49 protein-coding genes, 2 tRNA genes, 2 pseudogenes and 2 riboswitches (1 of these 55 running past the window's edge) are annotated in these 57,671 nt (G+C 43.8%); of the genes and pseudogenes, 29 read left to right on the forward strand and 24 right to left on the reverse strand.

Features of this window, described 5'->3' with window-relative positions:
* The first annotated feature begins 236 nt into the window (after nucleotides 1-236).
* A complete protein-coding gene (gene larC / locus PY364_RS03850; RefSeq protein ID WP_275520776.1) occupies nucleotides 237-1,673 on the forward strand; it encodes a nickel pincer cofactor biosynthesis protein LarC in 1,437 nt (478 codons plus the stop codon).
* Nucleotides 1,674-1,870: 197 nt separating this feature from the next.
* On the opposite strand, the gene PY364_RS03855 is transcribed toward larC, so the two are convergent.
* From PY364_RS03855 to ndhL, 4 genes are all read right to left on the reverse strand, one after another.
* Nucleotides 1,871-2,479, reverse strand: a complete 609-nt coding sequence (locus PY364_RS03855) for a DUF6658 family protein (protein ID WP_275520778.1) — start codon at nucleotides 2,477-2,479, stop codon at nucleotides 1,871-1,873.
* A 243-nt stretch (nucleotides 2,480-2,722) separates the two neighbouring features.
* Nucleotides 2,723-3,520, reverse strand: coding sequence for a tryptophan synthase subunit alpha (gene trpA / locus PY364_RS03860; protein WP_275520780.1), 798 nt, complete (start codon nucleotides 3,518-3,520; stop codon nucleotides 2,723-2,725).
* A gap of 115 nt (nucleotides 3,521-3,635) precedes the next feature.
* Entirely contained in the window at nucleotides 3,636-3,941 is a 306-nt protein-coding gene (locus PY364_RS03865; RefSeq protein WP_275520782.1) for a DUF3007 family protein, read from the reverse strand.
* Entirely contained in the window at nucleotides 3,942-4,157 is a 216-nt protein-coding gene (gene ndhL, locus PY364_RS03870) for an NAD(P)H-quinone oxidoreductase subunit L (RefSeq protein ID WP_275520784.1), read from the reverse strand. It lies immediately after the preceding gene.
* A gap of 204 nt (nucleotides 4,158-4,361) precedes the next feature.
* Here ndhL and PY364_RS03875 point away from each other — a divergent pair.
* Nucleotides 4,362-4,446 (forward strand) — tRNA-Leu (locus PY364_RS03875).
* A gap of 40 nt (nucleotides 4,447-4,486) precedes the next feature.
* Here the strand turns inward: PY364_RS03875 and PY364_RS03880 are convergent.
* On the reverse strand, nucleotides 4,487-7,186 hold the full coding sequence (locus tag PY364_RS03880; RefSeq protein WP_275520786.1) for an ATP-binding protein: 2,700 nt from the start codon (nucleotides 7,184-7,186) through the stop codon (nucleotides 4,487-4,489).
* Complete coding sequence (locus tag PY364_RS03885; protein WP_275520788.1) at nucleotides 7,183-8,250, reverse strand: AAA family ATPase; 1,068 nt, start codon at nucleotides 8,248-8,250, stop codon at nucleotides 7,183-7,185. The genes PY364_RS03880 and PY364_RS03885 overlap by 4 nt, the downstream gene beginning before the upstream one ends.
* A 221-nt stretch (nucleotides 8,251-8,471) precedes the next feature.
* On the opposite strand from PY364_RS03885, the gene PY364_RS03890 reads away from it, so the two are divergent.
* Nucleotides 8,472-9,152, forward strand: coding sequence for an exonuclease (locus PY364_RS03890; protein ID WP_275520790.1), 681 nt, complete (start codon nucleotides 8,472-8,474; stop codon nucleotides 9,150-9,152).
* Between the two features lie 124 nt (nucleotides 9,153-9,276).
* Here PY364_RS03890 and PY364_RS03895 read toward each other — a convergent pair.
* The 4 genes and pseudogenes from PY364_RS03895 to PY364_RS03910 form a co-directional block, all read right to left on the reverse strand.
* A pseudogene (locus PY364_RS03895) lies at nucleotides 9,277-9,918 on the reverse strand (alpha/beta hydrolase); the annotation flags it as partial.
* Complete coding sequence (locus PY364_RS03900; protein WP_275520792.1) at nucleotides 9,914-10,192, reverse strand: hypothetical protein; 279 nt, start codon at nucleotides 10,190-10,192, stop codon at nucleotides 9,914-9,916. The pseudogene PY364_RS03895 and the gene PY364_RS03900, both read right to left, overlap by 5 nt.
* Nucleotides 10,189-10,644, reverse strand: a complete 456-nt coding sequence (locus tag PY364_RS03905) for a hypothetical protein (RefSeq protein WP_275520794.1) — start codon at nucleotides 10,642-10,644, stop codon at nucleotides 10,189-10,191. Before PY364_RS03905 ends, PY364_RS03900 begins: the two co-directional genes overlap by 4 nt.
* Entirely contained in the window at nucleotides 10,644-11,006 is a 363-nt protein-coding gene (locus PY364_RS03910) for a hypothetical protein (protein ID WP_275520796.1), read from the reverse strand. The genes PY364_RS03905 and PY364_RS03910 overlap by 1 nt, the downstream gene beginning before the upstream one ends.
* A gap of 335 nt (nucleotides 11,007-11,341) precedes the next feature.
* A riboswitch (cobalamin riboswitch) is annotated at nucleotides 11,342-11,486 on the reverse strand.
* Between PY364_RS03910 and PY364_RS03915 the strand changes: the two genes are divergently transcribed.
* Nucleotides 11,480-11,614, forward strand: coding sequence for a hypothetical protein (locus tag PY364_RS03915; RefSeq protein ID WP_275520799.1), 135 nt, complete (start codon nucleotides 11,480-11,482; stop codon nucleotides 11,612-11,614). (Overlaps the previous riboswitch by 7 nt.)
* Nucleotides 11,615-11,664: 50 nt before the next feature.
* Here the strand turns inward: PY364_RS03915 and PY364_RS03920 are convergent.
* From PY364_RS03920 to PY364_RS03930, 3 genes and pseudogenes are all read right to left on the reverse strand, one after another.
* Nucleotides 11,665-12,576 (reverse strand): annotated as a pseudogene (locus tag PY364_RS03920) (methyltransferase domain-containing protein); the annotation flags it as partial.
* A gap of 83 nt (nucleotides 12,577-12,659) precedes the next feature.
* On the reverse strand, nucleotides 12,660-13,802 hold the full coding sequence (locus PY364_RS03925; protein WP_275520801.1) for a fatty acid desaturase: 1,143 nt from the start codon (nucleotides 13,800-13,802) through the stop codon (nucleotides 12,660-12,662).
* Between the two features lie 410 nt (nucleotides 13,803-14,212).
* Nucleotides 14,213-14,360, reverse strand: a riboswitch (cobalamin riboswitch).
* A gap of 165 nt (nucleotides 14,361-14,525) precedes the next feature.
* Nucleotides 14,526-14,610: transfer RNA gene (locus tag PY364_RS03930), tRNA-Ser, on the reverse strand.
* Between the two features lie 220 nt (nucleotides 14,611-14,830).
* Here PY364_RS03930 and PY364_RS03935 point away from each other — a divergent pair.
* From PY364_RS03935 to PY364_RS03975, 9 genes are all read left to right on the forward strand, one after another.
* A complete protein-coding gene (locus PY364_RS03935; RefSeq protein ID WP_275520803.1) occupies nucleotides 14,831-15,199 on the forward strand; it encodes a 2Fe-2S iron-sulfur cluster-binding protein in 369 nt (122 codons plus the stop codon).
* A 6-nt stretch (nucleotides 15,200-15,205) separates the two neighbouring features.
* On the forward strand, nucleotides 15,206-15,787 hold the full coding sequence (locus PY364_RS03940; protein ID WP_275520806.1) for a thermonuclease family protein: 582 nt from the start codon (nucleotides 15,206-15,208) through the stop codon (nucleotides 15,785-15,787).
* A gap of 130 nt (nucleotides 15,788-15,917) precedes the next feature.
* Entirely contained in the window at nucleotides 15,918-16,760 is an 843-nt protein-coding gene (locus PY364_RS03945; protein WP_275520808.1) for an inositol monophosphatase family protein, read from the forward strand.
* 161 nt (nucleotides 16,761-16,921) lie between these two features.
* A complete protein-coding gene (locus PY364_RS03950) occupies nucleotides 16,922-17,944 on the forward strand; it encodes a tetratricopeptide repeat protein (RefSeq protein ID WP_275520810.1) in 1,023 nt (340 codons plus the stop codon).
* Nucleotides 17,945-18,103: 159 nt separating this feature from the next.
* Nucleotides 18,104-19,342 (forward strand): ATP phosphoribosyltransferase regulatory subunit, encoded by a 1,239-nt coding sequence (locus PY364_RS03955; protein WP_275520812.1) that lies wholly within the window; start codon nucleotides 18,104-18,106, stop codon nucleotides 19,340-19,342.
* 130 nt (nucleotides 19,343-19,472) lie between these two features.
* Nucleotides 19,473-19,700, forward strand: a complete 228-nt coding sequence (locus PY364_RS03960) for a ferredoxin family protein (protein ID WP_275520814.1) — start codon at nucleotides 19,473-19,475, stop codon at nucleotides 19,698-19,700.
* Nucleotides 19,701-20,063: 363 nt separating this feature from the next.
* Complete coding sequence (locus PY364_RS03965) at nucleotides 20,064-20,555, forward strand: M67 family metallopeptidase (RefSeq protein WP_275520816.1); 492 nt, start codon at nucleotides 20,064-20,066, stop codon at nucleotides 20,553-20,555.
* A 79-nt stretch (nucleotides 20,556-20,634) separates the two neighbouring features.
* Nucleotides 20,635-21,807 carry a molybdopterin-synthase adenylyltransferase MoeB gene (gene moeB, locus PY364_RS03970; protein WP_275520818.1) on the forward strand — a complete coding sequence of 391 codons (1,173 nt, stop codon included), beginning with the start codon at nucleotides 20,635-20,637 and terminating at the stop codon, nucleotides 21,805-21,807.
* 124 nt (nucleotides 21,808-21,931) lie between these two features.
* Nucleotides 21,932-23,134: a hypothetical protein gene (locus PY364_RS03975; RefSeq protein WP_275520820.1), complete on the forward strand. Its 1,203-nt coding sequence runs from the start codon at nucleotides 21,932-21,934 to the stop codon at nucleotides 23,132-23,134.
* 288 nt (nucleotides 23,135-23,422) lie between these two features.
* Here PY364_RS03975 and PY364_RS03980 read toward each other — a convergent pair whose 3' ends face one another.
* Both PY364_RS03980 and PY364_RS03985 read right to left on the reverse strand, forming a co-directional pair.
* The gene (locus tag PY364_RS03980; RefSeq protein WP_275520824.1) at nucleotides 23,423-24,322 is read right to left on the reverse strand and encodes a pentapeptide repeat-containing protein; all 900 of its coding nucleotides are present in this window, start codon (nucleotides 24,320-24,322) and stop codon (nucleotides 23,423-23,425) included.
* Between the two features lie 248 nt (nucleotides 24,323-24,570).
* The gene (locus tag PY364_RS03985) at nucleotides 24,571-25,398 is read right to left on the reverse strand and encodes a hypothetical protein (RefSeq protein ID WP_275520825.1); all 828 of its coding nucleotides are present in this window, start codon (nucleotides 25,396-25,398) and stop codon (nucleotides 24,571-24,573) included.
* A 287-nt stretch (nucleotides 25,399-25,685) separates the two neighbouring features.
* On the opposite strand from PY364_RS03985, the gene ctpB reads away from it, so the two are divergent.
* Nucleotides 25,686-26,990: a carboxyl-terminal processing protease CtpB gene (ctpB, locus tag PY364_RS03990; protein WP_275520827.1), complete on the forward strand. Its 1,305-nt coding sequence runs from the start codon at nucleotides 25,686-25,688 to the stop codon at nucleotides 26,988-26,990.
* A 171-nt stretch (nucleotides 26,991-27,161) separates the two neighbouring features.
* On the opposite strand, the gene PY364_RS03995 is transcribed toward ctpB, so the two are convergent.
* Nucleotides 27,162-31,532 (reverse strand): SdrD B-like domain-containing protein, encoded by a 4,371-nt coding sequence (locus PY364_RS03995; RefSeq protein ID WP_275520829.1) that lies wholly within the window; start codon nucleotides 31,530-31,532, stop codon nucleotides 27,162-27,164.
* Nucleotides 31,533-31,846: 314 nt separating this feature from the next.
* Here PY364_RS03995 and PY364_RS04000 point away from each other — a divergent pair, with 314 nt between their 5' ends.
* From PY364_RS04000 to PY364_RS04010, 3 genes are all read left to right on the forward strand, one after another.
* Nucleotides 31,847-32,401: a hypothetical protein gene (locus PY364_RS04000; protein WP_275520832.1), complete on the forward strand. Its 555-nt coding sequence runs from the start codon at nucleotides 31,847-31,849 to the stop codon at nucleotides 32,399-32,401.
* A gap of 287 nt (nucleotides 32,402-32,688) precedes the next feature.
* Nucleotides 32,689-35,097 (forward strand): GAF domain-containing protein, encoded by a 2,409-nt coding sequence (locus PY364_RS04005; protein WP_275520835.1) that lies wholly within the window; start codon nucleotides 32,689-32,691, stop codon nucleotides 35,095-35,097.
* A gap of 306 nt (nucleotides 35,098-35,403) precedes the next feature.
* Nucleotides 35,404-35,829, forward strand: coding sequence for a hypothetical protein (locus PY364_RS04010; protein ID WP_275520837.1), 426 nt, complete (start codon nucleotides 35,404-35,406; stop codon nucleotides 35,827-35,829).
* Here PY364_RS04010 and PY364_RS04015 read toward each other — a convergent pair.
* Nucleotides 35,826-36,242: a DCC1-like thiol-disulfide oxidoreductase family protein gene (locus PY364_RS04015; RefSeq protein ID WP_275520839.1), complete on the reverse strand. Its 417-nt coding sequence runs from the start codon at nucleotides 36,240-36,242 to the stop codon at nucleotides 35,826-35,828. The genes PY364_RS04010 and PY364_RS04015 overlap by 4 nt on opposite strands.
* Nucleotides 36,243-36,418: 176 nt before the next feature.
* Between PY364_RS04015 and ilvC the strand changes: the two genes are divergently transcribed.
* From ilvC to PY364_RS04050, 7 genes are all read left to right on the forward strand, one after another.
* A complete protein-coding gene (gene ilvC, locus PY364_RS04020; protein ID WP_275520841.1) occupies nucleotides 36,419-37,417 on the forward strand; it encodes a ketol-acid reductoisomerase in 999 nt (332 codons plus the stop codon).
* 601 nt (nucleotides 37,418-38,018) lie between these two features.
* On the forward strand, nucleotides 38,019-39,461 hold the full coding sequence (locus tag PY364_RS04025; RefSeq protein ID WP_275520843.1) for a methyl-accepting chemotaxis protein: 1,443 nt from the start codon (nucleotides 38,019-38,021) through the stop codon (nucleotides 39,459-39,461).
* A gap of 95 nt (nucleotides 39,462-39,556) precedes the next feature.
* Nucleotides 39,557-40,399 (forward strand): phosphate ABC transporter substrate-binding protein, encoded by an 843-nt coding sequence (locus PY364_RS04030; protein ID WP_275520845.1) that lies wholly within the window; start codon nucleotides 39,557-39,559, stop codon nucleotides 40,397-40,399.
* 249 nt (nucleotides 40,400-40,648) lie between these two features.
* The gene (locus PY364_RS04035; RefSeq protein ID WP_275520848.1) at nucleotides 40,649-41,161 is read left to right on the forward strand and encodes an adenine phosphoribosyltransferase; all 513 of its coding nucleotides are present in this window, start codon (nucleotides 40,649-40,651) and stop codon (nucleotides 41,159-41,161) included.
* A 433-nt stretch (nucleotides 41,162-41,594) separates the two neighbouring features.
* A complete protein-coding gene (locus tag PY364_RS04040; protein ID WP_275520850.1) occupies nucleotides 41,595-42,635 on the forward strand; it encodes an ABC transporter permease in 1,041 nt (346 codons plus the stop codon).
* A gap of 117 nt (nucleotides 42,636-42,752) precedes the next feature.
* Nucleotides 42,753-44,906 carry a DUF4394 domain-containing protein gene (locus PY364_RS04045; RefSeq protein ID WP_275520852.1) on the forward strand — a complete coding sequence of 718 codons (2,154 nt, stop codon included), beginning with the start codon at nucleotides 42,753-42,755 and terminating at the stop codon, nucleotides 44,904-44,906.
* Between the two features lie 171 nt (nucleotides 44,907-45,077).
* Nucleotides 45,078-45,362: a hypothetical protein gene (locus tag PY364_RS04050; RefSeq protein WP_275520854.1), complete on the forward strand. Its 285-nt coding sequence runs from the start codon at nucleotides 45,078-45,080 to the stop codon at nucleotides 45,360-45,362.
* 166 nt (nucleotides 45,363-45,528) lie between these two features.
* On the opposite strand, the gene mnmE is transcribed toward PY364_RS04050, so the two are convergent.
* Together mnmE and PY364_RS04060 are read right to left on the reverse strand one after the other, a co-directional pair.
* The gene (mnmE, locus tag PY364_RS04055) at nucleotides 45,529-46,923 is read right to left on the reverse strand and encodes a tRNA uridine-5-carboxymethylaminomethyl(34) synthesis GTPase MnmE (protein WP_275520856.1); all 1,395 of its coding nucleotides are present in this window, start codon (nucleotides 46,921-46,923) and stop codon (nucleotides 45,529-45,531) included.
* A 140-nt stretch (nucleotides 46,924-47,063) separates the two neighbouring features.
* Nucleotides 47,064-47,843: an ion transporter gene (locus PY364_RS04060; RefSeq protein WP_275520858.1), complete on the reverse strand. Its 780-nt coding sequence runs from the start codon at nucleotides 47,841-47,843 to the stop codon at nucleotides 47,064-47,066.
* A 55-nt stretch (nucleotides 47,844-47,898) separates the two neighbouring features.
* Here PY364_RS04060 and PY364_RS04065 point away from each other — a divergent pair, with 55 nt between their 5' ends.
* A complete protein-coding gene (locus tag PY364_RS04065; RefSeq protein ID WP_275520860.1) occupies nucleotides 47,899-48,702 on the forward strand; it encodes a radical SAM protein in 804 nt (267 codons plus the stop codon).
* A gap of 207 nt (nucleotides 48,703-48,909) precedes the next feature.
* Nucleotides 48,910-49,485: a TerD family protein gene (locus PY364_RS04070; protein WP_275520863.1), complete on the forward strand. Its 576-nt coding sequence runs from the start codon at nucleotides 48,910-48,912 to the stop codon at nucleotides 49,483-49,485.
* Nucleotides 49,486-49,613: 128 nt separating this feature from the next.
* Here PY364_RS04070 and PY364_RS04075 read toward each other — a convergent pair whose 3' ends face one another.
* Nucleotides 49,614-50,129 carry a DUF4276 family protein gene (locus PY364_RS04075; protein WP_275520865.1) on the reverse strand — a complete coding sequence of 172 codons (516 nt, stop codon included), beginning with the start codon at nucleotides 50,127-50,129 and terminating at the stop codon, nucleotides 49,614-49,616.
* On the reverse strand, nucleotides 50,123-51,316 hold the full coding sequence (locus PY364_RS04080) for an AAA family ATPase (protein WP_275520867.1): 1,194 nt from the start codon (nucleotides 51,314-51,316) through the stop codon (nucleotides 50,123-50,125). The genes PY364_RS04075 and PY364_RS04080 overlap by 7 nt, the downstream gene beginning before the upstream one ends.
* Nucleotides 51,317-51,379: 63 nt before the next feature.
* On the opposite strand from PY364_RS04080, the gene PY364_RS04085 reads away from it, so the two are divergent.
* A complete protein-coding gene (locus PY364_RS04085) occupies nucleotides 51,380-51,724 on the forward strand; it encodes an NAD(P)H-quinone oxidoreductase subunit M (protein WP_275520869.1) in 345 nt (114 codons plus the stop codon).
* 4 nt (nucleotides 51,725-51,728) lie between these two features.
* On the opposite strand, the gene PY364_RS04090 is transcribed toward PY364_RS04085, so the two are convergent.
* On the reverse strand, nucleotides 51,729-52,121 hold the full coding sequence (locus tag PY364_RS04090) for a hypothetical protein (protein WP_275520871.1): 393 nt from the start codon (nucleotides 52,119-52,121) through the stop codon (nucleotides 51,729-51,731).
* A 227-nt stretch (nucleotides 52,122-52,348) separates the two neighbouring features.
* On the opposite strand from PY364_RS04090, the gene PY364_RS04095 reads away from it, so the two are divergent.
* Entirely contained in the window at nucleotides 52,349-54,610 is a 2,262-nt protein-coding gene (locus tag PY364_RS04095) for a protein phosphatase 2C domain-containing protein (protein ID WP_275520873.1), read from the forward strand.
* Nucleotides 54,611-54,707: 97 nt separating this feature from the next.
* Here PY364_RS04095 and PY364_RS04100 read toward each other — a convergent pair whose 3' ends face one another.
* Entirely contained in the window at nucleotides 54,708-55,727 is a 1,020-nt protein-coding gene (locus PY364_RS04100) for a type I glyceraldehyde-3-phosphate dehydrogenase (protein ID WP_275520875.1), read from the reverse strand.
* Between the two features lie 155 nt (nucleotides 55,728-55,882).
* The gene (nadD, locus tag PY364_RS04105; RefSeq protein ID WP_275520877.1) at nucleotides 55,883-56,533 is read right to left on the reverse strand and encodes a nicotinate (nicotinamide) nucleotide adenylyltransferase; all 651 of its coding nucleotides are present in this window, start codon (nucleotides 56,531-56,533) and stop codon (nucleotides 55,883-55,885) included.
* A gap of 370 nt (nucleotides 56,534-56,903) precedes the next feature.
* On the opposite strand from nadD, the gene murC reads away from it, so the two are divergent.
* Nucleotides 56,904-57,671, forward strand: the start of a protein-coding gene (gene murC / locus PY364_RS04110; protein WP_275520880.1) for a UDP-N-acetylmuramate--L-alanine ligase. The gene runs 852 nt beyond the window's last position; 768 of the gene's 1,620 nt are visible here — the first part of the coding sequence; the start codon lies at nucleotides 56,904-56,906; its stop codon lies off the right edge, out of view.

Raw genomic sequence — 57,671 nt, forward strand, 5'->3', positions numbered from 1 at the left:
GCGGTAACATACCGCCTAGAAGGCGGCGTTACGGATATTTATCTAATTGCCTTGGCGGTTACTATCAGAGGTGTAAGTCAGTTCTATGCAGATTTATTCAGCAGAATTAGCATCAATGGTTAATTATTAGTTATTATCCGACCCAAACCACAACAACTAACTAACAACCAACTACTAACCACTAACAACCAACTACTAACCACTAACCATCAACAACCAACAATTAACAACTAACCATGAACAAAATAGCATATTTTGAATGTCCAACTGGCATCGCGGGTGATATGTGCCTGGGTGCTCTTGTCCATGCAGGTGTTCCTATAGAATACCTGATTGCCAAACTCAATTTACTAGGCATCTCCCAGGAATATAACTTAAGAGTAGAAAGAGTTCATCGCAATACCCAACAGGCAACTAAAGTTTATGTCGATCTAAGTTTATCTTCGGAAACTGCCAAAGTTGCAGGAGAAAACCCTAATTCTCACTCAGCATTAGATCCTTCCGAAACAGAAGCCCCAACTTTTTCACACCACCATCACCATCACGATCGCGATCGTAGCGAGGCTCATTCCCACAATCATACCGATAATCATACCGAGTCGGAGTCACCAACCCCCCACACTCAACACCGCCATTTACCCGAAATTGAGCAAATGATAGCAGGTGCTGGGTTGCCAAAACGGGCGGAAATTTGGAGTTTAGCAGTATTTCGGAAACTAGCAGAAGCGGAAGGTGCTGTACATGGTATCGCCCCAGAAGAGGTTCATTTTCACGAAGTGGGGGCAACTGATGCGATCGTCGATATTGTGGGCACTTGTTTGGGGTTAGACTGGTTAGATATTGACGAATTATACTGTTCGGCTTTGCCTACTGGTGGGGGTACAGTGTGGGCCGCACACGGGCGCTTAGCAGTACCTACACCTGCGGTTTTAAAGTTGTGGGAAATGCGACAAGTACCAGTTTACAGTAATGAAATCGATCGGGAGTTATGCACGCCAACGGGAAGCGCGATCGCAGTTACTCTCTGTAAAAGTTTTGGCCCGCCGCCGTCAATGAATCTGCACCAAATTGGTTTAGGTGCGGGTTCCCGCCAATTGCCGATTCCTAATATTTTGCGGTTGTGGATAGGGGAGAAGACAGAAGGAAAAAGGCAGAAGGCAGAAAGAAGAAGGAAGAAGGCAGAGAGAAGAAGGAAGAAGGAAAAAGAAAGAGAGAATTTAGGTAATTCCCAAGAAGTTATTTGTGTGCTGGAAACCCAAATTGACGATCTTAGTCCGCAAGCGATCGCATATATCTTCGATGCTTTATTTGCCGTCGGCGCTGTCGATGTCTTTACTCAACCAATTGTGATGAAAAAATCACGTTTGGGCGTACTACTGACTGCGATTTGCCATCCTGAATCTCAGCAAAATTGCGAAACCGTTATTTTTCGCGAAACTACAACTTTAGGCATTCGTCGCTCAACTCAACTAAGAACAATTTTACAGCGAGAAATTCAAAAAGTGCAGACAGATTGTGGGGAAGTGCGGGTAAAAGTTGCTAAAAATGGCGATCGTATTACTAACGTGCAACCGGAATACGAAGACTGTGCAAAACTAGCAAAACTTCATAATATAAGTTGGCGAGAAGTTCACCGAATGGCAGTCTCTCATTGGCATTTTCATTATAAATAACTATTATAGTTAGGGGCTAGGGGCTAGGGAAAGAAGGGGAAAGAAGGGGAAAGAAGGGGAAAGAAGGGGAAGAAGGGAATAGAATTTAAGTATACAACCGCCAAGGTGGTTAGGACATTCTAGTTTCCTCAAATCCTTAATTCTATTCCCTTCTTCCCTAGTCCTGAGCATCGGAGCATCGTAGTCCCTAGCTATACTTAGTTAATAGCTTGGTCAGCAGCGCGTTTCACATTATCTACACCTTGACTGACCTTAGTTTTGAGCGTGCTAGTACCTTCTTCAACCTTATTTTTTGCTTCAGCGCCCGCTTTTTTAGCGATATCTGTTGCGTCTTCTACGCCACCGCGAGCATTGTCCTTAATATTCTCAAACCCTTGCTTGGTATTATCCGCAAACTCCTTAGCTTTACGTCCCAAAGCATCCTTATTTTCATCCAGCTTTTGACCAAGTTCATTCAGCTTATCTGCGCCTGCATCTCCTACACGCCGCAGATTTTCAGATACATCGTTGCTAGACTTGGTACTGATACGACGTTCAGCAGCATCTTTGAGAATCTGAGCTTTAGCTTCGGCTGCGGAAACGTTCTTCTTATCTCTGGGATCGGTATCTTTATATTCGTTCATTCCGCCTTTGACTTCAGATGTCACAGCCCCAGAAGGCACTTCTTCTCTAACCCGATCTGCACTTCTAGCTAATACATCAGGACTGTTACAGGCGGTGCTGACTAACACCAAAATTCCTGCCATAAAGGCTGTGAAAATTTGTCTCACTCGTATCTTTTTGATTGCAGCTATTAATCTGTTCATAACAATTCTCCATTTTTTTTGTAAAACGCTCAAATGCCTTTTTTACTTGTAGATGCTTAGCACTGCTAAACCGACATTTGAATACTTTTACAGCCTACAGATAAAATGATAAATTCTTCATCTGTCTCAAGTTACATTCTCAATATTTATCATTTTAAGTACAACAATGTCTTTGGTTGTGATTGTGATTGGCGATCGCTACCAAAGACATCTATCTAATGGCGGACAAATTTGGCGCTGAGTCTAATTATTGGTAATTGCTGCTTTGAGACTCTGGCAGAAATGCGCGATCGCATCTAATCCCTCTTGAGGTGTACCATCAGCTAAACGCTTGACAAAGGCACTACCGACAATTGCTGCATCTGCGCCCCATTCTTTGACCTGGCGGGCGTGTTCGGGCGTGGAAATGCCAAAACCAACGCCGATGGGTTTTTCGGTGACGCTACGGAGTTCTTTTAGTATGTCTTGAACTCGTCCTTCTAACCCGGAACGCACGCCGGTAACGCCGGTGACGCTGACTAGGTAAATGAATCCTTGAGATTGCTGTGCGATCGCTTTGATGCGGTCTTTGGGACTGGTGGGGGCAACTAATAAAATTACTTCAATACCCATTTTACTAGCTGGTTGTAACAAACTTTCGGCTTCTTCTAGGGGTAAATCGGGCACAACTAACCCCTGAACTCCGGCATTTTTAATTTGTTGTAAAAATGTATCTATCCCTCGATATAAAATGGGGTTGTAGTAGGTGAAAAGAACAATCGGCGATCGCAGTTTCGGTGAAACTTTTTCGACCATTGCTAATACGGAGTCTAGCTTAGTTCCCCTTTCTAAAGCACGAGTAGCGGCCGCTTGAATTACGGGGCCATCAGCTAAGGGATCTGAGTAGGGAACTCCGAGTTCAATTATATCTGCACCGTTTTCATCTAAGATTTGCAGTGCTTTAGCGGTGGTTTCTAAGTCGGGATCGCCAGCCGTGATAAAAGGAATTAAAGCACATTTGCCTTGACTGCGAAGGTCTTTAAAATATTGGGAAATTGTCATTTGTTAGTGGTTATTTGTTATTGGTTAACTGTTATTGGTTAACTGTTAACCGTTAACAGTTAACCGTTAACCGTTAACAGTTAACCGTTAACCGTTAACAGTTAACCGTTAACCGTTAACTATTACGTTCTTGCTCAATTTCAGCTTGAATTTTTGCTAATTCTTCGGGTGTAAGTTCTTCTAATCGCTTCTGTAAGACTGCGGATTCGTAGTCTTTCAGTTGTTTGCTGTAAGTCATATTTTGAGTTAGTGCTCGGAATAAATAGGTGAGTAGCCAACCAATTAAACCACCAACTAAAAATACTTGACTCCAGATACCTGCGTTGATGCTGTCGAGGCCGGCGAATTGTAGCAGCAGGTAGGCTACTCCCCCTGCTGCGAAAATGCCGAGGCTGATTCCAATTACGTCTATGCGTCGCATTTAAGCTTCAATTTGTCGCCGTTTGGGGCGAAAGTTTAAGAAGGGGGCCAGGAGTAGCATTCCTGGGAAGAAAAAGGATAGCATAAAGTACATGAAGCCGCGCTCTAGGGAACTGGCGACGTACCAGCGAGTGTTGAGGTAGGCGTAGGTGAGGGCGGGCACTACTAGGAGGTAGGCTCCCGCGAGGGCGGCGTACAGCAGTAGGGTAATGTACATGATGTTGATTTTAGGGGATATTGACCCGGTGACTGGGATAGGCGCGATCGCTTTTCCTCATGCTGAAGGATTATTGTACTGCTTGGGGGGATGCTGTGGGAATTTTGAGAAATTTTAGATTAGGCCTTGCGTAATTTTGGGGTGTGGCTGTATGATGGAAGACTGTGGTTGCCAATGGCTTTATGCCATAGCAACTGGATAAAAGGGGGTGTGGCGGAATGGTAGACGCTACGGACTTAAAATCCGTTGACCCGAAACGGTCGTGTGGGTTCAAGTCCCTCCACCCCCATATAATTTACAACCGATAGGGACACGGCATTGCTGTGTCCCTACTTATTTTGTAATACCCAGCGGCGGAATAGCTCGACAATAATATGATATTTATGATTAGTTTCTTGGATCACATCGTGACGTTTAAGGGTTTCTATCGCTTCATTTAATGTTTTTTCATCCATATTTGTACCCTGAATTATGCCCTCTAAATTGATACCTTCTGGATGAGGCGCTAATACTTTTAATATTTCCTGTTGTCCCCTTGCACCTTGGGCAGATTGACCCCAAACTCCTGTAAAATAGTAGCGACCTTTGATGAAGAAATCGGGATCATTAATGACTGCTTCCACATCTTCTCTGGTAAAGACTGGATCGAGGGTTTTTCCCATTTCAAATACTAGGTCATTGTAGCGGCGGACTAGCAGAAATCCGATTAGTTGTACGAGATAGGGTTGGCCGTGTGTTAACTGGTAAATGGTATCCATTGCTTCGGGTTTGTAGTCGAGGAGAAAATCATCATCGGGGTTGGCTAAAATTTGGCGAGTTGCACCTGGGGAGAGGAAACCAACGCGGATGGGGATAATGCTAGAAAAGAAAGGATGAAAATAATCTTCTGTCATTTCTTCTAAGGTGTGCAAACCAGCAAGGGCAAAGGCAATTTTCGGACTCATTTGCACCAGTCCCCGCAGAAATCCCATGAAGTCAGGATCGATTTTTTTAGCTTCGATTAATTCTTCGATTTTCTCGAACTCGTCTAAGGCAATAATTAACCCGCCGTCTAAATTTGCTACTACTTGTTTGAGGTAGCGTTCAAAGGTAATATAGGGAAGTTTGAGGAAATCTTCATCCGCAGGGGATGGCAAGTTGACTGCAAGAGAAATAGCATCGCTAATCTTAATCAGCACTTCTCCTACACCTTGATTGCTCTGTCCAACTAGCAGCAAGTTGATATAGGCTAGGTGAACTTTTGCACCTAGAATGTTGCCAACATTGAGCAAAATTGAGGTTTTACCCATGCGTCGATGGCCGTAGAGGACGACTGATTGGAGGCGATGACTGACTACCCAAAATTCCTTTAACTCTCTCATAATGTCTTCGCGGCCGACAAAGAGTTTACCTTGGACTGGATCGCCGATAACATAAGGATTAATTACAGGTTCGGTGATGGAAATATTGCCGATTTCACCAGTAATTTCTAAAAGACATTTTTTCCAAATTTCAGCAATATTTACAATTATTTCTCTCTCTGCTTGCGGTAGTTTTTGTGTTTTATTTAAAACATTGTTTGTTTCGGCTAATGCCCGATTTAAAGCGAGAGAACGTGCTGCAAAAGCTACACTATTTTGAAGGGACTTAATCTCTGAAATCACATGGTTTAGTGATGTAATTGCTTCCCAAGTAATCGGACGTAGCAGAGGTGTTTCTACAGAAGAAATCACTTCAATAGTAGCAATATCAGCTAGATTTTTGGCTTGGTTAAAAGTTGCTAGTATTTCCGCTAAAATAAATAATTCTTCACCATAAGGAAGGTCACGTACTACAGCAAATGCTTTTCTAGCTTTTTCGGGTTCTTTTTTATATAGATACCAAAAACCAGCCGCAACAGCACGGGCAGGTGTATCTAAGCGAATTTGTGTTGTAAAACGAGCATTAAATCCTTGTTGCCAGCGCTCAGGCACTAACAAACCCATGAATAAAAAACCTCTGAGAGCCTGTAATTTGATTGATTGGCTTAGAGAAGCAGAAGTAAAACGCACTAAATCCCAATCGTAAGGATCTTCAGCTAATTGAGATACACGATAGATAACTTGCTCTCTAGGTGTCTCGGATAGCACCAAATTTAAAGCTTTAATAACGGGGATAAACTGAAGAGTAAACCGTAGTAGTTCGTTGACGTTGTGCAGTCCAGTATTCCAATCTTTCCTTAACCAATTTGCCACTTTATAAGACAGGTATGGAATCGGAATTGGAGTAATGTTAGGAAATCCTCTGGTTTGATTATTAAGTTTGAGCAAAGTGGATGGTAGGGCCAACAGCCAATTTTCAGGGCGTGCAATCAAAAATGATACGACAATAATAGAGAAAATTTCACTCATTCCCAAAACATCTTCTTTTGAGGAGAATAACATCAATTGCACAATACGGAAAACTAAAACCATTAAGTTAAAGACTATAGTGACTGTTACACTGGACATCATGCCTAATGGAATTCCTGATATTACACCTAACCCGATACTGACTCCCAAACCCCAAGAGAAGATTGTTATCAACCCCATTGTTAAATTCAACAGAGAGCTTATTGTTATTACCAGACATACAACTCCAGCCACCCCTACACCTGTTGATATGCCCCTTTTACTACTGATATTCAAACCTATAGCTCCCCCTAAAACTATCCCGAAAAACATACTAATTAAAATGTTCAAAAGATCTAAACCAACAATGATTTGCTGAATAAATAAATTCTGAATGATAGATACAAAAACAATAGATATAACAAAGATAGATACAAAATTTTGGAAAACTAACTGTTGCTCAATGGGATTTTTTTGCAGGCATTCCCACCTTTCTTGCCAAGTCTTTGCCTCGTCAAAACCATTACCACCAAAAGTGTCTATATACGACCGCAAAGCTTGGGGAAAAAAAAACACCCAATACAATAACCGCAGATAATCTAGGGGATTCCATAATGAAAGAGGGCGGCTCAACTTGGGAGCCAAATTTAAGCGGGGAACGGGGTTAGATTTTTGACTCATTGTATTTCCTCCAGATAGCCAGCATAAATTTGATAGCATAACTGCATTAATTTCTGAGGATGGCCGCCACTTTCTGCGATTATCCGTGCAATTTCTTCCTCAGTGAAACTGACAGAATTTGTCACAGGTGTTAACCAGGGAGCCTTAAGGCGACTGTCTATAAAATTGCGACAAATTATCTGATCCCATAAATCAAGATTTTCTTCTAAACAAATTCCTTTAAAGGGAGAAGTCATATTTTTATCTTGACTATCTGGGAACAACACATCAAGAGGCGAACAAGCAGCTACAACTAAACGTAGAGGCGGGTTAATTCCATCAGCTAAGCCCCGTAATTGTCCCCGAACATTATTCGTAAATCCATCCCATGTCATTTTCTCCACTTCATCTAAAATCAAGAGTATTCTATGCGGTTTTAAAGCTCGTTCTAGTAAATAACCCTTATTAGTCTGAACACCTACTAAACTACACAAAGCCTCATAAAAATCATCCTCATCGTGAACATTTTGCAAATTTACGTAAATAGGTTTACGGGTTTGTCCGAATTGAGTTTCCGCTTGTCGGCAAATTTCCATTAGTAGAGAAGATTTGCCGATCCCCCTTTCGCCAATGAGTGCGACACTGCTACCACCTTTTAGCGTCTCGAATATATTGCGAATTTCTTTTGGTCTGGGGAAGAATAGCTGCGGATCATCTACACTTCCAGAGCGAGGCACAAAAGGATTTGTAACTAGAAAATTATTATTAAAATTTAATAATTGTAAAGCATCAGTTGGCAATTCGATACTGGTGACTGGTGATGTCTGCTTTAATATTTGCTCTAGCGTTGATCGTAAATTCTTTTTTTTGATACCTTGTATTCCGAAAATAGCCTCAATTTTTTCAAACAAGCTAGAGCTAGTTTCTTTTATATGTATTTCGCTTTTGTAAATTTCATTGCTAATCTGTGGATAAGTTTTATCGTTCCAGATTCCGAAAAAAATATCTTTCTCTAACTGAGTTAATCCCCCAGAGGTTTTGATGAAAATTGCATTGAGCACATTAAAGGCTTCTTCTGCGTTCATAGTTTATATTTAATCATTCATGGCTAAGATTATATATTAAATAGTTAAAAATGGCAATGTCTATATTGCTGTCTTAATAATAAACCTACTCTTATATACTTTGACATACTTTTGCATACTGCCAGGTTTGTTTAAAATTCATACTTTTCTCCACCTGACAAATCCCAATTATTTAGCAATCATAGTTTTGTACATCTAAACAAGTTTTATCAACAAAAAACATGAAATCCAAACTTTGGTCAAACCACCCCCTCCCCCGCTACAACACCAAATCTATTAACAAAAACGGTATCGGATTTTCAATAGATGACTTTGGCAATAGCGCCCCCACTGTCACATCTATTCTAGAATCTACCAGAAGCCCAGAAGAAATAGCACGACTCGTAAATTGGCGAAAAAGCAAAGGAAGCAAAGCCAATAACATTTTAAACATTGGCAGACAAGGCCACCGCCAAATAGAAAGATTCCTTAATGGCGAAAACATTTCCTGTTCTCCATTACTTGAACCTTACTGGAACAAATTGCTACCAACATTACAAGAATTAAATCACATTAGACTCGTAGAAGGAAACGTTTTCAACTTTTACAAAGGATACGCAGGTAGAGTTGACTGCGTAGGTCGCCTTTATGACTTGCCAGAATGCACGATAGAATTCAAATTTTCCGATGAAGTTAAACCCATCCACGAAAGTACAAAATTACAAGTAGCTGCCTATATCGGAGCATTAAATCGTCAGTATGGCCCACCTTATAGAGTAAAAATTACTCAAGGTCTTGTCATTGTTACCACTCCCAATGAGGTTGATATCAATTTATTAGATGAAGTGGAAGTAATGAAATACTGGAAACAATGGGAGAATAAAGTAGAACGTTTTTGGAATCTGCAAAAATTTGCAGCTTAGAGCGTGTTATCCCTGCAATTTTTTCTTGAACTTACATTTTACTATGTAGATGCGATCGCTCTTATTTTTGCTACAATAAAAAGAGCGATCGCCCTGCTCCAAACTGTTCCCAACTCCTTAAAACCTAAATTAAAGACTTGTGCTGAGTGAAGATAGTTTGCAAATAACTCGCCACCGCCTCTGGATACTCAACCATTGCCAAATGCCCACAATCTGGAATTTGCATCACATTCTCGCCACATCCAGAAAATAGCCAATGAAAACTAGCCAAATGTAAAACATATTTCGGTTCCATAATCGGATCGCGATCGCCTGTAATAAAATAAACAGGCTGCTTCAATCGCGCCACAATCTGCGGTAAAAGGTGCACCTCCGCCTCAGTCGTAGAATCCAATAGTGCCCCCAAAGCCGCCTGTGGATGCGCCGCCGCAAAATCAATTAACCGCTGACGACCCCAAAAACGCGCGATCGCATTTACCACACTCATCCGCGCAAACACTACATCCATCAACGGCAAATAAGGCAGCCACAACGGTCGCCACCTCACCAACTGTCGGCCCACCGACCGAAATCGCTCAAACTCTTCTTGGAGGTAAATCCCGCCGCCAGAATTGACGCAGACTACCCCCTTAATATTTTGCGGTGACATATCGGCACCCCAGAGAGCGATCGCACCCCCCAGAGAATGTCCAATCAGCCAAGCATTAGAAATATCCAACTTTTCCAATAAAATCCCCAAATCCTCAGCATAGGCCCCAGGACTATAATAACCAGATGTGAGCATTCATAAAGTAATGGCGTAGAATCACGGTATCGGGAGCCGCTAACCAGGCATTTAAGAACGCGGCTAAACAAGAACGTGGCACAAAATGTGTTTTAAAAGTCTCTCCTGCAATTCCAATAGTAGGAGAGTTAGTGCTACAAACGATCGCACCGCGATCGCCACCTAAATAACCCACCCAGGCGTTGTAACCGATCGCCAACAAATTTGTAGCAATAAAGTCTTGCTGCCATTTGAGTATATCAGGAACTTGACTCACAGCGCTCTCCTTTGGGTGGTTAAATCAGGCTGAAATTCCGCCCATCGTCTTTGCACTTGCTCATAACAATTGGCAGGGGAAATTGCCAAGTTTTGCAACAAGTTAATATCTATTGCATCGTTACCAATAACCAGAATCACCATCGCCTGAGTGGGTTCATAGGTCGCGATCGCATTCAACAATGCAGTAACAGCCTCTTTTTCCAGTTCCAGGGCTTGCAGATACCTCCCTACCTGCGCTTGAGGAATGAATGTCCGATTGAAGTTCACGATATCAATACTCCAATCGATGAAGGGAGGAACTACATCCACAACATCGCAAACCACCAGCCCTCGTCCCTCGTTTATGTAGCCAATCCAGGCCGTGTATCCAAGGAGCAAAATATTATGGTGAATGAAGCGGTTCTGCCAATAGCCAAAGTATCCTTGCCAAAGGTCATTTTGCATTCGCATTATTCTTCCTCCCGCAGAATTTTTGTTGCTTCCACCATCCGATTATTGCTGCGGCTATTTTCAATTGAAATCACAATTGCAAAATATCGAATCAGTCCAGATAAATGACAGAAGCGATCGGGAATTAAACCGAGACGAAAGCTCCAGTCCAAAACGCGATCGTAAAGAGTGGTGTCACCAATACCAATGCGATCTATACCTGCGGTAAGCTGAGTTTGCCAATTTGCAGCTTCCACATCGTGAAATATTTGCAGGAGTGTATCTGCCTCAGATTTGCCACTCCAAAAAGCTTCCAGTGCTTTCTTTAACTCCCGGTTTTTGCCAATACCGGGATAGCCCAATGTTTCGGTTTTAATGGTCATAGTTGTAGCGTCCTAGTTTTGAATTAATTTTGAAAATGAATCGCAAGAATTGAGTTCACCTGCTGCTAATTAACTGCGGTGAATCAATCAAATTGGGTATAGCAAACATACACAAACACAGCTCGGTAATTGCCAGTCAACAGCACAGATCGGACACCTTCCAAAAAGGCGACCGTAAACGGGCAGTTGCTTAAAAAAATGCCGAGACTTGATGGAATTGGCAAGTTCAAATTAGGACGCTACAATTCCAACGATGAGAAAGCAGGCCTGAAGCGGATCGATTGTAAAAATGCAAAAAAGCTGAATAGACCATCATCCATACCTCGCAGATGAAAAATAACAGGTTGATAATCGGCGGGCATCCTGACTCAGAGATTCAATGTCTCCTCACAGTTGCGGGACAGCGGCAGACTTACACTGCTCTTTCCCCCTTACGTTTGATGGCTGTTCCCCATCAAAACCGATATTAATGTTTGAAGATTAACACATATGAGGCGCGATCGCATACCATCGTCATCCGATCAATTTACAGCAAATTCTTCTACGAGAAATGGGCAAAAGGCACGATGCCGATCGCACCGCTTCTAAAAATCTACAGAAATCTGTAAATCAAACTTATATGTCTTGAGCGCCTTGGCGGTTGCTATACAACCTGCGGTCAAACGGAATTAAGCGATCGCCCAACACATAAATCTGACGTTGTAGCTGAAGCGGTTTCCGTCGATCGCGTTACTACCTTAGCCCGGATCGCACAAAACATCCCAAATCGACAAAGACCCGCGCCAAATGACAACCGCATCAACAGAATCGTCGGTACTTCTCGCACAGACTTAATAAAGCCGGAAACTCCATATTTCATCCACCCTTGCGGACGAACAATTCCCTGCCAAATTGTATCTAGCCAAGAAGGTAGAGTTTGTTCCGTCCAATCTGCGGTTTTCACCTCTCCCTCAACGAATCCCGTCGCCTCTAAAAGTTCAGAAAAGCCTTCAATACTCGAAAAAGCAGGATGCGACCACTGATCGAGTAACTGCTGCATCACAGGTTTCTCCCAAAAATTCAGCGGTTGCTGGCGATCGTCCCGCTGATTCCAATCAGCCAGAACCATTATCCCACCAGGCTTGAGCACGCGCATCAACTCTCTGGCGAAAATAGCTTTATCGGGCATATGCGGGCCTGCTTCGATCGACCAAACCACATCAAAACTCCCATCTGGGAATGACAATCCCATCGCATCATCAACCTGAAACTGGACATTCAGACCTGCTGGCGTGAGTTCCTGCGCACGTTTGACTTGTTGAGGACTGATGGTAATCCCGGTGACAGCAAAGCCGTAATCCTGGGCAAGAATGCGGCTGCTACCGCCAATTCCGCAACCGACATCTAAAACGGTAGTGCCAGGAGATAATCGATCTAAACCGCCCCAACGCACCATTTCATGGATGAAGTCAGATTTAGCCGTTAAAAAATCCTTCTGTTGTGGTGGCGAACCATAATGACCTAAGTGAATATGTTCGCCCCAATAAAACTCTAAAATGCCGTCTTCTGTCCACTCGTCATAGGAATTGGCAAAAAGGTATGTAGTTGGGCTTTAGCCCTCTTTTAGGATATGAAAGAGGGCTAAAGCCCAACTACGTACCTAAAATTTAACTTCTATCTTGTGACAGTTGGCCTTAGTCCTATTTGTTCTGTACCTAGAGCCCTTGATTGGGCTGCTTGACGAAATGATGCGATCGATACCAGGCGATTGGAGTCAGTATCCCACAAAATAAACTTGGAACAGTCAAGCATATCGTCGAGCCGAATAGTTTTTACTTTCGATAGCAAGTGAATATTTTCATTATGACAAGCTTCGAGATTGTAGTTAGGGATTCTTTCAGAAAGATGATGAATGTTGTGGTAGCCAATATCTGCGGTAAACCACTTGAGAATTGTCGGTAACTCCAGGTAAGTGCTGCCCTCGATTGCTCCCCGAATATAGCTCCAGTCTGCTGTTTTGTGGGCGTAACAGCCATCAAAGTTATGTTCTACAAAAAATACCCAGATGACGATTGCAGCAGAAAAAGTCAAGATTATTGAGTACATACTTAAGAAGAATCCCGGCCCCAGGAGATAGCTAAAGATAATCAAGCCGCTAACAACGCAAATGTTGTTAAACAGCAGATCCCAAAATTCTGCCACCGTGTACCAATGCTTGGATTTATGAGCAGAGATAATTTCTGATAAACTCATGCCAGGAGATGTTTTCAATCGAGTAAATAGATCGAGAACAAAATCATAAGTTCCTGCGATCAGGGCAATTCTTGGCTTGATCGCGAGATAGAAAAAACCGCCGGGAAAAGCCATTAATGGATGTCGTAGTAATTCATAAAGCCTTTGATCAAATGAATTGAGTTTTGAAAATTCATCGGTAGAAAGAAAGTCGGCAATACCGCGATATCGCTCCCAATCACCATTGGTTTTGTGATGGTAGGCATGATCTCTTGACCAGGGGTATTGAGGGATGGCGTTGATGACACCCAGGATAAAACCGATAACTCGATTAACTTTTTTTGAACTAAAGAGTGAATAGTGTCCGCAATCGTGCATTAAAGAAAAACAACGCACGGAGAAGAGTACAATTAGAAGTACAATTGGTGGTAGCAGCCAAAAGGAAATAGAAGCTGCTTTCACTGCTAAAAACCATAAAAGAAGATAAGGGACAAGCGTATTAATGATTTGATAAGTTGCCCATAAATCATTACTCCTCATATATGGAGTCAGAACAAAGTCAAATTTTTTAACTGTGGTTTCCATTCAATCAAACTCTTTTGTGAACAACGTTGAAGCAATCAGTTAACTGTTAACGGTTAACTGTTAGCTGATTGAATAAGATGGTGTGTAGACTAAATAGGGCGATCGTCATTGATAGCCCCCAAATCAAGGCAATTAGGTTCAGAAAATACTAACGAATTGTGAATCCTAAAAATTGGTTAACCAACCAGATCGATAGCACCGAAATAACAGCCTGTCTGCGGCTCAGTGTCACACCTGCTAGCGTGGCAAAGCTAACCAGCGGCGCATGGGGATAGTTGAGGCTACTAGCACTACCAATAGCAATGAGGCAATATCGCCACAACCTGCTTGCTGCTGTGGCTTGATACGATATTTTCCACTTGGAATCGAAAAAAGCTTTTAGACATAATCTGTACCTCGCAGATATTTGGGTAACATCAAAAACTATCGGCGGGCATCCTGACTCAGAGAAATAAGATTTTCTCATTACAGTTGCGGGACAGCGCCGGATTTACACCGAACTTTCCCCCTTACGTCTGATGGCTGCTCCCCATCAAAACCGACATCATATTTCACTATAACATAAGTTTTATTGAGAGTCAAGATTGAAGATTATTAGTACCATAAATTTCTGATTATTGCACAATTTTTTTTGACAAAATTAACAGTATAAGTATTAAAAAATATACCTCACTTAAGCTTTAACTATCTTAAGTAAGGTATATTTATTGTCTATTTGTATAACGGAGAGGGAGGGATTCGAACCCTCGTTAAGTTGCCCTAAACAGCATTTCCAGTGCTGCGCCTTCAACCGCTCGGCCACCTCTCCAAGGCAGAAATCAAAATTTCAGCCACAAGAAAACTATAGTAGCAGAACAAACATCAATTTGACAAGAGACTTTGGCATAAATTTGCTGTTTAATGTGGGTAGGGCATTGCTTCAGCCAAATTTGCTCCTCCATTGTTAGACTCATAAAACAGCCTAAACCCAATCATATCAATACTTTTGTCCCGATCTACCTCAAAAAAATCCCAACCTTAAAATCTCTATGGCACGTTCTTACAGCATTAAGATTTATAACAGACAGACAGGCGATCGCCGCACCGTCCAAGTCCCAGAAGACCGCTATATCCTCCACAGCGCCGAAAACCAAGGAGTAGATTTACCATTCTCGTGTCGTAACGGAGCCTGTACTACCTGTGCCGTGCGCCTCGTGGCTGGCAAAGTCCATCAGCCAGAAGCAATGGGTCTCTCAGTTGAACTCCAAAAACAGGGTTATGCTCTATTGTGCGTCAGCTATCCCTGCTGCGACATAGAAGTAGAAACCCAAGACGAAGATGAAGTCTACGAACTCCAATTCGGTCGCTACTTCGGCAAAGGCAAAGTTAGACGAGGATTGCCTTTAGATGAAGATTAAAGCAATATGGGCATAGCAGTAAAAAATCTTGACCAGACACAGCCGATCGCATTGAGAGTAATGCAGATAGTTATCTATTGGTTATTCGCGATCGCCCTTTGCCTACTTTTAGCTAGCTGCGAAGAGCCCCCAGAAATCCCCCAAGGCTCAACCGTCAAAGTAGAGCGAGTAGTCAGCGGACAAACCATCGAAATAGCAGGCTTTGCTGACCAAACCCCCATACTAGAGCAAGTCCGGCTGATCGGCATAGAAGCCCCCGACTTAAAACAGCAGCCTTGGGGCCCAGAAGCCAGACAAAAACTAGAACAACTCATCGGCGGACAAAAAGTATTATTAGAATCCGATGCTCAAGATAAAGACCGCAACGATCGCAAATTAGCCTATTTATGGCAAGGAGGAATCCTCCTCAACGAACAGCTAGTCAAAGAAGGATATGCTCTAGTCGTAGCGCGATCGCCCAACACCAAACACAAACACCGCCTCGCTAACGCCCAAGAATGGGCTAGACTCATGGGACATGGCATTTGGAACCCAGAACAACCCATGCGCCAAACCCCCGCAGAATTTAGAAATCAGAATCGCAAATAGGGGAGCGGGGGAGAGATGGGGGAGATGGGTAATTAGCGATTAGCGATTAGCGATTAGCGATTAGCCATTACCAGTTGACAGTTGACAGTTAACAGTTAACAGTTAACAGTTAACAGTTAACAGTTAAATCATGTCCCCCGACGAACTCCAAAATCTCCTAGACATCGCCACCGAAGCCGCCCTCGCTGCTGGAGCCGTACTCCAAGCATACTGGGGCAAATTAGAAGAAATCCAAGAAAAAGGCCGTCCCGGTGATTTAGTCACAGAAGCCGACAAAGCAGCCGAAGTCGCTATCCTCGACGTACTCCGCCGTCACGTACCCACACACGGTATCCTTACCGAAGAATCAGGCTCTCTCGGTGATAGAACCAGCAAATACCTTTGGGCGATCGATCCCCTTGACGGTACCACCAATTACGCCCATCAATATCCCTTCTCAGCCGCCTCCATCGGACTGCTAATCAACGGCGTACCCCAAGTAGGCGCAATTTTTGACCCCTTTCACAACGAGCTCTTTCGAGCCGCCAGCGGCTTAGGCGCAACCCGCAACCGCCGCCCCATCCAAGTCTCCCAAACATCAGAATTGAGCAAAAGCTTACTTGTCACCGGCTTCGCCTACGATCGCCACGAAACAGCCGACAATAATTATGCCGAATTTTGTCACCTCACCCACCTCACCCAAGGCGTGCGGCGTAGCGGTTCCGCTTCCCTCGACCTCGCCCACGTCGCCTGTGGTCGCTTAGACGGATACTGGGAAAGAGGACTCTCCCCCTGGGACATAGCCGCAGGTATAGTGGTACTCTTAGAAGCAGGAGGTCAAGTTACAGCTTATGATGGCAGCCCCCTACAGATTAACTCCGGTCGGATTTTGGGCAGCAACGGTCGCATTCACGACCAAATCCGCGACGCTTTGCAGCGGGTTCCTCCCTTATCATCATGGCCAAATGTTGCAGGGAAAACCAATCAGTCATAAGCGATCGCCCATAAGCGATCTTTACTTGTTTTTAATTCTTAATTGAATTTTTCATTGAATTTTTAATTCTTCATTGAATCTTTAATTTTTAATTTTTAATTTTTAATTTTTGAAGTTAGATTAAAGGTATAGTGGAACGCGAGGGAAGGGATAGAAATATCATGTCTTTTCAAATCACAAAAGGGTTGTTCAAATTTGACTTTACAGATCAGCACGCCATTCTGGGAGTTCCCCTGGATGCTGAGTTTAACGATATCCGCAAACGGTATATGAAAATAGTTCGCCGCTTGCACTCAGATACTTGCCCGTTTGAAAACCAAGCTGAGAAAGATAAAGCTAACGAGTTTTTGTCAAAAGTGGTCAATCCCGCTTATAACAAATTCTCTAAAGAAAGCGATCGCAAAGAATACGGCTTGCTAGTAGACATGATTGCCAAACGCACCGTCAAAGAACAAAAAACCCTGCAACTCGAAAGCGAAGCAGCCAAACAGCTAACTACCGCCAAAGATTTTCAGGAAGCTTACAAAAAAACACTCGCTGAACTTGCTGAAAAACAATACGAATCCATCGAGCATAGCCTGGATATAATCGCTCAAATCAGCGAAATTAATATGGTTTACCTACTGCGGAAAGAGCAAAAAGGCCCAATAGCAAGTCAGCCGCAACAGGCTTCAAAGGCAACAACAACTGCGACTTCAGCACCACCACCGAAAGCCCCAGCCGCACCACCAGCGAAATCCCAAGACTCCTTTGTAGAACAAGCTTGTCGCCGGGTTGAGGGATTGATGTCAACTAAAAATTACGCCAAAGCAATTTTGGAGTTAAAAGAAGCTTTAAATCGCGATCCCAAACATAGTAAAAGCCATGCCTTACTTGGGATGTGTTACTTAGAGCAAAAACAGGCAACAATGGCAAAGATTGAGATTAACAAAGCTTTGGCATTGAATCCTCAAGAACCTACCGCTTTAGAGGCCAAGAAAAAGCTAGAACAGTCAACAGCACAGCCAGCAACAACAGCTAAAGGTCAAAAACGGGGAGCCAAACCCCAGGCTAAAGCTGGAAAAGCTGCTGCGGACAATAAAAAAACGGATAAAAAAGTGGGCAAAAAAACCGATCCACCTAAAAGCGAAGGCTTTTTCGGAGGTTTTTTTGGAGGATTGTTCGGTGGCAGTAAGAAGAAATGAAATGAGGAGATGGGAAGGGTGGGGAGACGGGAAGATGGGGAGAATTTTGCCTGCTTTCTGCGTTAGTTTTTGCCTTCTTCCTTCTTCCTTACTTCCTTACTTCCTTACTTCCTTCCTCCCAATTACCAATTACCAATTACCAATTACCAAAATCCATAAATGGTTCATCAACCTCCTTCGGGTGCAAGAGATCTACTACCCCTCGATGTTGCCCAAAAAATCTCGATAGAACGCCGCTTGCAACAGGTTTTTCACCGCTGGGGCTATCACCGAATTATTACCTCTACTTTAGAAAGGTTGGATACTTTGATGGCTGGTGGGGCCGTTCAGCGTTCAACGGTAATTCAGTTACAAGACGCTGAAGATGGCGAACTCGGTTTGCGGCCGGAGTTGACTGCTTCCATTGCTAGGGCGGTGGCGACGCGAATCGGGTTCGCTGGAGCGTGGCCCCAACGTCTCTACTACAATGCTAATGTTTTCCGCAAAGGGCGGGGTTTTGGTGGTCACGGTAGCCAGCAGGAATTTTATCAAGCTGGTGTGGAATTACTCGGTGCTGGTGGTGTGGCGGCGGATGCAGAAATTCTGCTGTTGCTGTGTGAATGTTTGCAAAACTTGGGGCTGAGTGGCTGGCATTTGGTTTTAGGGGAAGCGGGTCTAACGGCAAAGCTGCTCGATCCTTTTCCGGTGCAAGTGCGGGATCGGGTCAGGAGTGCGATCGCAAATCTCGATCGTATTGCCCTAGAAACATTGCCTCTGTCCGCAGAACTGCGGGAAAGGGCATTTTTGCTATTCGACCTCCGAGGCCGTCCACAGGATGTGCTACCGATAGTTGCTAGCCTGGATTTAGATTTGCCTCAGCGAGAAGCGCTAAATAATCTCAAATCTCTTGTCGATTTACTCAATGAATGTCAATCTAAAATTGACAGCCAAAAATTCCAAATCCATCTCGATCTCAGTTTAATTCAAACTTTTGATTATTACACTGGTATTGTGTTTGAAATTGTCAGCAATACTGATGGAGAACAGCGAGTTTTAGGACAGGGTGGACGGTACGATCAACTGTTGGGACTCTATCACCCAGAAGGGAAATCTTACCCAGGAATCGGGTTTTCATTTAATATTGAAGACTTGCACTATGTTCTGTTAAATACTGGAGAATTACCGACGGAAACGCCTGGGAGTGACTGGTTAGTAATACCTGAAACACCTCAAGCTTATGCAGCGGCATTTGCATATTCTCAAAAACTCCGAGAATCTGCTCCTTTAGTCCGAGTTGAAGTAGATTTAGGAGGGCGGGAAACTGCCGAGGAAGTGCGGGAATATGCTCGCAATCGCCGCATTAGTCAAGTTGTCTGGATTAACAGTCAAGGTGTTCCGACCATTGAAACCGAGACTTAGCTAATGGTTAACTGTTAACTGTTAACTGTTAACTGTTAACTGTTAACTGCTAACTGTTAACTGCTAACTGTTAACTGTTAACTGCTAACCACTAATAATTAACCACTAACCACTAACAAGCAAAGGAAATATGCCACATACTATCGTTACCAGTATTTGCGAAGGCGTTGCTGATTGTGTAGAAGCTTGTCCCGTTGCCTGCATTCACGAAGGCCCTGGCAAAAATGTTAAGGGAACTGATTGGTATTGGATTGATTTTCAAACCTGTATTGATTGCGGAATTTGTCTGCAAGTCTGTCCGGTGGAAGGGGCAATTGTTGCTGAAGAAAGACCAGAATTGCAGCAAACTCCTGGTTGATTTTAGTAGGTAGGACTTAATACGATGTCCAACAAATTACTTGGGATATGTCATTGTTCGCTGTGCGAAGCAATCTCAAAGCCTTACATTGCGATTGCTTCGCTTCCCGCCACGCTTCGCTCGCGGCTTCGGCTTTTCGCAATGACATATATAGCAACTGCCAAGATAGTTAGGACATTCTTAATTGCTTAGGACTGATGCTCATGGCTCCAGAAACCGGGTTTTTGAGAGCATCTGTGGGTAAAAACGAAGTATTTTCGTAAAAAACCCGGTTTCTTCGGTTGGGTGCGTAAGTCCTGTTGCTGAAGCCCTTGTTTTTATTGCCTTCTTCCTTTTTCTTTCTTCCTTGGGTGATCAACAAATATGGTTATAAAAGTTGCCGCTAACCATTTGCAAAGTATCAGAACTCATGCCGAAAGCACTTATCCTAATGAGTGCTGCGGTTTGCTGATGGGGGAAATTGCGGGAGATATCAAAACTCTGGTGGAAGTATGGCCCACTGAAAATGCTTGGAATCCAGAGGTAGTGGAAACTTTACCAGAGATGGAATTCGGGGATAGACTGGATCGTAGCAAGCGCGATCGCTTCTTTATTGCCCCGTCTGCGATGCTCAAGGCGATGAAACAGGGGCGCGATCGCAATCTTACTATCATCGGTATTTATCACTCTCACCCCGATCATCCAGCAATTCCCTCGAAGTGCGATCGCGCTTTAGCTTGGCCCCAATACTCCTACATCATAGTCTCAGTTCGCCAAGGCAAAGCCCAAGACCTCAACAACTGGAGTCTTGACGGAGATGGTGACTTTCAGTCAGAGGAAATCATCACCCTCCCATCAACTCAGGTTAAGAAATAATTAGGAAAATTTAAAATAGCTAAAGCAATGCCAAACATTTAGATATAATCTTAGATTAAGCTGCGCTACATAAACTGTCATGCTAAATCCGAATCTGGGTGAAATCCAGCTAAAACAAGAAGAATACGAGCGCTATTCGCGCCATTTAATCCTGCCAGAAGTAGGGCTAGATGGTCAAAAGCGTCTCAAAGCTGCCAGCGTATTGTGCATCGGCACTGGTGGCCTTGGTTCGCCGTTGTTGCTGTACCTTGCTGCTGCTGGCATTGGGCGCATTGGCATCGTGGATTTTGATATAGTAGACAGTTCCAACTTGCAACGGCAGGTAATTCACGGAACATCTTGGGTAGGAAAACCCAAGATTGAGTCTGCGAAAAATAGGATTCAAGAAATCAATCCTTTTTGCCAGGTTGACTTGTACAACACTCATCTAAGTTCTGAAAATGCTCTCGATATCCTCGCACCTTATGATGTCATCGTGGATGGTACTGATAACTTCCCGACGCGCTATTTGGTGAATGATGCTTGCGTATTGCTGAACAAGCCAAATGTTTACGGTTCTATCTTCCGATTTGAAGGCCAAGCTACTGTTTTTAATTACCAAGATGGGCCAAATTATCGCGATTTGTACCCAGAACCGCCGCCTCCTGGTATGGTTCCTTCCTGTGCAGAAGGCGGAGTTTTAGGAATTTTGCCGGGAGTTGTTGGCTGCATTCAAGCAACAGAAACTATCAAAATTATCTTAGGCCAAGGTAAGACTTTGAGCGGCAGATTGTTGCTTTACAATGCCTTGGATATGACATTTCGCGAATTGAAATTGCGACCGAATCCAGTCCGGCCAGTGATTGAAAAGTTAATTGACTACGATGAGTTCTGCGGAATTCCTCAAGCGAAAAAACAGGAAGTTCAACAACAGATGGAAATTGCAGAAATGACTGTTAAGGAACTTAAGGAGTTAATTGACAGCGGCGCAAGTGATTTTCTACTGTTAGATGTCCGCAATCCTAACGAGTATGATATTGCCAAGATTCCAGGTTCGGTATTAGTGCCTTTGCCTGATATCGAAACGGGCGGCGGTGTTCAGAAGGTTAAGGAATTGTTGAACGGCCATCGGTTGATCGCACATTGCAAAATGGGTGGGCGATCTGCAAAGGCGTTAGGCATTCTCAAGGAAGCTGGAATTGATGGCATTAATGTCAAGGGTGGGATTACTGCTTGGAGTAAGGAAATAGACTCCTCTGTACCTCAATATTAAATTTGTTAACGGTTAACTATTAACAGTTAACAGTTAACCGTTAACTTTATTCTTCCTTCTCTTCATTGCCGATCGCTTCTAAGTTGAGATAAGGTTGACAAATTTACTATAAAATGCTGTCAACATGAATCTCTTGCAATCTCAGTCGGCTATTTTGTGGGGGCAAGTGGGTGGTTTAGCTGCTGTACAGGCCGCAATTACCCTAACATGGATGATTTATCGGATCTATGTGCCTCAACTGCTTGCCGCGTTTGGCTTTCCAGGGCTAGAGCTCGTGGTGTCAATTCTAGAAGACGCTTTAGCTGTAGCGATCGAACCTGTAATGGGGGGGCTTTCAGACAAGCAGCGGCAATGGATGGGCTCTCGTTTTCCCCTGATTTCTTTGGGGATGATCCTCTCTTCAGCCCTTTTTATTGCGATTCCTGCTGTCTTCATTTTTGGCAAACCCTACCAAGTTTTCCGCTGGCTATTACCTGTGATGCTTGTAGCTTGGGCATTAGCGATGGCTGTGTTTCGGGCTCCCGCTATCTCGCTGATCGGACAATATGCGGTTAAGACTAAATTGCCTCAAGCCATGAGTGTTTTAATTTTAACCGGTGGGTTGGCAGGGGCAGCAAGACCGATCGCTAGTAATTTTATTCTAAGTTTGGGGCCAGCCATTACTTTTACAATCGGTTCTTTAGTGTTATTGGGGGCGGTGGCGGTGTTGCGATCGCAAAAACCTGATATGGCAGTTGCGGAAACACCAATAAATCCTACCACAAATCAACCGCTTTCTATACCGCTGCTAGGATTAATTGCTGTAACTGGGATGAGTGTAGCTTGTGGAACTCGCTTGATGCTAGGAGAGATTTTTCCGAAGGTTTTGGAAACTCAACTTGTAGGTACAGATGTAAAATTGTTGATGGTAGGAATTGCGATCGCCCTAGCTTTTGCGTCTTTACCCGCAGGAATTGTTGCTACCCGCGCCGGAAATCAGAGGGTAACGATCGCAGGATTAGTAGTAGCAGCATTTTTATTACTAGCATTAGTGTTTGCTCAGGGGGCGGGGACTGTATGTTTCTTAATAATTGCCCTGATTTCTAGTTATAGCTTAGTTGCAAATGGGACAATTCCCTTTGCGCTTTCCCTTGTCCCGCCGCACCGGGGAGGATTAGGAGTGGGCGTATATTTTGGTGGTTTTTCCTTAGCAATGAGTTTATATGGGCTAATTTTTGGGGGAGTATTGGGAATATCTTTGGTTCAGGCGGCAATTATCGGGGCGATCGCATTTTTACTAGCAGGTGCTTGCATTGCAACCAGCACTCTTAAAGATTTTAGAGTTTAATTAATCTTTGGTCTTGTACGATTATCCCCTAAAAATCTCTCTTGAGGAATAGAGATAAAAGCAGCAAAATTAACAAAACAATGATAAAATTTACGCACTGTTTGGGAGAACAATGATGTCTAAAGAACAAAAGAGCAACAAAGAAACCAAAAAACCTAAAAAAGATGCTCAGGAAAAAGAGGATAAAAAGAAGAAAGACCCAAAGAGATATGACAATTAGGGAGCAGAACGAAATACTTTTGGGATTTCAAAAGCATTAATCTGCATAAATACTGAGGTAAAAATTTGTCAAGCCATCGCACTCATTTCTTGCATTTGCCCAACTGTCATAGTACCCGCAGTTAAGCAGAAATAGCGCCTAGTAGATTCTGGCATTGTTGCTCCTGCTAACTCAGCACCCTCAAAGTTGGCTCCCATTAACGTCACCTCGCTCAAGTCTGCTTGGCTTAAGTCTGCATGAGAAAGTCTACTCCAGTTTAAGTTGGCTTGTACTAAGGAAGCTTGCACCAGATTTGCCCCTGTTAAGTCTGCTCCCGTTAACTTGACACAACGCAACTGAGCTGCGTAAAAATTTGCTCCTACCAAGTTCGATCCTTCCAAATTGACTCCATTGAGTTTCGCTTCGCTCAAGTTGACACCATTAAGATCCACGCCACCTAAATCGATACCGTTGAGGTGAGCTTTCCTGAGACTGACACCTGTTAGTTGAGCGCCAAAAAGTTTTGCGCCGCTGAGTCTGGCACTGTAGAGGTTTGCCCAGTTGAGATTTGCTCCCGTTAGATTTGCGCCCCGCAGGTTGGCTAATTGCAGATCCGCACTGCATAAATTGGCATTCCAGAGGATGGCATTCCGTAAATTAGCGCCGGTGATGTTCGCGCCGCTCAGTTTGGCTCTGGGAAGTTTTGATTTTACTAGGAAAGCTCCGCTGATGTTTGCCTTCGTGAGGTCAGCATCCGCCAGTCTGATTTCACCCATTTTGGCAAAACTCAGATTCGCTCTGTGAAGGGATGCGCCATTGAGTTCTGCTTTAGTAAGAAAGGCCCGACTTAGATTAGCTCCTGATAGGTTAGCCCCGGAAAGGTTTACTCCGATTAAAATTGCTCTGCTGAGGTTAGCTCCGCTAAGGTCAGCGCCAGCAAAGTCTCTGTCTCCGTTTTCATAACACTTGAGCAGTTCGCTTACTTCCATCTGGGTAGACTCCCTGTATCAGTAATTTAAGTATATATATTAACCCTTAATAAAAATTTTATATTTGTTTTAGCCTTTGCGATCGCAGTTATAGCAACCGCTTTCATCGGTTAGGACGTTCTGAGTTCCACCAAACTCCCTGATTCTATTCCCTTCTTCCCCTTCTTTCCCTTCTTTCCCTAGTCCCTAGCCCCTAGCCCCTAGCCCCTAACCGACGAAAGCGAGGGCGGCTTTACGAAAACCCTACTTCACTTTTTAACCTTGTCTGAAGGTAAGAAAAAACGTAGATTTCCATCCTCACCCTTTTGCATCCGAGCTCCCAAGGATAACAGAGCACTCTTGGCTCTTTGACGTACTAACTTATCTGTGGCTTCATAGTAAACCGCACTCCAGGCCTGAAACCGAATAAAAGTGCTATCGGGGTCTCGTTTCAAAAATTCGGCAGTTTGTCGTAATACTGGGGAAACTTTCTCGTCAGGCGTTCCTAAAGCCCAGTCCGCAGCCATTTCGTGAGAGCGAATAGCCCCAGGGATATCCCCTAGCAGTAGGAATTGATCGAGACCTTTAAACCGCCATACCCGCCACGCTTGAGGGTCAATCTGGGGAGAAAGAGCATCCGTACCCCGATCCATCATAGAAACCGCGATTTCAGGTTTACCCAGATAGTAGGAAATTGCTGTAGAAAGAAAAGGATAGATATCAACCCATCGCGGGTCACGCATGGTTATGATGTCAAAATAGGGTGTATTGAGAGCATAGCCAGTTTGCGATCGCACCTCGCTATCGCCAAAATACTGTATGAATTTTAGGAAAGTCCAATCTGCAATTAAATTATCAAACCCAAAAGTAGGCGAAACTTTCGCCAATTGCAGCCTTAGAGCTTCTTGCTCTTGGACTTGAGACAAACTAACCGTAGGCGAGCCCGATGCGTTCATACTGTTTTGACCATCTACTGACAACCCCCCCAGTTGGCGATCGCTCTGCATCACAGCGATACCTGCCAAAGCACTCAAAACTATAGCGATGTTGGTAATTTTCCCTAACCACTTTTGGGATTGTTCAACTTTTCTATGCACTGCACATCCAATTTTTAGCTTTTAATTTATATAGACTTACGCATCATGCTTCCTAACGTCGCCGACGGGGGCGGTAAAGTCACTGCCTTGACTGCGGCGCGACAAATAGATGCGCGTAAGTCCTATTTAAGTTTAATCAAATAAAGCTGTCATTGCTTGGCAATTCACAGAGAAGGTAGCTAGACTATGTTAAAGGATAATAGTCTCCTGCCAGTTAAGTATTCTGATTTTAGATTTTAACGCCAATCTAAAATCTAAAAAAATAAAATCGATTCGAGCGAAATTCAATGAACCTAGCCTCAAGACGATTTTCCAAGTTCCGTACTGCTCTCTTGAGCGGGGCGATCGCAACAACTGCCTCCATTTCCTTATTTGTCCCTGGCTTAAGTCAATCCGTCCGCGCCGCACTTCAGGACAGCCCAAAAGCTGTTTTAGACGAAGCGTGGCAAATTGTAAACCGGGATTTTGTCGATCCGAGCTTTAATAAAGTCGATTGGCAAGCCGCAAGGCAGCAGTTGCTCAACAAGAATTATACTTCTCGCGAAGAAGCTTATAGCGCTCTCCGCAAAGCCCTAGAGAAGTTAAACGACCCCTACACGCGCTTTATGGATCCAAAGCAGTACGAAGCGCTAACCAACCAAACTTCAGGGGAACTGACAGGGGTTGGTATGAGGTTAGAACAGGACGAAAAAACTAAAACGATCTCGGTAGCCGAACCAATGGAGGATTCTCCTGCGATCAGGGCTGGCATTCAAGCTGGAGATCAAATTTTAGGAATTGACGGTAAATCTACCGAAGGCATGACTGTGGGTGACGCTGCGGGCATGATCCGGGGTTCGGAAGGAACAAAAGTCACCCTCAAAATTGGTAGAACTGGGAAAAGTCCATTTGAGGTAACTCTGACTAGGGCCAGAATTGAGGTAGCAGCGGTTCGCTACACCCTCAAGGAGGAAGGGAAGACACGAGTTGGCTACATCCGCTTGCAAGAGTTCAGTGCCCACGCAGGCGAACAAATGCAAAAAGCAATTAAAAAACTCAAGGATGATAAAGTTGACGCTTTCGTATTGGATTTGCGCGGGAATCCAGGGGGACTCTTGCGGGTGAGTATTGACATTGCCCGGATGTGGATGAATACTGGTGCGATCGTGCGTACAGTAGACCGCGAAGGAGGAAGCGAAGAAATGCGGGCCAATCGTACTGCGATCGCGGATCAGCCTTTGGTAGTTTTAGTGGATGACAATTCTGCCAGTGCGAGCGAAATTTTAGCAGGAGCTCTTAAGGATAACAAACGCGCGACTGTAATGGGCGGTCAAACCTTCGGGAAAGCGCTTGTACAGTCGGTGCATTCCCTCTCTGACGGTTCGGGATTGGCGGTAACGATCGCTCATTACTACACTCCCAACGGTATTGATATCAGCCATAAAGGGGTGACTCCAGACATTAAAGTGGATGTTACCGACGAGCAAAAGTTACAACTAGCTAGTAAGCCATCGCTGGTTGCAACTCAAAATGACCCTTGCTACGCCCGTGCGATCGCACTTTTAAAAACTAACCCTTCGGCCCGTCCTCTTGCTGCTAACGAGATTCGCTAGACGATCAATTAGGTGTAATCAAAGTAGGGCGGATAATATTTGCCCTACTTTTTAGTATCATCTGTAACGCCGCCTTCTAGGCGGTATTCTAACGTAACGCCGCCTTCTAGGCGGTATTCTAACCGCCCAGAGGGCGGCGTTACAAACATCTATACCAATGACCCATTACCCTTACAATTTGAAATCAAAACTTCCTATTTGACTAGCTTGCACACCTGTTAGAGATGCCAATATTTCTCCACTAATCGAGTTACTAATTAAAGTAGCACCCTGAACTTGACTAATATTTAACTGGTCGAATGTCAATACTCCAGATAAGCCCAAAAGATCCTCACCTTTTGTAAAATCAGCAATGATGTCAAATCCCTGACCTACACCTAATACAAATATATCATTCCCGCTGTCCCCGATTAGGGTATCATTCCCCAAGTCTCCATACAAAATATCATCACCGCCGCAACCTAAGAGAGTGTCATTGCCCTTACCTCCATAGATAGTATCATTTCCTCCACATCCATCAATAATGTCGTTATTTCCATTGCCGCTCAAATAATCATTAGCTTGACTACCGCACAGAGTATCATCACCTAAGTTTCCCCACAGAGAATCTTCTCCTTTACTGCCAACTAATACATCATTATTCTTGCCGCCAAATAGGGAATCATTGCCTTTGCCTCCATCAATAAAATCATCTCCTTGATTACCATTAATTAGATCGTTTTCTTCTCCGCCATTAATTGAATCTTTGCCTCTATTTCCCAAGATCAAATCTTGACCTTCACCACCTAAAAGAATATCATTATCTTTGCCTCCCAAAACGAAATCATCTCCCTTACTACCATCGATAAAGTCATTACCTTCATTGCCGTTAAGTAGGTCATTGCTGTTGCCACCATAAAGGTTATCGCCACCTAATTTAGCATAGAAACTATTCCCATTTTCAGCACCATAAAAAGCATCATTTTGTGGTGTGCCAAACTGAATACTATTATTGTTGCCGTAGATAATATTATCTACAGAGTTAGGTTTATTTAGATCGGGATGCACTATATCCCCACAAAGACAGGGAATATTTGAGTTTTCGACAGAAGAGAAAGGGGAAGAATTTAGTGTTCCTGTCGGCGTTGGCGTATCAATAGGTATTGGGTTTGCTGTTGGAATTGGTGTATTTGTTGGCGTTGGTTTACCTATTACAATTGGTGTAGGAGTAGGTGTTGGAATTGGTGTATTTGTTGGAATTGGTGTAGGAGTAGGTGTTGGAATTGGTAGATTTGTTGGCGTTGGTGTGCCTGTTGGAATGGGCGTATTTGTTGGCGTTGGAATTGGTGTAGGAGTAGGTGTTGGAATTGGTATGGGGGTAGGCGTTGGTGTAGGAGTAGGTATTGGTGTATTTGTTGGAATTGGTGTAGGAGTAGGTGTTGGAATTGGTATGGGAGTAGGCGTTGGTGTATTTGTTGGAATTGGTGTAGGAGTAGGCGTTGGAATTGGTATGGGAGTAGGCGTTGGTGTAGGAGTAGGAATTGGTGTATTTGTTGGCGTTGGTGTAGGAGTAGGAATTGGTGTATTTGTTGGCGTTGGTGTAGGAGTAGGAATTGGTGTATTTGTTGGCGTTGGTGTAGGAGTAGGAATTGGTGTAGGAGTAGGAATTGGTGTGGGAATTGGTGTGGGAATTGGTGTGGGAGTAGGTGTTGGAGTGCCTGTTACTGTCCCGATAATAGGAAAATCAAAAGGTGTGTTATTAGTATCAGAATTGATAAATTGCAGAATACCATTTTTAGTGCCGATACTAGCAGCATTTAATGCAATATCAAACGTTACTAACTGGTTAGGTGCAATGACATTGGGGAAATTTCCTACTATACTAAAACCAGTAGGTAAACTGGGAATACTAAGGTTGAGAGAGTCATTGCCTATATTCTTAATAGTGAAACGTTTAGTGAGAGGAGTATTGACAAATGTACTACCAAAATCAATAGCGTTGGTAGTGCCATCGATAATATTATTGTTTGTCGGATCTAAAACTTCTATTCTGGCAATTTTCTGGATATTTCCAAAATCAATATCCGTGTATATATTGCCACTTTCCGCCACAATATCACTAGGGTCAACAGTAGTCTGTTCCCATCCAGTTTGGTTGACTTCTCTAACTTGATAATTTCCCGGTTTGAGGTTGGTAAAACTGTAATTACCCCCTGTAGTAGTTGTGGTAGTTTCTAAGACAGTTGCGTTACTAGCATCAAGTAAATTGATTTGCCAATTATCTATTCCAGTATCATTACCATTTTGAATGCCATCGCCGTTATAGTCTTCAAATTTGATGCCACTGATGGTGATATTTTGGAAATTACCAAAGTTAACATCGCTGACATTCGCGCCACTTTCCGCCACAATATCACTAGGGTCAACAGTAGTCTGTTCCCATCCAGTTTGGTTAACTTCTCTAACTTGATAATTTCCCGGTTTGAGGTTGGTAAAACTGTAATTACCCCCTGTAGTAGTTGTGGTAGTTTCTAAGACAGTTGCGTCACTAGCATCAAGTAAATTGATTTGCCAATTATCTATTCCAGTATCATTACCATTTTGAATGCCATCGCCGTTATAGTCTTCAAATTTGATGCCGCTGATGGTGATATTTTGGAAATTGCCAAAGTTATTATCAGTTGAATCAGCATTTGTCAAATTAATAGCACTAGGTGCTACTGTTTGCGTCCATCCGGCTTGTAGCACTTCTTCAATACTATAACTACCAGGTAAAATATTGTTAAATTCGTATTTACCAGTAGCATCTGAGGTAGTATCAGTAATTAAAGCGCCAGAATTATCGAGCAATTGAAATTGCCAATTTTGAAGTCCGGTTTCGCCTAAGTCTTGCAATCCATTACCATTGATATCATGGAATTTTAAACCGCTAATACTTAAGCTATCAACTGGTAGAGAATTGGAAAACTCTGAGGTGTTATTTGTGCCAGTAGTCGGATCGAGATTAGTAGCAGTAGCCGCGATATATTTACCTGTTAACAAAGCTGGATGCGTAAAGCTGATATTTGCATTGCCAGCGTTGTCAGTGGTGACATCTGTAAAGCCTAAAAATGTTTCTCCTTCTCCATTTCCAGAAGGATCGGCAGCATCATTGGAAAACAATTCTATGCGAAAGCTAGTATTGGCAGCCGCGTTTAATTCCCCTGTAATTACCGTGCTGTTACTGCCTAGAAATGCTGACAATAAATTGGGATAATTTTGCCCACCATTGCCGCCGACAATATCATTATTAGCTTTCGGTTGATTGGTGTTGGTTAGGGTAATACCTAAACCTACGTTATTGCTAATCGAGTTGCCTTGAATGCTGTTGCCAGTACCGCCAGGGGGAATATTAACACCTGGGATAATATTGACACCTGCCGCACCGTTATTAGCGATAATATTGCCCTCATTTGTACCCGTACCGCCAATCTGATTGTTATTTGCACCATTAATGAATATCCCATTTAGACGGTTAGCAAGCGCACCAGTACCCGCTGCATCTGTGCCGATGTAATTGCCAAGAATTTGATTTCCTGATGAGGCGTTATCGCGGATTTCAATGCCGTTTCCTCGATGCCCGGAGATAATGTTAAGATCGCCTGTTGCTGTTCCCCCAATTATGTTGTTTTGAGCACCTCCCGTAATCAAGATGCCCCGTTGCCCTCCCGAAGGAGGTGTGCCGATAACTGCTGGAGCACCCGCAGTTAAACCCGTACCTGTAGCATTCGTGCCAATAAAATTGCCTGCGATAATGTTATTGTTAGTGCCTCCGCCGTGAATCCCAATATTGGTATTATCTACGGTGTCAGTATTTCCTGAGCGATCGTTGCCAGAAATGACATTATCTCCAATGACATTACTTTTTGCACCGTCGCTAATCTGCAATCCCCGCCAATTGTTACCTAAGTTATTATTCCCTGTGGCATCGGTGCCGATGAAGTTGTTTAATATCTGATTGCTATTGGCATTGCCACCTTGAATTATGATTCCAAACCGATTGTTGCCAGAGATAATATTCCGCGCTGATGGTAGAGCTCCGCCAATGGTGTTGTTAGCACTCCAAATCAATAGACCATAATTATTGTTCGGTGAGGCAACTGTCCCGGTGAGATCGGTACCTATATAGTTACCTTGAATAACGTTATTACTTCCCGAACCGATAAAAATCCCATTCCCATTCCCATTTCCATTGAAGCGATTAATTGCTAAACCCTGTATGGTATTGTTGGATGAAGAGATAGACAAACCGTTTGTATCTGCACCGGCACCTGTGCCATTGAGTTCGATTAGTGGCGCACCGGTGTAAGTTGCCCCCCCTTGACTCCAGGCATTAATTAACGTGCCTGCGTTGTCTGTAAGATTGGGTAGGGCAGATAGCAGGTTAATTGTCTGGGTTGAATTTGCTGTAGGGATATCGAAAAGGATCTCGTCTGCGCCCGGATTGCTATTTGCCAGTGCGATCGCTTCTCGCAATGATTCACTACCACTGTCAGCGTTAGTGGTTACTGTATAGGTAGCCATGATGCACCTGATATAAAGAAAATAATACTGTTCGGTCTTGCCTACGAGTCTAGCAATTTTACGGAGATTTGTGGGGGGTATTACCCCTCAATTACCCAAAATTTATGTAAATATACCTAAAGTTAAGTAAATTGTTAAAGCTTTAGCACTTACGTAATAACTAGGGGCTAGGGGCTAGGGGCTAGGGGCTAGGGAAGAGGGGGAGATGGGCAGGGCTGTTTCATTCGACCTAGGGGCGGTGCCCCCGTGCCCGCCCAGAGGTCTGAAACTATTGAGTTAAAATGATCGGTTTAGATCGTTAACCTTTAATTACTATGGGACTTGACGCAGTTGAGATACTGATGATATGGGAAAACTCCTTTGGTATAGAAATCAGTGATGATGAGGCAATCGCGATCGCGACAATCAAAGAGGCAATCGATCTAATTTCTTCAAAAGTAAATGCTTCAGGTGGTATCGCAGGAGTATGCCTTGGGGCGCGTGCTTTTTATCGTATTCGGCAAGCTTTTTACAATGTTGGATTGCCCCGCAAGCAGATTCAGCTAGATAGCAAGTGGGTGGATATTCTGCCCAACATTTCCAAAAAACAGCGTCAGGAAACATTGAACTATATCTGCGATCGCGCTGGACTGCCAAAAGCACCTTCGTTGAGTTTTCACTTTGGAGTCATCAATAGGCGGATTACAGTTAGAAGTTTAGTAGACTGGGCAGTTGCACATCACCCATGTAGCCTCACAAGTTCAGAGGAACGATGGACTCATTTTCAAGTGCGTTCTGTTGTCCGTTCTGTAATTAGAGATTTGGCTGACATCAGCGATCGAGATTTCAAAGATGATGATGCTTTTTCCTATATTCTTGGTATTTTTTGAATCCAACTCTAACCCCTGTTCGCATTCTCCACATCCGACACGCTGCACAAAATATACTCGGTGTTTAAATCTTTTGATTTTTAATTTTTGATTTTTAATTAATTAGTAGACAATTAAATTTACTATCACAGTCACTAAGGGGGCTAGACCCCTAATGTGTTAGATACAATACTATAACGTTGCAAACTTTTAGTTGTGCACAGGTATCAAGGAATGTTGGAGTCCCAACTTCCTAGAACCAGTCGCCAATATCTTGTTAAATATCCAGTGCATTCAGGTGCAGACTTATGCCGACCCCGAAGCCGACATCCCAAGAAGCGAATAACTACTCTGCTAAAGCGTTACTTTCCGCAGATATTCCCCGGACTAAAAACGGTAACGGTAGCTTGGTTGAGCCAAATATGGAACAGCTATTGCAAGCTTTGGCTGGGGAAATGCCAAGTCACTCTCCCCAAATCGAACAATTGAAAGTTTGGAAACAGTACCTAGAGCGCTTGTTTCAATTTCAGCGTTCGAGCCGGGTTTTAATGGCTGTCATGGAACCTGAGACTTTTACTCTGCGTTATGCTAACTCAGCTTTCTGTCGGTTGGCGGGTTTGGAAGGAACCCATGAGGGGACTGACTTTGGTGGTTTGTTGACAGGATTAGGTATCGGGTTACTGGACTTGTTCGAGGATTGGGACGGCCGGACTGCGGAACAGTTATACCGCCGTCATATTTTATACTGGGTATTCAAGCAGCTATATCAGATTGACCTTGAGAGTTTGCGAGTGCTTGATGAACCGGTAATGGCTAGTGTCAAAAGTCCGCTGCATCGAGAGCATCGGTTTGTGGAATTTTGGCTGGGTTCCGAACAGCTAAAAATTACTCGTATTGACTCGAAAATAGATGAGTTTTCAGATTTTCATCTGAAGTTAATGCCGACTTCGGAGCGAGAAGCTTGGATAATGCAGCCTAACCAATTGGCAACTTTAGCAGATAAACTGCGGTTAGAAAATTACCGGGTAGAAGGTTTGTTGCTGTTAGAAGGTTTTGATGTCACGGGACAGGAACAAATTCGGCGGTTGACGCAGTTGTTAATAGATAGGGATTCTATTCTAAGACCGGAAAAGTTTAAGAAAATAGATAAACGTTTGCGATCGCTCTTTGGTGCAGATGGTAGCATTCTTTTACGGACTGATGGCTCCGAAGCGCAACTCTTTATCTGCAAAGATGGTCACGATATCCGGCCGACAGTGTATGCGTTACAGTCTCTAGAAGGTTCTCACTTTTTGCAAGCAACGGCGGCTAATCAAGTCTGGAACGTGCCTGATTTGCGACGGGAGTGCGAAACGGAGTGCGATCGCTACTTACGGAAAATGGGAGTGCGATCGATGTTGCTAATTCCCTTAGTTGTAAAAACGCTCAATCGCGAAGGGGGAGGGAATCAGATTTTAGGAGTAGTGGGACTAACGTGCGATCGCCCCAACCATTTTAATGGTATCGACTGCCAACACGCTCAAGAACTCATTCCCGCCTTCATTGCGGCCCTACGGCAAGCCATTCAGCAGCGCTTCACCCACATTCACAACATCCATCCCGCCGTAGAGTGGCGGTTCGTACAAGAAGCAGAGCGGCGCAGTTGGGGTCTACAACCAGAGACAATAGTTTTTAGCGAAGTTTATCCTCTCTATGGTATCTCCGATATTCGCGGCTCCTCAGAAGAGCGAAATCGGGCCATTCAAGCCGACTTGCTCGAACAATTCCGCCTGGGTTTAGCGATCGTTGAGGCTTTGTGCAAAACTCAAGGTACTCCCCTTGGCGAACAACTGCGGCTCGATATGCTCGACTATATCAAGCATTTGCAGGAAAAAGTAACTGTAGATATGGAAGTGCGGGCCGCAGAGTATCTGAGCGAACATTTAGAAGTATATTTTGACCATTTTATGCAGTGCGGCCCGGAGGTACAAGCAGCATTGGAAGCTTACCAAGCAGCTTGCGAGAATGAACATCAATGCGTTTATGGCGATCGCACTCGCTACGACGAAATGCTGAGTTTAATTACTGCTAACTTACAGGAAACTTGGGCAAAATGGCAAGAGCGGATGCAGCAAATTATCCCTCATTATTGCGATATTGAATGCACTGATGGTATGGATCACATGATTTATATCGGCAAGTCAATTGATAGTAAATTTACTCCCTTTCACTTGCACAGTATGCGCTATGAACAGTTAAGGGCTGTTTGCGATTGTGCTCGCACTGCCTTTCGCTTGCAAGCTGATGCTAAAATTAATTTCCACCTTGCCCATTTAATATTAGTCCAGAATACAACTATCAACATTTTTCATAACGAAAATACTGAAAAAATGTTTGATGTCCAAGGCACTCGCGATATTCGCTACGAACTTGTTAAAAAACGGATTGAAAAAGCGGTTGATAAAGACGCTCAAGAACGAATTACGCAGTCGGGAATGCTAACTATTGTTTATTCCAATGAGGATGAATGGGAAGAATATCGGCAATATTTACGCTATTTAGCTCGTGAAGGTTGCGTAGAGTCAAAAATTCAAACCGGAATGGTAGAACCATTACAAGGAGTGAGTGGTTTAAGGTTTGGTCGCGTTCGTATTCTTCCCCTTCCTGAAGTTACTTCTGATGTCAGTGAAGTGACCGTTCTCAATGAATCAGGAAGCATAATACCTGTTAACTGTTAACTGTTAACTGTTAACTGTTAACTGCTAACTGTTAATTGCTATAGTAATAGCTAAGGTGGTTAGGACATTCTGAGTTCCACCAAACCCGCTGATTCTATTCCCTTCTTCCCCTTCTTCCCCTTCTTCCCCTAGCCCCTAGCCCCTAGCCCCTAGCCCCTTCTTCCCCTAGCCCCTAGCCCCTAGCCCCTAGCCCCTTCTTCCCCTAGCCCCTTCTTAAAAATGTCCGCCGTTCACAGCTTACATTCCGCAGGATGTAGTTAGATTGTTCTAAAGCTATTGAAACTGTATTTTTTAGGAGTTTTGAAGGTGAACGCTGCTGAACAAGCTAGAAATATTGAAGTTGCCAGCAAAATTGCTGCTGTTGTGAATTTATTCAAGTCGCAGTTTCCAGATGTGAGAGTGGATCTCAAACCTTGGATGAATGATGCGGATACTAGGGAACTTGTAGATCCTGATTCTATTGACATTGGCTTTCACTTCCCCGGTAGGAGTCGGTTGCTGCAAAGCCGTAGCATTTTAATACAAATTCGATTTTACGACGATCCGGTAGATGGCGATCGCCGCGCGATCGGGGTTGAGGCCGCTGGTTACGACCATTCTGGTCAACAGTGGCGATTTTCAACGGTGGATAATTGGGGTTTTGCGGGGACAACTCAACCCGCATCGGAGTCGGCGGAAAAGCTCAAGCATTTTTGTCGGCAAATATTTGAACTGTTTAATAGTTCAGTTTAAGGCTGGCAATTTCCTTTTAGACCGCAACTAATTGGATAAGTTGATTCGTATGTTGTAGAACGTTTGCCAAATAGCGTATAGCGGTTGTCGCGGACTTGTTCGTAAATGCGATCGCCTACCCATTTTAAACCTGGCATTGCTCGATAAGTGGCAACAAATATATTTCCTGCTGGCAGTAAGCGACCGATTTCTTCAGCAGCATTGCTGCCTTGCCAGCGGCGTTCTGGTGCCTTAGCATCTATTAAGATCATGCCCATTTCACAGTCTTTAGGCGTTATCTCAAAGTTGTTTAACTTTTCTTGATTTTGCATGGATATATACTGAAATTGTTGACCTTTATCTAAGTTTTCAAGTAGTTGTACTAAGGTAACGCAAAGATTGCAATTGCCGTCATAAATTACGTAGTAAGTCATTGAGTATAGTTAGTATTTGTGATAATTATAGCAACCGCGTTCGTCGGTTAGGGGCGAGAGCGTGTTTTCAAACTATATTTAAGCAAGTTACGAGATATTGCTGACTTATCTCTGGGAGTTGGTATAATGAAAGTTTTGCAGTTATCACAACGCTCGCGCAGCAGGAGACAACCACTATGGCCCGTATGTACTACGATGCCGACGCTAATTTAGACCTTTTAGCCAACAAAACCATCGCGATCGTCGGCTATGGTTCTCAAGGTCACGCTCACGCCCTCAACCTTAAGGATAGCGGCATGAACGTCATTGTCGGCCTCTATCCCGGCAGTAAATCTGCAACCAAAGCAACTGAAGCCGGTTTGACAGTTCATCCAGTTGATAAAGCGGCCTCGGCCGCTGACTTTATTATGATCCTGCTTCCCGATGAAGTGCAAAAAACTGTTTACAAGCAGGAAATAGAGCCACATTTGACGGCAGGAAAAGTGCTAGCTTTTGCTCACGGCTTTAATATTCACTTTGGTCAAGTTGTCCCGCCTGCTAATGTAGATGTGGTGATGGTTGCGCCTAAAGGCCCCGGTCATTTAGTACGGCGGACTTACGAACAGGGTGAAGGTGTTCCCAGTTTATTTGCCGTTTACCAAGACGCTTCCGGCCAAGCACGCGATCGCGCAATGGCCTACGCTAAAGGCATCGGTGGCACACGCGCCGGTATCCTGGAAACCAGCTTCCGCGAAGAAACCGAAACTGACCTCTTCGGCGAACAAGTTGTGCTTTGCGGCGGCTTAAGCGCGTTAATTAAAGCCGGATTTGAAACATTAGTTGCAGCGGGATATCAGCCAGAATTAGCATACTTTGAATGCCTCCACGAAGTAAAACTGATCGTTGATTTAGTAGTAGAAGGCGGTCTCGCTAAAATGCGTGACAGTATTTCCAATACAGCAGAATACGGCGATTTAACTCGTGGCCCTCGGATTGTTACTGACCAAACCCGCGCTGAAATGCGTAAAATCCTGAGCGAAATTCAATCAGGTCAATTTGCCCGTGAATTCGTACTAGAAAATCAAGCTGGTAAACCCGGATTTACTTCGATGCGTCGTCAAGAAGCTGAGCATCCTATTGAAGAAGTAGGTAAAGATTTACGAGCGATGTTTAGCTGGTTGAAAAAGCAAGCTTAATCGGAACGGTTAACGGTAACTGTTAACTGTTAACTGTTAACAGTTAACGGTTAACTGTTGTTATTTCCTCCTCAAGGGCTCGGACTTGGCTTTTGATCTAAGTTATCTATATCCTTCTGTCTTTGCTCGTTGGTATTTTTCGGCTTCAACCACTTGGGCCACAGTCCAACTACAAAGTTTCGACTTTGTAGACTAGCATCCCTTACGGGCTTAGGTATAAAAGTAAAGCTGTCGCCCCAGATAACAAATACCACAGCTAAGAACAGGAAAAAAGGAATGAAGTTTCTTGATTTTTTTGCTGACATATGTGGAACGGGGTTGAGGTGATTGACGTGCGCTATTTTATTTGGCTCACTAATAATTACAAGGTAACATATTTTGTCAAAATAGAAAGGCGATTGTTACTTTTTACGCCGATGTTATAGCAGTCGCCAAGGCGATTAGGACGTTCTGAGTTCCACCAAATTCGCTGATTCTATTCCCTTCTTTCCCTTCTTTCCCTTCTTCCCCTAGCCTAAGCGCCCCTAGCCCCTAGCCCCTAACCGCCTTGGCGGTTGCTATAGTTCCGACAATCGGGAAAACCGCCTGTGAGGGATAAAATATGTTTTCTAATTTAAAGCTAAAAAACCGAATTCTACTTGGATATGCTTTACCAATTTCTTTTTTAATAAGTTTAGGTTGTCTTCTATACATAGGTGCTGTTAATAGAGAAACTATAGATGCGAAAGTAAAGCGTTCTCAAAATTCGATTATTGCCATAGGAAATCTAACCCAAAATCTGTCAATAATGATCCGTAATGTCAGAGGTCAGGTGTTGTTCCCCCAAGATAGTAGTTATAAGAAAAGGTATGAATTGGGATTGCAAAACTTTCGCGAAGCAACAGTTGCACTAGACAATTCTTTTCAAGAGACTGAACAGCAAAATCTGCTGACTATCATGGTTACAGAGATAAATAGCTTAGACAAAATCTCTAAACAAGTTTTCGGATTGGTACAAAAAGGAGATATTGGTTATGCTAAAAATCTTACAGGTTCTCTGCGGGTAACTGAAATCGATCGGGTACGGGAAAATATTCTTACAAAAGAGCTAGAATTTTTAGCAAAAGTATCTCAACAACAAGAAAACGAAACGCGATCGCTACTGGCATTAATTGTGATTGGTACAGGGGTGTCTGCAATCGGTTCCATTGCTATTGGTCTTTGGCTTGCGTCGGATATTGGTAGGATGATGGATGGGGTAGCAGATGCGATCGCTACTTCTTCAGTTGAGATTGCTACTACCATAGACCAACAAGAACGCACTGCTAGTCAGCAGGCTGCTGCTGTGAGTCAAACCAGCATTACAATGGACGAATTAGGTGCATCTTCACAGACTACAGCCCAGCAAGCGCAATCAGCAGCCGCAGGAGCGCGTCAAGCTTTAAAGTTGTCTGAGGGAGGAACTCAGGCTGTAGAGCGTACTTTGGATGGAATGACAGCGCTCAAAGGGAAAGTGGAGGCGATCGCTAATCAAATTATGCACTTAAATGAGCAAGCCAACCAAATTGGAACTATTTCAGGTTTAGTGAGCGAATTAGCTAACCAAACAAATATGTTAGCCTTAAATGCGGCAGTAGAAGCAGTGCGTGCTGGCGATCGCGGTAAGGGGTTTGCCGTTATTGCTAATGAAATTCGTCAACTAGCCGATCGTAGCAAAACATCAGCTAGCAAAATTAATAATCTCGTTGCTGATATTCAATCTGCCATCAATTTATCTGTAAAAACAACGAATGAAGGCACAAAAACTGTGGATTCGGGTATGCAATTAGCTCAAGGGACAGCAGAAGTTTTTTCCGCCGTTGCTGATGCTATTAATAGTATTGCAGTTAGCACTCAACAAATTTCTCTTACTGCTCAGCAGCAAGCACTCGCTGTTGAGCAGGTAGTTGATGCCATGAAAACTATTAATCAGGGAGCAGAAGAAACTGCGATTGGTATTTCTAAAACTAAAGAAGGTACTGAACAGCTAAACCAAGCATCACGGAATCTAAAATCAGTTTTGTAAATTGCTAATGGCTAATTGCTGATTGCTAATGGCTAATTGCTAATTGTAAATTGCTAATTACTTCTTACTTCCTTCTTACTTCTTCGTTAAATACCATGAAAATAATGCAAACGGCAATACAAATTTCTCTTAGTTTGGCTACCTGTCTCTGGCTGCAATCCTGTAGCCAGCAGCCAGAGGTAACGACTTTACCAACTGCTGCTCCATCAGTAAATAAAATAACTTTAAGCGGTTCACATACAATAGGATCTATTCTTTCTGAAATAGCAAAGCCCTATGAAACAGCACACCCTGGAGTAAAAATTGAAGTGCAAGAAAATGCTACTTGGCGCGGAATTGCCGATGTACGCCAAGGGACTGCGGATATAGGAATGGTGGCTCGTTCCATGAAAGCTGATGAAAAAGATTTGTTAGCTTTTACTATAGCTAAGGACGGTATATCGATAACTCTCCACAGAGATAATCCAGTGAAAAGCTTGACAGACAAACAGATTGTTGGTATATACACTGGCAAGATCAAGAATTGGAAAGAAGTTGGGGGGAAAAATGTACCTATCTTGGTCATCCATCGGTCAGAGGGAGTTGCTGCTTTAGAACCTTTTTTGAGTTATTTCAAATTAGAAAAAAGTGCCATTCGCCCTGATGTAGTCGTTACTGAGACGGATGAACTCGTGCAGGCTATGGTTGGGAAACCCCAGGCTATTGGTTTCAGTTCTATTGGTGTTGTGGAATCTATTAAGGAGATTAAAATACTACCGATTAACGGAGTAGCACCCACTAATGAAAATGTTAGTAGTGGCAAGTTTCCCATTACTCGTCCTCTGAATGTGGTCACGAAAAATCCTCCCTCAACTTCGGTAAAAGGGTTTATAGATTTTAGTCTTTCTCAGGAGGCGCAAGCAATTGTTAAGCAGAAAAAGTTTGCGCCAGTGAAATGATTTTTCATACTAAAAAACTGCCCGCACATAGCGATTGAGTCTTTTATTGACAATGGTGCAACATATGAGTTAAAATTGATATATTCTACGATTTTCTTTAAAACGCCGGGGTTTTAACCCTGTGTAACAGGAAAAATTCTTGTAGTGTTGGCGCTGCGATCGTCTCATCCAACTAAGAGAAATATCGTCAATTCAGCGCCCACCCTAATGCTGAAACCATTGATTTTATTGCCTTCTTCCTTAAAGCTTATGGATCTCAAATCTCTAATTCGCGACATTCCAGATTTCCCTAAACCGGGAATTATGTTTCGAGATATTACTACTCTCCTGCGCGATCGCGAAGGGCTACGCTACACACTTGACACTTTAACCGAAAAGTGCTCTGGCTTCTCTGCTGATTATATTGTTGGTATGGAATCGCGGGGCTTTCTCTTTGGCGTACCTCTGGCTTATAAATTGGGTATTGGCTTTATTCCTGTCCGCAAACGCGGTAAATTGCCAGCAGAAATTAATTTCGTTGAGTATGATTTGGAGTATGGCACCGATCGCCTGGAAATACACCAAGACGCTATCGAACCAGGGAGTCGCGTGCTAGTTGTAGACGATCTGATGGCCACTGGAGGAACAGCGGCCGCTACCGCTCAGTTATTGCAGCAAGCTGGGTGCGAAATTGTGGGTTTTGCCTTTATCATCGAATTAAAAGATTTAGGCGGAAGACAAAAGTTACCAGATGTGCCTATTGTGGCATTAGTTGAGTATTAATTGTTAATTGTTAGTGGTTAGTTGTTAGTTGTTAATTGTTATTTGTTAAGTAAGTAGATATGATTAAACTTAACTATGTCATTGCGAGCATAATATATGTCATTGCGAGCATAATATATGTCATTGCGAGCATAATATATGTCATTGCGAGCATAATATATGTCATTGCGAGCATAATATATGTCATTGCGAGCATAATATATGTCATTGCGAGCGAAGCGAAGCAATCGCAAAGCCTTGAGATTGCTTCGCTTCGCTCGCAATGACAGGAACTTCTCGATGACAGAAATTTCCAACAGTTAATAATTGCTAACTAGCTTTATTTGCAACCAACAACTAACAACCAACAACTAACAACCAACAACTAACAACTAACAACCAACAACTAACAACTAACAACTAACAAATAACAATTAACAAATAACAAATAACAATGACTTCTATAAAGTTAAATCGTAATTTACGGTTATTGAATTCACTGTTTGCCAGCGAGATATTTACTTACGTACTTAAGCGGCTATTACAGGCAATTTTAACACTATTGCTAGCATCTGCCCTTTGTTTTGCTATTATTCAGCTAGCGCCAGGGGATTACTTAGACACCTTACGCCAAAATCCCAAAATTGCGCCGGAAACTATTAAGCAACTAGGGCAACAATTTGGCTTAGATAAGTCTTGGTTTGAGCAATATTGGCGGTGGCTTTTCCAAATTATTACTCAGGGAAACTTTGGCAAAAGTTTTGTTTATGGACGAGATGTAGCTGATTTGTTGTGGGAGAGAGTACCTGCAACCCTAGTAATGGCTATCGGTTCTTTAATTGTAACTTGGGCGATCGCAATTCCTTTGGGAATTATCGCCGCTGTTAACCAAAATCGCTCTGCTGACCGATTTTTACAAGTAATTAGCTACACGGGCCAAGGATTTCCCAGCTTTATTACAGCTCTACTTTTGCTATTTCTAGCACAGAACACTTCACCTCTTTTTCCTGTAGGCGGGATGACAAGTATTGACCATGAAGATTTATCTTTGTGGGGCAAAATTATCGATTATTGCTGGCATTTAATTTTACCAACTGTAGCTCTAAGTATCACCAGCTTCGCGGGTTTGCAAAGACTGATGCGGGGGCAATTATTGGACGTATTGCGACAAGATTACATCCAAACGGCCCGTGCTAAAGGTTTGCCAGAAAATCGAGTGATTTACGTTCATGCTTTACGGAATGCGATTAATCCTCTGATTACACTTTTGGGATTTGAGTTTGCTAGCTTGTTAAGCGGTGCATTTATTGCGGAACTTTTTTTCAACTGGCCAGGTCTAGGTAAACTTACCTTAGATGCTGTCACTAATCAAGACTTGTATCTGGTGATGGCTAGCTTGATGATGGGAGCTGTAATGTTGATTGTAGGTAACTTATTAGCGGATCTACTCCTTAAGGTAGTTGACCCTCGTATCCGTCTAGAAAATCTTAAGTAATAAGCTGAATAGTAAAGAGAAATGTAATCTTTTGAATTTTATTTTTGCTGCATTTTGCAATTAATCACCTGTTAAAATTATTCAAGACGATCTTAAATTTTAGATAGGGATTGCACTATGGCAGAAATTATCGGTACTCCTCAAGCGGATAGCATCGGAGGTTTACCAGAGGATGACATAATCTTTGGGTTGCAAGAGAATGACGCAATTTCTGGCAACTTTGGTAATGATTCTATCTATGGCGGTAAGGGCAGCGACTCTATAGATGGAAACTCCGGTAGTGACTCTCTATTTGGGGATCTAGACAACGATACTGTCAATGGCAATGAAGATAACGACTCTATCTATGGTGGTAGAGGCAACGATTTACTTTCCGGGAACTCTGGTAGCGACGTTTTATTTGGCGACAGAGGCGCTGATACCCTTACGGGTGGAGATGGGGCTGACGTATTTGTTCTCAGCCGTTATGCTAATGCTGACCCTTCACTAACTAGCGGCGGTTTAAGTCTGGCAGATGCGGATGTTATTACTGACTTTACAGACAACTTGGATGTCATCGGTTTGAGTGGAGGATTGACCTTTGCTGACCTCAACTTGTTGGAAGCAGGAAATAATACCTTTATTCAAGACCGAGTAACTGGAGAATTCCTTGCTGTCCTCGCAGGCGTTAACCGGAGTTTAATCTCTGCGGCAGATTTCACGACTAATAACTCCAGTGTAGTTCCCAGTCCTCTGCCTGGGCCTTCGATTACTGCTTATGCTCTGACTGCAAGTAATAGAATTGTAGGATTTAATACTTTTGCTCCGGGAATCACGCTTAGAGATGTGTCGGTGACGGGGCTAGAATCTGGGGAAAGCTTGGTTGGTATTGATTTCCGCCCTGCTAACGGTCAACTCTTTGGTTTGGGTAGCAGCAATCGGTTGTACAGGATTGACCCGACGAGTGGGGCGGCGACTGCGGTGGGAACAGCACCCTTTAATCCAACTTTGACTCCTGGGACTACTGGTTTTGATTTTAATCCAACTGTCGATCGCATTCGGGCTGTGAATGAGGCCGATCAAAATTCACGGCTAAATCCTGATACTGGGGGAGTTGTGGATTTCAACACGACTACCGATGGTATTCAACTAGACGGAAGTTTGGCTTATGCTAGTGGCGATCGCAACTCTGGGGCAAATCCGTTGGTGGGGGGCGCAGCTTACACTAATAACTTTGCCGGGGCTACGTCAACCACACTGTATGCGATCGATAGTAATTTGGACGTTCTGGTGCGGCAAGTTCCACCTAATGATGGCGTACTCAATACCGTTGGATCGTTGGGTGTTGACGCTTCTAGCGTTCTGGGATTTGATATTAGAAGCGTTGACGGTCAGCAGTCGGGTTATGCAGCCCTGAATGTTGGCGGCGTTTCGAGTCTGTACAATATCAATTTGACCACAGGTCAGGCTACGGCGTTAGGTCAAATTACCACTGGGGAAGCGATCGTTGGTTTAGCATTGCCTTTGCCTACAGCTTATGCGGTTACAGGTAGAGATGGAGCTGAAAGAATTATCGGCTTTAATGCCGCAGCACCGCAAGCAGTCCTTACCGATGTTGCTGTTACTGGTTTACTGTCTGGGGAAAGCTTGCTGGGGATTGATTTCCGCCCTGCTACGGGTGTACTTTACGGTTTGGGTAGCAGTAATCGATTGTATGCGATCGATCAAGCAAGTGGCGTAGCAACTGCGGTGGGAACCGCACCTTTGAACCCAACTCTTGCACCTGGGGCGACTGGTTTCGATTTCAATCCGACTGTCGATCGCATTCGGGTTATCAATGAAGCAGATCAAAATGGGCGGCTGAACCAGGAAACAGGGGCAGTTGTAGATTTTGATACGCTGATTGGGGGTGTCCAATTCGACAGAAATTTGGCTTACGCTGCTGGCGATATCAACGCTGGGGCAAATCCTACGGCGGTGGCCGCAGCCTATACTAATAACTTTGCTGGGGCTACGTCAACCACACTGTATGCGATCGACAGTGGTTTAGATGTTCTGGTAAGGCAAGTTCCGCCTAATGAGGGTGTACTTAATACAGTTGGTTCTTTGGGCGTTGATGCTTCTCGCATACTTGGCTTTGATATTACTCCCAATGGGAATGCGATCGCTGCCCTTGAGGTAGGAGGCGTGTCAAGTCTATATAATATCAATTTGACAACAGGCGCAGCTACGGCGATCGGTCAAATTGGCAACGGAACTTCCGTCAAAGGTTTGGCGTTGACTTTGATTTAATGTCCGCTAATGGCTAATAGCTAATAGCTAATAGCTAATACTAAATCGGGCTTCAATGCCCGTTTTTTAGTCCGCGCAGGCGGACTTTGTTTGTTTAGTAGCGGTTTCAACCGCCGAAGGTTTTGTTGCAGTTTCCTTCTCGATTATGCTATATTTTGAGCAAAAAACAAGATGTTTTCACAAGTTTTTTACTTATTACGTTCTCGTTCTGATGGTAAATATCTAACTGCTCATCCCAATCAAGATACAGATGAGAGTTATTTGTTAATGTTTCGCGAAGACTTTGAGGCTCTAAGCTATCTAAATAAATATGGTGCAGATGTAGCCGATCGCTTTGGAGTCGAATCTATTTCCGGTTCTCAATTACAAAGCTTGCTCAAACGTTGGGGATTTAATGGTGTTGGCATTGTTGAAGATCCATTGTTGCCAAGAGTTGAGTTTTTAATAGTTAGTTAGTTCCAGATTAGGCTGATGAGTAAAAGGCTTGCAGCCTAAAAGATGTCAAGTGGGTGAAAGCTTACGATGCAACTTTAAATATTATAACACAATTAGGATTTAGGAAACAGTGCGTAACGCCGCCCTCTGGGCGGTAAAGATATTGCCCAGAGGGCGGCGTTACGTATTATTTACCAATGCAAAATCTACTAAAAATCCGATCTAAAACTGATTCTGTTACTCCTTCTCCGGTGATTTCTCCTAATGCTTGAATCGCCCCCCGTAAATCAATTGTCCAAAAATCCAAGGGCAATTGATTGTTAATTGTATCCGCGCATTGTTCCAGAGAAATTTTTGCCTTAGTTAATGCCGCTGCTTGTCTTTGATTAATGGCTAAGTCTAAATTTCCAGCTTGTAAATCTCCCGCATTAACAGCAGTTAAAATTGCTTGTTCTAAATCTTCTATTCCCTGATTATAAGCGGCGGCGGCGAGAATTTTTGATTGGGGATTTTCGATTTTTGATTGAAGTATTTGTAAGTCATTTTCCGAGACTAAATCAATTTTATTAACAATTAAAATTACCGGGCGATGTTGAACTTGTAGGTAAATTTCCCGATCGCCCTCTGTCCAGCCCGCTGCGGCATCGATCGCCAATAACACTAAATCAGCAGACTCAGCCGCTTGACGCGATCGCGCTACCCCAATTTTCTCAACCCGATCCTCTGTCTCCCTAATTCCCGCCGTATCCAACACCTGAATCGGGATTCCACCCACCACTAACTGCGATTCCACGACATCCCGCGTTGTCCCCGGTAAATCCGTCACAATGGCGCGATCGCAGCGACTCCAAGCATTCAGCAAGCTGGATTTACCCACATTTGGCCGCCCCACGATCGCCACTTTCAAACCCGATCTCAACAATTCCCCAGACTCAGCCGTCGCCAAAATCCTTGACAATTCTGCCAAAATATGCTTAATTTGTAACGCGATCGCCCCTTCATCCAAGGGCGGTAAATCTTCCTCAAAGTCAATCCGCGCCTCAATTTCCGCCAACACATCCAGACAAGTCGCCCTCAACTCCCGAATCGGTGTAGCCAATTTCCCTTGTAAACCAGCTAAAGCAGCCTGAGCCGCAGCAGGCGATCGCGCCCCCACCAAATCCGCCACACTTTCCGCCTGACTCAAATCCAGTCGCCCATTCAAAAACGCCCGCAGGGTAAACTCTCCCGCCTGCGCCAACCTCGCCCCAGACTCCAGACACAACTGCAAAACCTGTTGTACCGCCATAATTCCCCCGTGACAGTGAAATTCCACCACATCTTCACGGGTATAAGAGCGCGGAGCCTTCATAATTAACAATAGAGCTTCATCTACCAATTGCTGAGATTGGGGATTGCGGATGTAACCGTAGAGAATGCGATGAGATTCCCAAAGTTGATTTCCCGGCGCGTGAAATAGGTTGTGGGCGATCGCGATCGCCTCGTCACCAGAAAGCCGGACAATACCTACGCTACCCTGTTGTGGAACAATCGCCGTCGCGATCGCCGCGATCGTCTCACCCATTCCCAATATCTCAGACATATTCCTCTCAATTGTTAACTGTTAACGGTTAACTGTTAACGGTTAACTGCTCTGTAATTATGTTTATACCACCAGATTTAATATCATAACAGTTTTCAATTACCATTAGCCATTAGCAATTAGCAATTAGCAATTAGCAATTAGCCCTTATCCAACTTAGTCCCACAATTCTTACAGAATCTAGCATCCTTATCATGTACCGACAAGCCACAACCATTACACACAGTTTCTACCTGATTAGCAGTTTTCACAAATTGCTTAATTAAATCACCCAATTGCCAAGGAATGAGGGCAATACCACTTAAAATCATCAAAACAGTTAAAAACCTTCCTGTTTCAGAAATCGGAGTCACATCACCAAATCCCACAGTTGTCATTGTAACCACTGAAAAATAAACCGCATCCAAAAAAGTATTAAACTTCGTAGCATTAACAGGATGTTCAACTTGATAAATTAAACCAGAGTAAACAAAGATAATTGTAAATAGAGTAAATAAAATCCTGGCAAAAATTACCCCGTCGTCACTGCTAATCCTAAATATAGAAATTTTGAATTCAAAAAAACGCAGCAGCCGCAAAATCCGAAACCAGCGAAATATACGAAGAAAGCTGATATTGACTACACCCAGAAAAAATGGTAAGATAGCCAATAAGTCAATTAAAGAGAAGAATTTAAAAACAAATTTAAGTTTTTCATCAGCACACCAAAACCGCACTAAATACTCAAAAGCAAAAATGATTAAAATAGCAATATCAAGAGCCTCAAGTTCAATCCTAACTGGTTCGGAAAGAGGGTAAGTTTCAGCAACGAAAATTCCTGAAGATAGCAGAATTAGCCCTGTAATAATTAAACTAACAGCCCTCCCCGCAGGAGTTTCAACATCTTCGAGATAAAATGCAATTTGTTGGCGAGTTAACATAAGTGGTATAATTGAAAAAAGCTTTATATTTTAAAATTCCAATTGGATAACAGCTATGTCATCAACTACAACATCTAAATTTTCCTCTGTTTACGGCCCAGTCAAGTCTTGGCGCTACGGGCGATCGCTAGGTATTGACCCCATCGGCCCAGTTTCGACCTGTTCCTTTAACTGCGTTTACTGTCAACTGGGAGAGATAGAAGTTAAAATCAGCGATCGCGCCATTTTTATCCCTACCAAGCAAATCTTAGAAGACTTACAATCCTTCGCGCCTTGGGATGTAGATAGCATCACCCTCAGCGGTAGTGGGGAACCGACGCAAGCTTTGAATTTAGGCGAAATTATCGCATCTGTCAAAAAATGCACCAACCGCGCGATCGCAGTATTGACCAACGGAACCTTACTTACTGACCCGCAAGTACGTTCCGAACTAGCTTTAGCCGACAAAGTATCAGTAAAATTAGATGCAGTTAGTAGCGATCGCCTCCAGCGCATCAATCGCCCCGTCGCCGGAATTGACTTACAAAGTATTCAGACCGGTTTGCAACAATTTCGGCAACAATATAATGGAGAGTTCGGTATTCAAACAATGGTTTTATCACCCTGGGATGCCATAACTAAAACAGAATATATCCGTTTAATGAAATCCTTAGCGCCTGCGGAAATTCAACTCAATACCCCCACCCGACCAAAGCCCTTAACTCGGCAATTAGATGGGAGAGGAAATCACACTGCTGAGGATCGTCCTTACCCCGTGCAAATTCTTAAATGTGTCAGTTCTAGCGAATTAGAAGCGATCGCAAATCAGATTCAGAAAGAAACTAACATCCCCGTGCGTTTTGCCCCGCACACACTTTAGTAACGCCGCCTTCTAGGCGGTTTCTTTACCGCCTAGAAGGCGGCGTTACACATAGTTTTGCGTAAGTCCTACAGATGTTACGTCTCATTTAAAGATATCATTAAAGTTGAGTTGACAAACGCAACCCAACTCTGTAAAGACAATAGCCCCACTAACTGTTTACTAAAAATAGCAACTTTCTTAAATCGTAGGAAGGAACAAAAACCCATGACCGTACAATTAATTAAAGGTGGCAGATTCAATCTTTCTCAAGAAGTACCGAATTTAAAGAAACTAGCGATCGCCTTGGGTTGGCAAGCCAATCTAGCAGGTAAGAACTGTGAAATTGACGCTTCAGCATTTATGCTAGGAACAGATGGCAGAATCCCCCACGAAGACTATTTAGTATTTTACAATAATACTAAATCCCTTGACGGTTCTGTGAAACAATCAGCCACCGATAACTATTCGCCCAGAAAAGGATACATCAATACGCTTTACGGAGTTGATTTATCCAAAATGGATACGGCAATTGAACAGATTGTACTAATTGTTACTATCCACGATGCCGAGTCAGTAGGTATGAATTTTAGCAAAATTTCTAATGCTTTTATCAGTCTCTATGATAGTCAGACAAAAGTTGAATTAACTCGCTATGAATTAAAAGAGAATTTTACAGTCGAGACAGCCTTAGAATTTGGACGCTTATATAAAAAGAGTGGAGACTGGAGGTTTCAGGCCGTAGGACAAGGATATAAATCTGGATTGCGGAGTTTTGTTGAAAAGTATTATGTAGAAAAGTGACGCGATCGCCATATTTAGCAGCTTGATTCTTCTATAATCTCTGTAAGGGTTGTAAAAAGGCGATCGCAATGACTAGAAGCTTTGCGAACCCGCTCAACATTCAACATTTCTAACAGCTTAGAACCGTGTTATATCTTGTGATATTCGCCTTTTGATTTTGTATCACGGGTAGCAGCTTTCAAGCTTGGTTCTAACGAATCCTTGTCAATCGTTTCTACATTGAGATTTTTAGGAATAGAATTTTCTTTAAATCCCTGACCATAGAATTTTTTTAAAGCCTCAACATCAGCAATAAACCAAGCCTCCATCGCTTGAACCATGAGATGACAGTGAGTATCATCAACTCCTGGTGCATCCCAATTATCCCTAGACTTCAAATGTTCCCAAGGTGTTTGCTTTTTTATAGCCGCTTCTGAATCAACAAGTAGGATAATAAAGGCATCAGGGTGATCTTCCAAAGCATTTTTAAAATCCCTGAAAGCATTGTTGCGAGAACCACACATGATGATCTTCCATCCTATTTTTTTACTCCGCACAATCTTTATAATTGGGTTAAAAAAACTGCTAAATCCTTGTCGAAGCAAAGTTTTTGTCTCCTCACTATCACCACCGCCTTCGATATAAATCCGAATCTCCTTTACCATCTATTACCCCCGATTTCCCCCATCCGCCAGAGGTCTCCGAGAGTATAATTTTCTAGCCATTTTTTCAATCTTTCAGAATCGAGACGGCGTAGGTGACTTCCCCTTTCATCTTGCTCGCATACTAACACTGACTCCGGCCTAAGTGTAGAAACTAAAGCATGGGAATGAGTTGTGACAATCAATTGTGTACGCTGTGAAGCTTCGATTAGCATTTCAGCAATGGTAGGTAAAATATCTGGATGTAAACCAATTTCCGGTTCTTCAATACAAATAACTGATGGTGGAGTAGGATCTAGCAGTAAAGCCATTAAGAACAAATAACGCAGTGCTCCATCTGATAGACGAGTCGCAGGGATTGGCTGACTTGAGCCGGTTTCCCGGATAAATATTTGGACAGTTCCACCATAAATCTTGATACTAATTTCTTCGGCTGCACTGTAGAACTTCTTTAAGCTTTCAATAATCTGCCTACTTCCTAATTGATATTGTAAGTTATTCAAAACCAAGCCTAAGTTACTACCATCTTCGAGAAGAGGATGTTCAGGTAAGTCGGTTTGTTGAGCTTTTCTCGCTACTGAATCTTTGCCTGTCTGCCAGTTTCGATATAAACTAATCTCAGAAAACATTTTACCTAAATATGATATTTCTGGGTACTGTTCTGGATCTTTTCTTTGAGATAAAATAGATTGATCTGTAAGAATATCCTCTCGCCGTATAGTTCGTATTCTTCTCTCTCTATTGCTCTCATCTTTCACGTTGATAACTGTGCTACCTTGTCGATCGCGAAAGTAGAATAAAGGTTTAAATTCCAATCGGATAGGGGAAATGTCTTGTACTATCTCATCTACAACTTCCAGTTTTTGACCATTTATAGTAGTAAAACTAATTTGATATTGTAGAGGCATTAGACCTTCTGGGTAATCCAAAATAGCTTCAATTTTTGCTATAGGAATATCTTTTCCACCTTTCCACAGAAAATCACTAATCCCGCCCCCTTGTCGAATTGGGGCCACTAGGTCTGTAGGCAATGCTTTCAAAATTCCAATAGCTTCAATCAGGTTAGATTTCCCAGAGGCATTAGGGCCAATCAAAACATTAAGAGGTTGCAATTCTATTTCTTCCTCCTCACTACCATAAGAAAGGAAATTTTGCAGTCGCAGCGAGTGAATAAATCTTTTACCTTCCACCTTGTCCTCCCATGCCAATTTTCAGCTATTATAAACTCTGAAGCTTTCTTTACTCCGAGAACCATGCTGCTCAAATCTACCACCCGGCATATCCGCATCTACACCGCCACCCTCGAAAACAACGAATTCGTACCTAGCGCAGACTCTCTTACCCTTGATGTCGATCCAGACAACGAACTAAACTGGACTACCGAAACCATCAATCAGGTTTACCGAAAATTTGACGAACTCGTGGACAGCTATAACGGCGAAGATTTAATAGAATATAACCTCCGCCGCATTGGTTCTGAATTAGAACACCTCGTGCGATCGCTCCTACAACAAGGCCAAATCAGCTACAACCTTAATAGCCGCGTCCTCAACTACAGCATGGGACTTCCCCAAGTTGACTCCCAGATCAGCGTCTAGCAAATCAAGAAGGAAAAGGAATAGAAGATGCAGCCCCCTCGTCCTCCTCTAAAGGCGGGGGAACAAAATTATCGATCGCATCCGCTAAACCTTCCTCCCCCTGGCTTAAATCGCTCAAATCGCTACTCCCTTCCTCTTTTCCCTCAGCATTTTTAGCTTGCTGGCGCTGCAAAAACTGTTTCATCGCCACTTTGCGGTTAGTCATAAAGCGCCCCCAGGAACCAGGGAAAAACTGATCCAGGGTTTCAACGATCGCCCAAACCTCAAGATTCATCATTTTGTAGTACAAACCATGAGAATGCTCAAGCGTAGTCAGCAACTCGTCAACCTCTAGACTGGGGAGAACTTTTGGATCGGATAACTTTTTTGGTGAGGGGCTGGAATCGGGAATGGGCATAATTTACCTTTTTTAATGCCTGTTTCGTTTTGTTGAGCTTTGTTTCAATCCCTGATCGCAGAGAGATAATTCTCCGTGTCGTTTTCCCCCTTAAATCATATCATTGCCATATATTCTTATATTCTCTAGATGCGATCGCCAAAATTAGAGATCGCAAGGAATTAAAAGACCAGAATTGGCTAGAATAGTTCAGATCAGCACTAGGCTGAGAGGCGTGAGGAACCCCTATGCAGTACGCTGTGCCAAAACATTACTTGTGGGCTATCGGTGAAGGGATAAAAGCCTGTCGGCCTGGAGAGCTGATAGCGGGTCGCTACTTGTTCAAAGGCGACCGAATTCTGCTCGATACTCAATCCGAACAATTTCCCGAAATGCCCGAAGACATTCCGGGCTTTATCACACCCTATCTGAGGCTGTTTCCCCATCGGCTCCACGTACCCGAAGTTTACGGATTAATACCGCGAACCGTCACCAAACTCGGCTCGGACATCTGGCTATTGGAAAACGGCCCGCTATCGACAACTGGCGAAGGTTTAATGCCAGAATTAGCGATCGCCTGGAAAAACGGAACAGCCATGCGCCAACTATCTTGGCTATGGCAAATCGCCCAACTCTGGCAACCGTGCAGCTCTCAAGCAGTCGCTTCTACCCTACTTAACCCCCAACTATTGCGAGTAGAAGGGCCCTTAGTCCGGCTATTAGAATTACAGTCAGATCAAAAAGCCCCAAACCTTTCTCAGTTGGGCCAATTATGGCAGCAATGGGCTGGCAGTGCCCACCCCGCGATCGCCAGTTTTTTAAGACAACTGTGCCAGCAGATGACCGCCGGTCAACTGCGGACACCCGAACAACTGATTAGCCAGCTAGATAAAGCTCTAGCCTTATGTGGGCGATCGCTCGATCGTACAATTCACATCGCCACCGGCACCGACACCGGCCCCACCCGTTCCCACAACGAAGACGCTTGCTATCCCCCCAATGGTACAGCCATTAAGGTATCCCCAGGCTCAGAAGCCTGCGCGATCGTCTGCGACGGTATTGGTGGACAAGACGGAGGGGAAGTCGCCTCCGAACTTGCTGTTACTACACTCCGCGATCGCGTACAGCAAATGCTGCTGCACCCCGCCAACTGCGACCCACAATCCCTAATTGGCAAACTCGAACGCTCTGCTTGCGCCGCTAACGATGCCATCTCCGGCCGCAACGACAGCGAACATCGGCAACTCCGCCAGCGCATGGGCACTACCGTTGTCATGGCCCTAGCCCACGCCCACGAACTCTATATCTCCCACGTCGGAGATAGTAGAGCCTACTGGATTACCCGCGACAGTTGCCGCCAAGTTACTCTCGATGATGATGTCGCCTGTCGCGAAGTCCGGCTCGGTTACGCTCTCTACCGGGATGCCTTACAGCAAGTAGCAGCCGGAGCCCTCGTCCAAGCTTTGGGCATTACCTCCTCAGCAAGTCTCCACCCAACTGTACAGCGCTTTCCCTTAGACGAAGACTGCATTTTTCTCCTATGTTCCGACGGTTTGAGCGATAAAGACCGGATTGAGGAATGTTGGGAAACTGAAATTCTCCCAATCTTAAACGGCGCTAATAATGTCGCGAAGGTTAAAGATCGATTAATTGAAATAGCTAATACTAGAAATGGTCACGATAATGTAACGATCGCTCTGATATATTGTCAAGTAAAACCGAAAGAAGAAGGGAGTACGCTGACAGAATTATCCATCGCTCCCTTGGACGTTACCACTTATTTTACTGAAGAAGAAAACGATGCCGCCCCCAACTTTAGCATCCACAACGCGGGGGGCAATTCTTCCCTGAAAACCCAGTTTTTCCCCCGTCCCAAAACTCAAAGCCCACTGCCTTATTTACTAGGTATTTTGTTACTATTGGGATTGGGAGGACTGCCTTTAGCTTATTTTTTTAACCAAGATTTTAGTGAAGCTGCCAATGGCTGGTTTAAGGGAATTTTGCCTGAAAAACCCGTCATAGATCCAGTTACCTCATCGCCAGCAAGTCCAGTTCCTACTAATGCTGTCTCCTCTTTTAAACCCGGAGATTTGATTGAAGTTAAAGCAAATTCGGGAGCAAAAAGCGATCCCTTAATTTTGAATACTGAGTTCGGCAAATCTGAGGTTAAAGGCATACTCCCTGTGGGCAGCATTTTGCAAGTTATAAACACCGAATCTAATGAGCAGGACACTTGGCTAGAGGTAAAAATTTGCTCTCTTCCTGGCAATGGCAACTCAAGCCAAATTAAGCTAAATAGTCCTAAAAGTTTAGCAAAAATTCCTAAACAGCCGATTAGGTCATCTCCCTCTGTAGCCTCTCCTAGCGCTTCCCCTTCAATCAAAGCAAACCTTGAACCCGAAACTTCAAAGTTAACACCGGGAGAAACAGGATGGATTAAAGAAGAAGAGTCAACCTTTAAGATTGACCCCAATCTTGAACCTAACTTACTTCAAAAATGTAGCAGTTAGTAGCAGTTAACACTGTTAACAATTACCAAAATAAACGCAGATGACTAAAAATAACTAAATTCATCTGCGTTCGTCTGGGGTTAAAAGTTCAAAATCTCTAGGATTCCCACTTAGCAGCAACAAGCTCAGCCAAGTCAACAACCCGCTGACTGTAGCCCCACTCATTGTCATACCAAGCGATTACCTTCAGCATATCGCCGTCTAGAACCAAAGTCAGACTAGCATCAACAATCGAAGAAGCATCATGTCCCCGATAGTCAGAAGAAACCAAAGGTAAGTCACTATATTCTAAAATCCCCTTCATCGACCCTTCCGCCGCTTCTTTGAGAACTTCATTTACCTGCTCAGCAAAAGTCTTTTTCTGTATCTGAGCCACAAAATCTACCACAGACACATTCGGCGTAGGTACGCGCATTGCTATGCCATTGAGCTTACCCTTAAGTTCAGGAATAACCAAAGCTACAGCTTGAGCAGCACCCGTAGAAGTCGGCACAATATTCATTGCCGCCGCTCTTGCCCGCCGCAAATCTCGGTGGCTGGCATCCAACAAACGTTGATCGCCAGTATAGCTGTGGGTAGTAGTCATTGTGCCCTTAATGATGCCGAAGTTATCGTTCAACACCTTAGCCACAGGAGCCAGACAGTTAGTTGTACAGCTAGCATTGCTGATCACTGTATAACTATTGTGAGTATAGGCATGGTCGTTAACGCCCATAACGAAAGTCCCAACTTCAGGGCCTTTACCAGGAGCCGTAATTAACACCTTCTTAGCACCCGCAGTCATGTGTTTCGACGCGCCAGCTTGGTCTACAAAAACCCCCGTTGCTTCGATAATTAAATCAATGCCCCAATCAGCCCAAGGCAAGTTTAGTGGATTGCGATCGCTCACGCATTTCACTGTCTTGCCATTGACGGTTATAGAATTTTCATCGGTAGTGATGTCTACACCCTTCAACGTCCCCAGCATCGTGTCATACCTCAGCAGGTGAGCGTTGGTTTTTGGATCTGAGGTGTCATTGATAGCAACTACATCCAATTGGCTGTTTTCGCGCCCCAGCCAGCAGCGCATAAAATTACGTCCGATGCGTCCAAAACCATTGATCGCGACTCTAATCACCTTGTACCTCCTAACGACAGCAGCGCCTAGCTTAGGCTTTAAATTTTGGAAAAATTTAATAATTAACCATGACCCAGATCATATCGCAAAGGGCGATCCCTTCTAACTTTTTGTCTGTATCAAAAATTGCTCAACAAATTAGTTAAGCCGATCCATTAGGTTTGAGGCCGAGCTTGATAAAGCTTGAGGGCTGTAATGTAAGTTCTGACAGTTTCCGGGACTAAGTAGTAGAGGTCACGCTCTTCGAGGCAATATTGGCGGATCAGACTTGATGATATTCCGTTCCAGGGCATTTCTAGCACTCCGCAGCGGATCTGCACTCCCAAAACTGCCATCTGTTCGACAACATCTCTGGGATCGAACTGAGTCCCTTGCCGATCCCCGCTTTCGCCTTCTTCCTGAAAAGGGCGTGGTGCTACTAACCAGTAACACAATTTGCCGATTTCCTGACATCGATGCCATTGAGGAAGAGTTTGGAAAGCATCTGAGCCAATAATCCAGTACCAATGAGTATCTGAGTAGGTATTTTGGAGGTATAAAAAAGTTTCAATTGCGTAGGAAGTACCAGTGGGATCGTCCTGTTGAGGCGATAGGACAAAATCTGGGCGATCGGCGATCGCTCTCCTTACCATTTCCCGTCGCTGAACCAAATTCGCCAATACTCGCCGCGATTTGTGTGGGGGGCTGGGATCGGGAACCCAGATTACTTTGTCGAGACCAAATTGACTCACAGCCTTCTCTGCCATCGATAAATGCCCCCAGTGAACCGGATCGAAAGTCCCTCCAAAAATTGCTATTTTTCCCATAGAAGATGATACTGTTAGTAGACCAGTGTGGGGTTACACCCCTCATTTTCGTAAAAACCGAACTCCTAGCGCGGGAACGTGCGAGAATGCAGGAGTAGGCGAGTACAGGTCTATATTCCTGTAGGCCAGATTGCCAACCTATTGACCCAAATCCTGCGATCTCTGGTCTGCGATCTGCAACCTGTGACGATTCCTGATATTTACTGGCAAACAGGTCATATAGTATACAAGACAAACTATTCTAGAAGTCCGTAAAGCAAAAGGACGCGGAGTGTTTTGCAGGAAATCTCTAGCGAACTGTATCCTAGGAAAACAATTCTTGATATGATATCGCGTGTTATTGGCGTGGTGTGGTGTGTGAGGAGCGAAGATGCCGAGTTCTGTTGATTTCACCGGCAGGCCATTTCATTTCATAGGAATTGGTGGAATTGGAATGTCAGCCCTTGCCTACATTCTAGCTAAACGTAAGTTGCCTATTTATGGCTCGGATATTAAACCAAGCCATATAACTCAGCGTTTGCAAGCAATGGGTGCTCATATTTTTTGGCGACAAGATGCCAGCAATTTTGAATTATTTCAAGGGAATGTAGGTGAAAATGACGCGGGTTTCCAGTCGTCAGATGCCTCTAAAACCCTAGAAGCTATCAGTCGAGGTGGAGAATCTGCGCTCGCAGATTCAGCCGAAAATCGCAACGGCAAAGGCGCGATCGCCTCGTCGCATCTGGACTTACCCCAGGTGATCTGTTCGACGGCAATTCACCCGGCCAATGCCGAATATCGACGCGCCCTCGATTTAGGCTGTCCGATTTTTCACCGATCGGATGTGCTAGCAGCACTGATTCAGGACTACCAGAGTATCGCTGTAGCGGGAACTCACGGCAAAACTACCACTAGCAGCGCGATCGGCTTCATGCTACTAGAAGCGGGCATAGACCCGACGATCGTGGTGGGAGGAGAGGTCAATGCCTGGGAAGGTAATGCACGTTTGGGAAACGGGCCCTACCTAGTTGCTGAGGCAGACGAGTCCGATGGTTCTCTAGTCAAACTTGCACCCAAAATAGGGGTGGTAACGAATATAGAACTCGACCATCCCGACCACTACGATACCCTCGATCAGGTAATCGACACCTTTAAGATA

It is taken from the genome of Kamptonema sp. UHCC 0994, from assembly GCF_029167235.1.
Taxonomy (GTDB): Bacteria; Cyanobacteriota; Cyanobacteriia; order Cyanobacteriales; family Microcoleaceae; genus Kamptonema.

What these genes read in the sequence shown, in the direction of transcription:
- larC (WP_275520776.1), top strand. Translation starts at nt 237, where the DNA reads ATGAACAAAATAGCATATTTTGAATGTCCAACTGGCATCGCGGGTGAT.
- PY364_RS03855 (WP_275520778.1), bottom strand. Translation starts at nt 2,479, where the DNA reads ATGAACAGATTAATAGCTGCAATCAAAAAGATACGAGTGAGACAAATT.
- trpA (WP_275520780.1), bottom strand. Translation starts at nt 3,520, where the DNA reads ATGACAATTTCCCAATATTTTAAAGACCTTCGCAGTCAAGGCAAATGT.
- PY364_RS03865 (WP_275520782.1), bottom strand. Translation starts at nt 3,941, where the DNA reads ATGCGACGCATAGACGTAATTGGAATCAGCCTCGGCATTTTCGCAGCA.
- ndhL (WP_275520784.1), bottom strand. Translation starts at nt 4,157, where the DNA reads ATGTACATTACCCTACTGCTGTACGCCGCCCTCGCGGGAGCCTACCTC.
- PY364_RS03880 (WP_275520786.1), bottom strand. Translation starts at nt 7,186, where the DNA reads ATGAGTCAAAAATCTAACCCCGTTCCCCGCTTAAATTTGGCTCCCAAG.
- PY364_RS03885 (WP_275520788.1), bottom strand. Translation starts at nt 8,250, where the DNA reads ATGAACGCAGAAGAAGCCTTTAATGTGCTCAATGCAATTTTCATCAAA.
- PY364_RS03890 (WP_275520790.1), top strand. Translation starts at nt 8,472, where the DNA reads ATGAAATCCAAACTTTGGTCAAACCACCCCCTCCCCCGCTACAACACC.
- PY364_RS03905 (WP_275520794.1), bottom strand. Translation starts at nt 10,644, where the DNA reads ATGCGAATGCAAAATGACCTTTGGCAAGGATACTTTGGCTATTGGCAG.
- PY364_RS03910 (WP_275520796.1), bottom strand. Translation starts at nt 11,006, where the DNA reads ATGACCATTAAAACCGAAACATTGGGCTATCCCGGTATTGGCAAAAAC.
- PY364_RS03925 (WP_275520801.1), bottom strand. Translation starts at nt 13,802, where the DNA reads ATGGAAACCACAGTTAAAAAATTTGACTTTGTTCTGACTCCATATATG.
- PY364_RS03935 (WP_275520803.1), top strand. Translation starts at nt 14,831, where the DNA reads ATGGCACGTTCTTACAGCATTAAGATTTATAACAGACAGACAGGCGAT.
- PY364_RS03940 (WP_275520806.1), top strand. Translation starts at nt 15,206, where the DNA reads ATGGGCATAGCAGTAAAAAATCTTGACCAGACACAGCCGATCGCATTG.
- PY364_RS03945 (WP_275520808.1), top strand. Translation starts at nt 15,918, where the DNA reads ATGTCCCCCGACGAACTCCAAAATCTCCTAGACATCGCCACCGAAGCC.
- PY364_RS03950 (WP_275520810.1), top strand. Translation starts at nt 16,922, where the DNA reads ATGTCTTTTCAAATCACAAAAGGGTTGTTCAAATTTGACTTTACAGAT.
- PY364_RS03955 (WP_275520812.1), top strand. Translation starts at nt 18,104, where the DNA reads ATGGTTCATCAACCTCCTTCGGGTGCAAGAGATCTACTACCCCTCGAT.
- PY364_RS03960 (WP_275520814.1), top strand. Translation starts at nt 19,473, where the DNA reads ATGCCACATACTATCGTTACCAGTATTTGCGAAGGCGTTGCTGATTGT.
- PY364_RS03965 (WP_275520816.1), top strand. Translation starts at nt 20,064, where the DNA reads ATGGTTATAAAAGTTGCCGCTAACCATTTGCAAAGTATCAGAACTCAT.
- moeB (WP_275520818.1), top strand. Translation starts at nt 20,635, where the DNA reads ATGCTAAATCCGAATCTGGGTGAAATCCAGCTAAAACAAGAAGAATAC.
- PY364_RS03975 (WP_275520820.1), top strand. Translation starts at nt 21,932, where the DNA reads ATGAATCTCTTGCAATCTCAGTCGGCTATTTTGTGGGGGCAAGTGGGT.
- PY364_RS03980 (WP_275520824.1), bottom strand. Translation starts at nt 24,322, where the DNA reads ATGGAAGTAAGCGAACTGCTCAAGTGTTATGAAAACGGAGACAGAGAC.
- ctpB (WP_275520827.1), top strand. Translation starts at nt 25,686, where the DNA reads ATGAACCTAGCCTCAAGACGATTTTCCAAGTTCCGTACTGCTCTCTTG.
- PY364_RS03995 (WP_275520829.1), bottom strand. Translation starts at nt 31,532, where the DNA reads ATGGCTACCTATACAGTAACCACTAACGCTGACAGTGGTAGTGAATCA.
- PY364_RS04000 (WP_275520832.1), top strand. Translation starts at nt 31,847, where the DNA reads ATGGGACTTGACGCAGTTGAGATACTGATGATATGGGAAAACTCCTTT.
- PY364_RS04005 (WP_275520835.1), top strand. Translation starts at nt 32,689, where the DNA reads ATGCCGACCCCGAAGCCGACATCCCAAGAAGCGAATAACTACTCTGCT.
- PY364_RS04015 (WP_275520839.1), bottom strand. Translation starts at nt 36,242, where the DNA reads ATGACTTACTACGTAATTTATGACGGCAATTGCAATCTTTGCGTTACC.
- ilvC (WP_275520841.1), top strand. Translation starts at nt 36,419, where the DNA reads ATGGCCCGTATGTACTACGATGCCGACGCTAATTTAGACCTTTTAGCC.
- PY364_RS04025 (WP_275520843.1), top strand. Translation starts at nt 38,019, where the DNA reads ATGTTTTCTAATTTAAAGCTAAAAAACCGAATTCTACTTGGATATGCT.
- PY364_RS04030 (WP_275520845.1), top strand. Translation starts at nt 39,557, where the DNA reads ATGAAAATAATGCAAACGGCAATACAAATTTCTCTTAGTTTGGCTACC.
- PY364_RS04035 (WP_275520848.1), top strand. Translation starts at nt 40,649, where the DNA reads ATGGATCTCAAATCTCTAATTCGCGACATTCCAGATTTCCCTAAACCG.
- PY364_RS04040 (WP_275520850.1), top strand. Translation starts at nt 41,595, where the DNA reads ATGACTTCTATAAAGTTAAATCGTAATTTACGGTTATTGAATTCACTG.
- PY364_RS04045 (WP_275520852.1), top strand. Translation starts at nt 42,753, where the DNA reads ATGGCAGAAATTATCGGTACTCCTCAAGCGGATAGCATCGGAGGTTTA.
- PY364_RS04050 (WP_275520854.1), top strand. Translation starts at nt 45,078, where the DNA reads ATGTTTTCACAAGTTTTTTACTTATTACGTTCTCGTTCTGATGGTAAA.
- mnmE (WP_275520856.1), bottom strand. Translation starts at nt 46,923, where the DNA reads ATGTCTGAGATATTGGGAATGGGTGAGACGATCGCGGCGATCGCGACG.
- PY364_RS04060 (WP_275520858.1), bottom strand. Translation starts at nt 47,843, where the DNA reads ATGTTAACTCGCCAACAAATTGCATTTTATCTCGAAGATGTTGAAACT.
- PY364_RS04065 (WP_275520860.1), top strand. Translation starts at nt 47,899, where the DNA reads ATGTCATCAACTACAACATCTAAATTTTCCTCTGTTTACGGCCCAGTC.
- PY364_RS04070 (WP_275520863.1), top strand. Translation starts at nt 48,910, where the DNA reads ATGACCGTACAATTAATTAAAGGTGGCAGATTCAATCTTTCTCAAGAA.
- PY364_RS04075 (WP_275520865.1), bottom strand. Translation starts at nt 50,129, where the DNA reads ATGGTAAAGGAGATTCGGATTTATATCGAAGGCGGTGGTGATAGTGAG.
- PY364_RS04085 (WP_275520869.1), top strand. Translation starts at nt 51,380, where the DNA reads ATGCTGCTCAAATCTACCACCCGGCATATCCGCATCTACACCGCCACC.
- PY364_RS04090 (WP_275520871.1), bottom strand. Translation starts at nt 52,121, where the DNA reads ATGCCCATTCCCGATTCCAGCCCCTCACCAAAAAAGTTATCCGATCCA.
- PY364_RS04095 (WP_275520873.1), top strand. Translation starts at nt 52,349, where the DNA reads ATGCAGTACGCTGTGCCAAAACATTACTTGTGGGCTATCGGTGAAGGG.
- nadD (WP_275520877.1), bottom strand. Translation starts at nt 56,533, where the DNA reads ATGGGAAAAATAGCAATTTTTGGAGGGACTTTCGATCCGGTTCACTGG.